This window comes from Streptomyces sp. NPDC001100 (assembly GCF_053598575.1).
The window spans coordinates 280753-337718 of record NZ_JBSFKO010000001.1; the positions used below are offsets into that span (position 1 = coordinate 280753).

Here is a 56966-nt window from a genome sequence, read left to right on the forward strand (position 1 = left end):
GACGGCCGGGCTGCGCCGGGTCGTACCCGATCTGGAGGTCGCGACGATGCCGGTCGCCGACGGCGGCGACGGCACGGTGGACGCGGCCGTCGCGGCCGGGTTCGAGCGACGGGAGATACGGGTCGCGGGCCCCCTCGGCGACGAGGTCACCGCGGCCTTCGCGGTCCGCGGCGACACGGCCGTCGTGGAGATGGCCGAGGCCAGCGGGCTGCAACGCCTGCCCAAGGGCGTCTTCGCCCCGCTGACCTCCTCGACGTACGGCTCGGGCGAGCTGCTCAGGACCGCGCTCGACGCGGGCGCCCGGACGATCGTGTTCGGCGTCGGCGGCAGCGCCACCACGGACGGTGGCGCGGGCATGCTCTCCGCGCTCGGCGCCCGCTTCCTGGACGCGGACGGCGAACCAGTGCCCCCGGGCGGCGGCGGCCTGAGCGAGCTGGCCTCGGCCGACTTCTCCGGCCTCGACCCGCGCCTCGCCTCCGTAGCCCTCGTCCTCGCCAGCGACGTCGACAACCCGCTCACCGGCCCCAAGGGCGCCGCCGCGGTCTACGGCCCCCAGAAGGGCGCTGCACCGGACGACGTGGACGCCCTCGACGCGGCCCTCGGCCACTACGCGAAGATCCTGGAGGAGACGATCGGCACCAGGGCCGCCGAGTACGCCGTCGCACCCGGCGCGGGCGCGGCCGGCGGCATCGGCTACGGCGCCCTCCTCCTCGGAGCCCGCTTCCGCCCCGGCATCGAGGTCATGCTCGACGTCCTCGGTTTCGCCTCCGCCCTGGAGGGCGCCACCCTCGTCATCACCGGCGAGGGCTCCCTCGACGAACAGACCCTGCACGGCAAGGCCCCGGCCGGCGTCGCCGCGGCGGCCCGCGCGGAGGGCAAGGAGGTCGTCGCCGTCTGCGGCCGCCTCGCCCTGCCCCCACAGGCCCTCGGCCACGCGGGCATCCGCCGCGCCTACCCCCTCACGGCCGTCGAACCGGACGTCGTGAAGTGCATCGCCGACGCGGGCCCGATCCTGGAACGGGTGGCGGAGAACATCGCCCGGGACTTCCTGGTCTGAGCCCCGCCCGAGGAACGCCGAAGGTCCCCGAGCCATTTGGCTCGGGGACCTTCGTTTTTGTCTGCTACCGCGGCTGCTACGACCGCTACGGCTGCGCCGCTCGCGCCTCACGCCGGTTGCCGCGGAAGTTGTTCACCCGGCGGGCCGTCGCGAACAGCGGGATCACCGCGCCCATGACCAACTGGAGCGCGCAGCCCGTCTGCAGGAGCAGCTGACCACCCGGGGCGTCGAACGCCCAGGATGCCAGCAGGCCCATCGACAGGACGATCCAGGCCAGCATCGCCACCGCGAGGCGACCGCGCGGCTTCGGGTACTCGACGCGGCTCACCATCAGCCAGGCGGTGCCGAGGATCGCCATGAGGGTCGCCGCGAAGGGCAGCTCAAGGAGCACGATCGAGACCACCGTCAGCGCGCCGAACGGGGAGGGCATGCCCTGGAACATGCCGTTCGGCGGGGTCACACAGGAGAAGCGCGCCAGTCTCAGCACCACCGCCAGCAGCACCACGATCGCGCCGACCGCGGCCACTCTCTGGTGCGCGTCGTCCGCGACCATGCCGTAGACGAGGACGAAGTACGCCGGTGCGAGGCCGAAGCTGATCAGGTCCGACAGGTTGTCCAGCTCCGCGCCCATGGGGGAGGAGCGCAGCTTGCGGGCGACGAGGCCGTCGAAGAGGTCGAAGACCGCCGCGCACAGCATCAGGATGACCGCGGTGGCCGCGCTGTGGCGGGCCATGCCGGTCGACTCGTCGTTGCCCGTCAGGTGCGGGATCAGGATGCCGGTGGTGGTGAAGTACACCGCCATGAAGCCGCAGGTGGCGTTGCCGAGGGTGAGGGTGTCCGCTATTGAGAGGCGGAGAGAAAGAGGCATCTCCTCCTCGTCGTCCACCTCATCGGCCTCGGGCACCCAGCCCGCCTGTGTCTCCGGATCAACCACGGTCAATGCGAGTCACCCCAGCCACCGTCTTCTGACCGACCTCCACGTCCACGTCGACACCCTCGGGGAGGTAGATGTCGACACGCGAACCGAAGCGGATCAGTCCGATGCGCTCGCCCTGCTCGACCTTCGTGCCCTGCGGGACGTAGGGGACGATGCGGCGGGCGACGGCGCCGGCGATCTGGATCATCTCGATGTCACCGAGCTCGGTGTCGAAGTGCCAGACGACCCGCTCGTTGTTCTCGCTCTCCTTGTTGAACGCGGGAACGAAACCACCCGGGATGTGCTCGACCGACGTCACCGTGCCGGAGAGCGGCGCGCGGTTGACGTGGACGTTCAGCGGGCTCATGAAGATGGCGACGCGGGTGCGACCGTCCTTCCACGGCATGATGCTCTGCACCACACCGTCGGCGGGCGAGATGACCCGGCCCTGGGTGATCTCGCGCTCGGGGTCGCGGAAGAACCACAGCATGCCCGCCGCGAGCGCGGTGGCGGGTACGGCCACGGCCTTGGCGGCGCCGGACTTGCGCGCACGTACCAGGCTGAGGGCTGCGGTGGCGACGGTCGGCAGGAGCCACGGCGATGCTCCGCGCGCGAGGCGTACGCCCGCCAGGCTGTCGCGTGGTGCAGAGGTTTGGCTGTGGGGCATGGATGACCTTCGTAGCGGATGATGCCGCACTGTAACGGGGGACGGCGGCTTTCCCGGGATCGTACCGGTCGCGGGCCACAACTGGCTAAGCCAGTAAGTCGAGTCGGCGGCTGAAGAGCGTTGACGGGGTGTGATCTTCTTCTCGAAGAAAACACCCCGAAACGGACAATCAGCCCTGGAATCGATACTCTTCGAGCAGCCTGCGCCCGATGATCATTTTCTGGATTTCGGCGGTACCTTCGCCGATCAACAGCATCGGCGCCTCGCGGTAAAGGCGTTCGATCTCGTACTCCTTGGAGAATCCGTACCCGCCGTGGATCCGGAAGGCGTCCTCCACGACCTCCTTGCAGTACTCGGAGGCGAGGTACTTCGCCATCCCTGCTTCAAGGTCGTTTCGTTCGCCGGAGTCCTTTTTGCGTGCCGCATTCACCATCATCGCATGGGCGGCCTCGACCTTGGTGGCCATCTCCGCCAGCTTGAACTGGATCGCCTGGTGCTGGGCGATCGGCTTCCCGAACGTGTGGCGCTGCTGCGCGTAGGAGACGCCCAGTTCGAAGGCACGCTGAGCGACGCCGCAGCCACGCGCCGCCACATTCACGCGGCCGACCTCGACTCCGTCCATCATTTGGTAAAAACCTCGGCCGGTTTCGCCGCCGAGCACCCGGTCGGCCGGGATGCGCAGGCCGTCCATGATCAACTCGGTGGTGTCGACGCCCTTGTAGCCCATCTTGTCGATCTTCCCGGGGATGGTGAGACCGGGCCGGACCTCACCGAAACCGGGCTCCTTCTCCACCAGGAAGGTCGTCATCGACTTGTGCGGCGCGGTGCCCTCGGGGTGCCCTTCGTCACTGCGCACCAGGACGGCCACGAGCGACGACGTACCGCCGTTCGTCAGCCACATCTTCTGGCCGTTCAGGACGTACTCGTCACCGTCCTTCACCGCCTTCGACGTGATCGCCGAGACGTCCGAACCGAGCGCCGGCTCCGACATGGAGAACGCGCCCCGGATGTCGCCCGCCGCCATGCGCGGCAGGAAGTGCTCCTTCTGCTCCTGCGTCCCGTGCTGCTTGAGCATGTACGCCACGATGAAGTGGGTGTTGATGATCCCGGAGACCGACATCCAGCCGCGCGCGATCTCCTCCACGCAGAGGGCGTACGTCAGCAACGACTCGCCCAGGCCGCCGTACTCCTCCGGGATCATCAGGCCGAAGAGGCCCAACTCCTTGAGCCCGTCGACGATCGCTTGCGGATACTCGTCGCGGTGCTCCAGCTCGGTGGCGACCGGGAGGATCTCCTTGTCCACGAAGTCGCGGACGGTGGACAGGATTTCCCGCTGGATGTCGGTGAGACCGGCGGTCTGGGCGAGTCGCGCCATGGCTACTTCTCCTGCTCCTTGAGCTGGGGGCGGCCGGGCTGCTCGCCGCCGCGCTCCTTGATGTACGTCTCGGTCGGCACCATCACCTTGCGGCGGAACACGCAGACCAGCGTGCCGTCCTGCTTGTAGCCCTTGGTCTCGACGTGGACGATCCCGCGGTCGTTCTTCGACTTCGAGGGCGTCTTGTCGAGGACCGTCGTCTCGCCGTAGATCGTGTCCCCGTGGAAGGTCGGCGCCACGTGCTTCAGCGACTCGATCTCCAGGTTGGCGATCGCCTTGCCCGACACGTCCGGCACGGACATGCCCAGCAGCAGCGAGTAGATGTAGTTGCCGACCACCACGTTCTTGCCGAAGTCCGTCGTGTTCTCGGCGTAGTTGGCGTCCATGTGGAGCGGGTGGTGGTTCATCGTCAGGAGACAGAAGAGGTGGTCGTCGTACTCCGTGACGGTCTTCCCGGGCCAGTGCTTGTAGACCGCGCCGACCTCGAACTCCTCGTAGGTGCGTCCGAACTGCATGGTGCTCAGGCCTCCGGGGCTTCGAACTTGGACGTGCGCTCCATGCCGGCGGCCCGGCCCTTGCCCGAGATGACCAGCGCCATCTTGCGGCTGGCCTCGTCGATCATCTCGTCGCCGAGCATCGCCGAGCCCTTCTTGCCGCCGGCCTCGGACGTGTAGTAGTCGTACGCGTCCAGGATCAACTCGGCGTGGTCGAAGTCCTCCTGGGACGGCGAGAAGATCTCGTTGGACGCCTCGACCTGGCCCGGGTGCAGCACCCACTTGCCGTCGAAGCCGAGCGCGGCGGCGCGCTGGGCGACCGCGCGGTAGCCGTCGATGTTGCGGATCTGGAGGTAAGGACCGTCGATCGCCTGGAGGTTGTTGGCGCGGGCGGCCATCAGGATCTTCATCAGGATGTAGTGGTAGGCGTCCGCCGGGTAGCCGGGCGGCTGTTCGCCCACGACCAGCGACTTCATGTTGATCGACGCCATGAAGTCGGCCGGTCCGAAGATGATTGTCTCGACGCGCTGGGAGGCCGTCGCGATCTCGTTGACGTTGTTGAGGCCCTGCGCGTTCTCGATCTGCGCCTCGATGCCGATCTTGCCGACCTCGAAGCCCATCGTCTTCTCGATCTGCGTCAGCAGCAGGTCCAGGGCGACGACCTGCTGGGCCGTCTGCACCTTCGGCAGCATGATGCAGTCGAGGTTCTGGCCCGCGCCCTCGACCACGGTCACGACATCGCGGTACGTCCACTCGGTCGTCCAGTCGTTGACGCGCACGACCCGCGTCTTGCCCGTCCAGTCACCCTCGTTGAGGAACTTGACGATGGTGTGCCGCGCCTCGGGCTTGGCGAGCGGCGCGCACGCGTCCTCCAGGTCCAGGAAGACCTGGTCGGCGGGGAGGCCCTGCGCCTTCTCCAGGAAGCGCGGGTTGCTTCCCGGGACCGCGAGGCAGGAGCGTCGCGGACGAAGCCGGTTCACGGGGGCGGGCGTGGTCATGCGGGGACCTCCAAGGGGTCGAGCAGGGGGTCGAGCTTGTTCGCCTTCCGGATCTCGTCGACGATGCGGCCGATGATTCCGGTGATGTCGAAGTCCTTCGGGGTGAAGACCGCTGCGACCCCGGCAGCCCTGAGCTGCTCGGCGTCGCCATGGGGGATGATCCCACCGGCGATGACAGGTATGTCTGTGGCACCGGCCACACGGAGCCGTTCGAGCACATCCGGCACCAGCTGGGCGTGCGAGCCGGACAGGATGGACAGGCCGACCGCGTGCACGTCCTCGGCGACGGCCGCGTCCACGATCTGCTCCGGGGTCAGCCGGATGCCCTGGTACACCACCTCGAAGCCGGCGTCCCGCGCGCGGACGGCGATCTGCTCGGCGCCGTTGGAGTGCCCGTCCAGGCCCGGCTTGCCGACCAGGAAGCGCAGTTTGCCCACGCCCAAGTCCCGGGCCGTCGCGTCCACCTTGTGGCGCACCCCGGCCATCGCCGAGCCCTCCTCGGCGGGCACCGCGACCGGCGCCGAGGAGACACCCGTGGGCGCCCGGAACTCGCCGAACACCTCGCGCAGGGCCCCGGCCCACTCGCCGGTCGTGACACCGGCGCGGGCGCACTCCAGGGTGGCCTCCATGAGGTTGTCGGTGCCCTTGGCGGCCTCCTTCAGCCGCTCCAGCGCCTTGCACGGGCGCGGGTGGTTGAACGGCGGCTGGTAGCGCGTGTCGCGCCAGTGCTGCAAGGACGCGATGACCCGGGCCTCGACGGCCGGGTCGACCGTCTGGATCGCTTGATCGAGGTCGGCGGTGAGTGGATTGGGCTCGGTCGTGTTGAAGATGTTGACGCCGACGATCTTCTCTTGACCGGACTCAATACGGCCCCGGCGCTCCGCGTGCGAGGACACGAGCTGCGACTTCAGATAACCCGACTCGACGGCGGCCATCGCGCCGCCCATCTCCTCGATGCGGTCGATCTCGGCGAGGGACTCCTCGACGAGGGAGGCCACCTTCGCCTCGATGACGTGCGAGCCGTCGAAGATGTCCGCGTACTCCAGCAGGTCGCTCTCGTACGCCAGCACCTGTTGCATGCGCAGCGACCACTGCTGGTCCCAGGGGCGGGGCAGCCCCAACGCCTCGTTCCACGCCGGGAGTTGGACGGCACGCGCGCGTGCGTCCTTCGACAGCGTCACGGCCAGCATCTCCAGGACGATCCGCTGGACGTTGTTCTCCGGCTGCGCCTCGGTCAGCCCGAGGGAGTTGACCTGGACGCCGTAGCGGAACCGGCGCTGCTTCGGGTCCTCGATGCCGTAGCGCTCGCGCGTGATCTCGTCCCAGATGCGGCCGAAGGCGCGCATCTTGCACATCTCCTCGATGAAGCGGACGCCCGCGTTCACGAAGAAGGAGATGCGGGCGACGACATCGCCCCTGCGGTCCTCGGGGATCTGCCCGGAGGCGAACACCGCGTCCAGGACGGCGATCGCGGTGGACATCGCGTACGCGATCTCCTGGACCGGTGTGGCTCCCGCCTCCTGGAGGTGATAGCTGCATATGTTGATCGGGTTCCACTTGGGGATGTGGTTGACCGTGTAGCAGATCATGTCGGTCGTCAGCCGGAGCGAGGGGACCGGCGGGAACACGTGCGTGCCCCGCGACAGGTACTCCTTGACGATGTCGTTCTGGGTCGTCCCCTGGAGCTGGGTGATGTCGACGCCCTGCTCCTCGGCGACGACCTGATAGAGCGCCAGCAGCCACATGGCGGTGGCGTTGATCGTCATCGAGGTGTTCATCCGGTCCAGGGGGATGTCCTGGAAAAGGCGGCGCATGTCACCCAGGTGCGCGATCGGTACGCCGACCCGGCCGACCTCGCCGCGGGCGAGGATGTGGTCGGAGTCGTAGCCGGTCTGCGTCGGCAGGTCGAACGCGACCGACAGTCCGGTCTGGCCCTTGGCGAGGTTGCGCCGGTACAGCTCGTTGGACGCCTCTGCCGTGGAGTGACCGGCGTACGTGCGCATGAGCCACGGCCGGTCTTTCTGACGCTCAGTCATCAATGACCTCAGGTCCTCAGATGTTCCGGAAGCGGTTGATCGCGTCGATGTGCTGGGCGCGCTTCTCCTCGTCGCGCACCCCGAGGCCCTCCTCGGGGGCGAGGCACAGGACGCCGACCTTGCCCTGGTGGAGGTTGCGGTGGACGTCGTAGGCGGCCTGGCCGGTCTCCTCCAGGGAGTACACCTTGGAGAGCGTCGGGTGGATCTTGCCCTTGGCGACCAGCCGGTTGGCCTCCCAGGCCTCGCGGTAGTTGGCGAAGTGCGAGCCGATGATCCGCTTCAGGGACATCCACAGGTAGCGGTTGTCGTACTCGTGGTTGTACCCGGAGGTCGAGGCGCAGGTGACGATCGTGCCGCCCTTGCGGGTGACGTAAACGCTTGCGCCGAAGGTCTCGCGGCCCGGGTGCTCGAAGACGATGTCGACGTCCTCGCCGCCGGTGAGCTCACGGATCCGCTTGCCGAGCCGCTTCCACTCGCGCGGGTCCTGGTTGTGCTCGTCCTTCCAGAACCGGTAGTCCTCGGCGTTGCGGTCGATGATCGCCTCGGCGCCCATCGCCCGGCAGATGTCCGCCTTCTGGGGCGAGGAGACGACACAGATGGGGTTGGCGCCGCCCGCGAGCGCGAACTGCGTGGCGTACGAGCCGAGTCCGCCGCTCGCGCCCCAGATCAGGACGTTGTCGCCCTGCTTCATGCCGGCGCCGTTGCGGGAGACCAGCTGCCGGTAGGCGGTGGAGTTCACCAGTCCCGGAGCGGCGGCCTCCTCCCAGGACAGGTGGTCCGGCTTGGGCATCAGCTGGTTGGACTTGACCAGTGCGATCTCGGCGAGCCCGCCGAAGTTGGTCTCGAAGCCCCAGATCCGCTGCTCGGGGTCGAGCATCGTGTCGTTGTGCCCGTCGGAGGACTCCAGCTCGACGGACAGGCAGTGGGCGACGACCTCGTCACCGGGCTTCCAGGCGTTGACGCCGGGGCCGGTGCGCAGGACGACGCCCGCGAGGTCGGAACCGATGATGTGGTACGGCAGGTCGTGCCGCTTGGTCAGCTCGCTGAGCTTGCCGTAGCGCTCCAGGAAGCCGAACGTCGACAGCGGCTCGAAGATCGAGGTCCACACGGAGTTGTAGTTGACACTCGACGCCATCACGGCCACCAGGGCCTCGCCCGGGCCGAGTTCGGGCACCGGGACGTCGTCCAGGTGGATCGACTTGCGGGGGTCCTTGTCGCGGGTGCTGAGGCCCGCGAACATGTCCGTCTCGTCCTTGTGCACGGTGATCGCGCGGTACGACTCGGGGAGCGGGAGGGCGGCGAAATCGGCCGGAGTCGAGTCCGGCGACTGGATCGCGGCGAGGATGTCCTTCACGGTCACGGTGTTGCCTCCGGCGGAGTGCGCCCTGAGGGAGGGGCGCCGATGGTTACGTCGGTGCTGCTGCTGAGGGTGGGTGGAGAGGTGCCGTCGGTTCGGCGGGTGGTGCTTCGGCAGCGCTTTGTGGCGCGGGAGGGTGCCTGTGACGCAGGCGTCCGGGCGCGCAGCCCAGTGGTGGGTTGCGGGGACAGCCGACGTACGGGAGATCTCTGTACGCCGGCCGCCCGGACACCTTCAACGTATGACACTGCGTGTCACCTCGCAAGGCACCGAGTGCCATGAATTGCTCTCAGGTGAAATCTTTACGTAACAAATGAGCGATGATCGATCGAACGGGGTCTGAAAGCTGCGTGAAAAGGTGCTCTGGCATGCCAAAACGGCCACCCCGGAGGGTGGCCGTCATCACACGGGGCAGGGAGGGTCAGCGGTCCCTGAGTGCCTCTTCGATGGTCCGCATGACCTCGTCCAGCGGGGCGTCGGTGCGGGCGACCGTCACCAGGACCTCGCCCTGCTGGTGCACCATCGCGGTGGCCGGCTTGGGGGTCGTGGTCCGGCCGGCGCCGATGCCGCTGCCGAAGGTCTTCCGTACGATCCCGAAGGCGTGGTCGAGCTGCGCCTCCACGTCGCCCTGGCCGCCGGCCCGCAGCCAGCGCCGCAGCACGTGGTTGTGGGCGGTGACCACGGCCGAGGCGGCGACCTCGGCGAGCAGCGGGTCGTCGTTGGCGTCGTCGTCGTGCGCGTGCTCGTCGAAGTGGCCCAGCAGATAGCGCGTGAACAGTCGCTCGTAGCGGGCCACCGACGCGATCTCCGCCTCGCGCAGGGTGGGCACCTCGCGCGTCAGCTTGTAGCGGGCCACCGAGATCTCCGGCTGCGCCGCGTACATCCGCATGACTTCCTTGATGCCCCGGCACACCGTGTCGAGCGGGTGCTCGTGCGCGGGGGCGGCATTGAGCACCGCCTCGGCCCGGATCAAGGTGTCGTCGTGGTCCGGGAAGATCGCCTCTTCCTTGGAGCGGAAGTGGCGGAAGAACGTCCGGCGCGCGACCCCGGCCGCGGCGGCGATCTCGTCGACGGTGGTCGCCTCGTACCCCTTCGTCGCGAACAGCTCCATCGCCGCCGCCGCCAGTTCGCGCCGCATCTTGAGGCGCTGGGCGGCGGCACGACTCCCGGCCGCACTCTCCGGTGCGTCGGGCGCGGCTGCGGTACGTGAGGGCTTGGCGGGCTGGGGCATGACCCGAACGTACTGCATGTGCGCAGCCTGCCGCGCACGTCGGGGGTTTCCCCCGCCCGGTGCGGGCAGGGGTCCTCCGGTGGGATCGAGCAGCCCGCCCCAGTCTCCGTCGGCCGCGAACGGGTCGTCGAATCCCTCAGCGGCGGGCATATTCGCGGAAGCCGCGGCCCGTCTTGCGGCCGAGGCAGCCCGCGGCCACCAGGTGCTCCAGGAGCGGCGCCGGAGCGAGGCCCGGGTCACGGAACTCGCGGTGCAGGACCTTCTCGATCGCCAGGGAGACATCGAGCCCGACGACGTCCAGCAGCTCGAAGGGGCCCATCGGGTAGCCGCCGCCCAGCTTCATCGCGGCGTCAATGTCGTCAAGAGACGCATAGTGTTCCTGCACCATCTTGATCGCGTTGTTGAGGTACGGGAAAAGCAGTGCATTGACGATGAAGCCGGCCCGGTCACCACAGTCGACGGCATGCTTCTTGATCTTGACGCAGACCTCGTGAACTGTTGAGTGGACGTCAACATCCGTCAACACCGTACGGACGACCTCGACCAGCTTCATCGCCGGTGCCGGGTTGAAGAAGTGCATGCCGATCACGTCCTGCGGACGCGAGGTGGCGCGGGCGCACGCGACGACCGGAAGCGACGAGGTCGTGGTCGCCAGGACCGCGCCCGGCTTGCAGACCTTGTCCAGCGTCGCGAAGAGCTGCTGCTTGATCTCCAGGTCCTCGGCGACCGCCTCGACGGCCAGGTCGACGTCCGCGAACGCGTCGTAGGAGCCCGCCGGGGTGATCCGCTCCAGGGTCCCCGCGGCGGCCTCGGCGGTCATCCGCCCCCGGTCGACGGAGCGCGAGAGCGACTTGCCGATACGGGACTTGGCGAACTGCGCCTTCTCCTCGCTGCGGGCGGCGAGGACCACGTCGTAGCCGGCCTTGGCGAAGACCTCGGCGATACCCGACGCCATGGTCCCGGAGCCGGCGACACCGACCGAGCGGACCGTACGGCCGGGGGTGAGCCGCGCGCCCTCGGGCGGGGTCAGCGCGTCCCGCACGACCGTGGCGCTGCCTTCGGCCTCGTAGGAGTAGAAGCCGCGGCCCGTCTTGCGGCCGGTCAGGCCCGCCTCGCTGAGCTGCTTGAGGATCGGCGCGGGGGCGTGCAGACGGTCGTGGGACTCGGCGTACATGGCCTCCAGGACCGTGCGCGCGGTGTCGATGCCGATCAGGTCGAGCAGGGCGAGGGGGCCCATGGGGAGCCCGCAGCCGAGCCGCATCGCGGCGTCGATGTCCTCGCGGGAGGCGTACTTCGCCTCGTACATCGCGGCGGCCTGGTTGAGATAGCCGAACAGCAGCCCGTCCGCGACGAAGCCGGGCCGGTCGCCGACCGCGACGGGCTCCTTGCCCAGCTCGATGGCCAACTCGGTGACGGCGGCGACGGCGGTGGGCGCGGTCAGCACCGAGGAGACCACCTCGACCAGCTTCATCGCGGGCGCCGGGTTGAAGAAGTGCAGGCCGAGCACCCGCTCCGGCCGCGCCGAGTCGGCGGCGAGCCGGGTGACGGACAGGGCGTTCGTGCCGGTCGCGAGAATCGTCTCGGGGCGCACGATCCCGTCCAGCTCACGGAAGATCTGGTGCTTGATCTCGTACGACTCCGGTGCCACCTCGATGACGAGGTCGGCGTCGGCCGCCGCGCGCAGGTCGGTGGAGGTGCGGACGCGGGCCAGGGCGTCGGTGCGCTCCTGCTCGGTGAGCCGGCCGCGTCGCACGGCGTGGGCGGTCGCGGTCTCCAGGGCGGCGACGGCGTGGGCGGTCGCGGCCTCGCTGACGTCGATGCCGACGACCTCGCGGCCGGCCCGGGCGAGGACCTCGGTGATGCCGGTGCCCATCGTGCCGAGGCCGACGACGGCAATGGTCTTGAACGGGGACAGGGGAGCGTCGGACTGGGGAGCTGCCATCGCGGGACTCCTGGAATGAGGGTGACGACTGGGAGCGCGCGCCGTACGCCGAGGGGCGCACGGGGTGCGAGAAGGAGTGCGGGTGGTGCCGGGCAACGAGCGCACACGCCCGGCGGGTTGAGAGTTCCGACCGGCCCTGTCCCAAGCCGTGTCGTACTGCGGCACACGAGGTGCCGAACCGACTGCACTCACGGTGGCTGCGTCACCAGGCCACCGTAAGGAGATACGCGAGTGGGTAACTCGCTCGTCTGAGCTTAACCGGTGGGTAACGAGCGCGCCAGCCCCCGGAGTTTGTGATGTAGGTCCCGTCCGTCCCGCGACCCCATAGGCTCGGTTTCATGGACGAAGAGTTGCGATCACTCACGGAGCGCTTACGGCAGGAGTCGAGAGGAGCGGCGCCGTACGAGCGACTTGTGTCGACCGACGACCTCGACGAACTGGCGGAGGTGCTCACGGCCGTCGGACAACCGCTCTGGGCCCGGGAGCTGGCCGCGTTCCGGCTCGGCCTCGCGGGCGACCGGCGGGCCTTCGAGTCCCTGGTCCTGCTCCTCAACCACCGCGACCCACCGCGCTGCGCCTGTGCCGCGTACGCCCTGGCCCGCCTCGACGATCCCCGCACGGCCCGCGCGGCAGCGGCCCTCGCCACCAACGAACTCCGCGTCGCCTACGCCCTGCACCCCGTCCGGCTCCTGGCCGACCTGCGCGCTCCCGAATCCGTCCCCGCCCTCATCGCCACCCTGGAGCGACGCCTGCGCCCCCACGACCCCTACCGCCGTGTGGCCCTCGCCTGTGTACAGGGCCTGGGCGAACTGGGCGATCCCCGCGCCAGACCGGTCCTGAACGAGGCCCTGGCCCACCCGGCACTGGCGGAGGCGGCGGTGCACGCGCTGGGGCGGATCCCACGGCAGCGGTGACCCCACTGGTCACCGCCTCAACGCGTCAGCTCCCTGACGTACCGGATCTCCGGCACCAGCACCCCGTCCACCTCGTACGGCTCCTCCGCCCCTTCCGCCCGGAAGCCCGCCCGCTCGTAGAAGCGGCGGGCACGGGCGTTGCCCCGGACCACCCAGAGGTACACGCGGTCGTGACCGAGGGCCGCGCACCGCTGTAGCGCCTCCTGCATCAGGGCCCGGCCGGCGCCGGTGTTCAGATGGCGCGGGTCGAGGTAGATCGCGTACAACTCGGCTTCCCCGGTGCGGACTTCACCGTCCCGGTACGGTCCGACGGCGGCCCAGCCGATGATCTCCTCGCCCCGCTGGGCGACCAGGTTCACCACGCTGCCGTCGCCTTCTGCGAGGCGGGCCCGGCGGCGCTCGGCGTCGTCCTTCGCGCTGAGGGCGTCCAGGAAGGACTGAGGCATGAGGCCCCGGTACGCGAACTGCCAGCCGAGGACGCGGATTTCGGATACCCGGTCGCAGTCGGCGAGGACCATGGGGCGGATCCGAAGGGGCTCGGCGGCGTCGTCCATGAATCGGCACCTTAAGGACTCGGCTCCCGGGCCGGCCCCCGATTATTCGCCGATCACCGCGAACGCCTCGATCTCCATCAGGAACTCCGGTCGCACCAGCGCGGCGACCTGCACGGCCGATGCGGCGGGGAGCCGGTCGTCGGGTATGTGGGCGGCGCGGGCCGCGCGGATCGCCGGCAGGTGGGCCATGTCCGTGACGAAGAAGGTCAGTTTGACCACGTCGTCGAAGTCGGCGCCCGCGGCGGCCAGGCAGCGGCGGAGGTTCTCGAAGACCTGGCGGGCCTGGGCCGCCGGGTCGCCCTCGCCCACGACCTTGCCGTCCTCGTCCAGGGCGAGCTGACCGGAGATCGCCACGAAGCGCCCGGTGCCCATGACGACGTGCGTGTAGGCCGTCGCGGGGGCGACGCCGTCGGGGGCGGGAATCCTCGTCAGTTCACTCATGCGTCCATGGTGGACCATGGGTCTGACAACGAGGATTCCCGCCCCCGGGGGCTGTCCGGCGGGACTCAGCCGCGGAAGCCCAGCAAGCCGTGCAGCGTCGAACCGTGTGCCGTGCTCGTCGCCGACTTCGCCGTGGTCAGCGGTTTCGGGTCCGGCGTCTTCTGGCACACCGCGTCGACCTCGCCGCCACTGCGCGGCACCTTGCCGTCGCTCAGATACGTCGCCAGGTACTTGTCCAGGCAGGCGTTTCCGCTCAGCGTGATGCCGTGGTTCCCGCCGCCCTGCTCGACGACGAAGCTGGAGTCGGCCAGCAGCTGGTGGACCGTCGCGCCGCCCTCGTACGGGGTCGCCGCGTCGTTCGTCGCCTGGAAGAGCAGCACCGGCGGCAGCTTGCCGTTGGCGATGTTGATCGGCTGCTCGGACTTCGTCGGCCAGAACGCGCACGGCGCGTTGTACCAGGCGTTGTTCCAGGCCATCAAGGGCGCCTTCTCGTAGACCGCCCAGTTGTCCTTGCGCCACTGGTTCCAGTCGCGCGGCCACGACGCGTCACGGCACTGCACCGAGGTGTAGACGCTGTACCCGTTGTCCCCGGAGGCGTCGATCGCGGCGAAGTTGTCGTACGCCTCGACCAGCGGATCGGGGTTCTTGTCGTTCACGTACGCCGCGAACGCCTCGGCGAGATAGGGCCAGTAGCCGTTGTAGTACCCGCCGGGGATGAAGGTGTCCTCCAGCTCGGAGGCGCCCACCTTCCCGCCGGCCGGCTTCTTGGCCAGCGCCTTGCGCATCGCGTACCACTTGGCCTCGATCCTGGCCGGGTCGGTGCCGAGCTTGTACGTGGAGTCGTATTTCGCGATCCACGCCATGAGCGCCTGGTGGCGGTCGTTGAAGGCGTAGTCCTGCCCGAGGTTGTCGTCGTACCAGACACCCGTGGGGTCGACGATGGAGTCCAGGACCAGGCGGCGCACGCGCTCCGGGAAGAGCTTGGCGTACACGGCGCCCAGGTAGGTGCCGTACGAGTAGCCGAAGTAGTTGATCTTCTTGGCGCCGAGTGCCGCGCGGATCGAGTCCATGTCCTGCACGGCGCTGACCGTGTTGATGTACGGCAGCACGCTCGCGTACTTCGTGCCGCAGGCGGCGGCGAAGGACTTCACGCGCGCGAGGTTGGCCTTTTCCAGCGCCGGGGTGCTCGGCACCGAGTCGGGGCGCACCGGGTTGAAGTAACCGGGCTTGCAGTCCAGTGCCGGGGTGCTCTTGCCGACGCCGCGCGGGTCGAAGCCGATGACGTCGTACTGGGACGCCACCGCCTTGGGCAGCGAGGAGGCCACGAAACCGGCGAGGGTCAGTCCGCTGCCGCCGGGGCCGCCGGGGTTGACCAACAGCGGGCCCTGGTACGTCTTCGCGGTGTGCGGGACCCGGGACAGGGCGAGCGTGATCTGCTTGCCGTGCGGATTCGCGTGGTCGAGCGGCACCTTGACGCTCGCGCACTGGAGCGTCGGATAGTTGGTGGTGGCGCAGCTCTTCCAGCTGAGCTTCGCCGCCTGGACGGTGGTCGCGGAATGCGTGGTGCTCGCGTCGGCGGGGAGAGCGGTGACCGTCCCGGCCACGACGACGGCGGCACCGCACAGTACGGCTGCGCGTTTTCTCATGAGTCCTCCCAGGACGGAGAGGCAGCCGACCGCGGTTCTCGCGGTCGGTCCTCGCCGCATAGTCCCGAAAAGCCGGGGCGGAAGAACCTGTTCGGCCGATACTTGACCCAATTGGGCCGCCGGATGCGCTCGAACGCCCTCGGATCAGCTCACGAAGAAGCGCCTTCGGATCAGCTCTTGAAGAAGCGCCATCAGATCAGCGAGAGCTGCGTCGGCCCGCTCACCGGCTCGTCGTCCGGCTCCACGGGCTCGGGAATCCGGCGCGGCATCCCCGCGCGCGCGGGACCGATGCCGTACTCCTGCGCCAGGTCGTGGACCTGACGGGTGATCCGGCGCTGGTACCACTTCGGGGCGTACGCGCCCTCGGCGTACAGCCGCTCGTAACGGCGCACCAGATGCGGGTGGTGCTGCCCGAGCCAGGCCATGAACCACTCGCGGGCGCCGGGCCGCAGATGCAGCACCAGGGGAGTCACCGAGGTGGCCCCGGAGGCGGCTATCGCCCTTACGGTGGCGCGCAGTTGGGCCGGGTGGTCGCTCAGGAAAGGGATCACGGGGGCCATCAGGACGCCGACGTCGATGCCGTGCTCGGTCAGCGTCCGTACGGCATCCAGGCGCCGCTCCGGGGAGGGTGTACCGGGCTCCACCGTGCGCCACAGCGCGGGGTCCGTGAAGCCGACCGAGACGGAGATGCCGACCTCCGTGACCTCGGAGGCCTGCACCAGGAGGTCCAGGTCGCGCAGGATCAGGGTGCCCTTCGTCAGGATCGAGAAGGGGTTCGCGTGGTCGCGCAGGGCGCTCAGGATGCCCGGCATCAGCCGGTAGCGGCCCTCCGCGCGCTGGTAGCAGTCGACGTTCGTGCCCATCGCGATGTGCTCGCCGAGCCAGCGCCGGGAGCCGAGCTGGCGGCGCAGCAGGTCCGGCGCGTTCACCTTGACGACGATCTGTGAGTCGAAGCCGAGGCCGGTGTCGAGGTCCAGGTAGCTGTGGGTCTTGCGGGCGAAGCAGTACACGCACGCGTGCGAGCAGCCCCGGTACGGGTTGACCGTCCACTCGAAGGGCATACGGGACGCCCCGGGCACCCGGTTGATGATCGAGCGGGCCCGCACCTCGTGGAAGGTGATCCCGCGGAACTCGGGCGTGTCGAAGGTTCGGGTGGTCACCGCGTCCGCGCCGAACAGCGCGACGTCGGCCGTCCGGCTGTGGCCGTCGGACTCCACTGTGAGGTTTTCCCAGCGCATGACGCCTCCTCGGTAGTCCTGCCCCCAGAGTGAAACACTTGTTCGAATTACGACGCAAGTGAACTTCCTCATCACTCCTGATCGCTTCCGACGCCCTGGGGTACCCCGATTTGGGTGACCGAGCGCGGGGGTGGTTGGCTTGCCCCGACCCCGAGAACGCAAGTCCTGGAGGAACGAAATGGCGCAGGTCGAGGCCACCACCGAGCGGGTCGTCGCAGCCGACGCGGAGAAGGTGTTCGACGCCCTCGCCGACTACACCGGCACGCGCGCGAACCTGCTGCCCGAGCAGTTCAGCGAGTACGAGGTGCGCGAGGGCGGCGACGGCGAGGGCACCCTCGTCCACTGGAGGCTCCAGGCCACCAGCAAGCGCGTCCGCGACTGCCTCCTGGAGGTCAGCGAGCCGACCGACGGCGAACTGGTCGAGAAGGACCGCAACTCCACCATGGTCACCACCTGGCGGGTCACCCCGGCCGGCGAGGGCAAGTCCCGCGTCGTCGTGACCAGCACCTGGAACGGCGCCGGCGGCATCGGCGGCTTCTTCGAGCGCACCTTCGCCCCCAAGGGCCTCGGCCGCATCTACGACATGGTCCTCGACAAGCTCGCCACCGAGGTCGAGAAGTAGGTCCCAAGGGCGAAGCCTCCAGGGCGCGTTGAGGCCCTGACGGCTTCCCTCACCGGTTCGGGTGGATCTCCGTTCGAGCCGGGCGTACGCCGTAACTCGTCACGCTTGTTCACAGTTGTCGCCCAAAGCGGGAATTGTGCGGCAGGCGCGACGAGGGGAGCGGTACGTGGGCGGGACGACTCTGGTGCAGGACGAACGGCCCTCGACGCCCCCGGAGACCCCGGTCCCCGCACCTGTCGAGAAGGCCGAACTCAGCCCGCGCCGCGTGCGGTTGGTGTTCCTCGGGCTGATGCTCGCACTGCTCCTCGCCGCGCTCGACCAGATGATCGTCGCCACCGCGCTCCCGAAGATCGTCGGCGAACTGCACGGCCTGGAGAGGATGTCCTGGGCGATCACCGCCTACCTCCTCACCTCCACGGTCGGACTGCCGGTCTACGGCAAACTCGGCGACCTCCTCGGCCGCAAGAGCGTGTTCCAGTTCGCGATCGCGGTGTTCGTGATCGGCTCCGCGCTCGCGGGCCGCGCCCAGTCCATGGACCAACTCATCGCGTTCCGCGCGGTGCAGGGCATCGGCGCGGGCGGGCTCATGATCGGTGTGCAGGCGATCATCGCGGACATCGTGCCGCCCCGGCAGCGCGGCCGCTTCATGGGCCTGATCGGCGCCACCTTCGGACTCGCCTCCGTCGCGGGCCCGTTGCTCGGCGGCTACTTCACGGACCACCTCTCCTGGCGGTGGTGCTTCTACGTCAACGTGCCCTTCGGCGTGGTGACGCTGGCCGTCGTCACCGTCGTACTGAAACTCCCGAAGCCCACCGCCAGGGCCCGCCTCGACATCCTCGGCGCGCTGCTGCTGGCCGCCGCGTCGACGTGCCTTGTCCTGCTGACCAGTTGGGGCGGTACCGAGTACGCCTGGGGCTCGCGCGTCATCCTCGGACTCGGCGCGGGAGCCGTCGCCGCCGCGCTCCTCTTCCTCGTCGCCGAGCGCTTCGCGCCCGAACCCCTCATCCCGCTACGGCTGTTCAGGGACGCCGTCTTCAACGTCACCGCCCTGGTGGGCCTGGTGATCGGAGTCGCGCTGTTCGGCGCCGCCAGCTATCTGCCGACCTTCCTCCAGATGGTCGACGGGGCGAGCGCGACGGAGTCCGGACTGCTCATGCTGCCCATGATGGGCGGCATCGTCGGCGCGTCGATCATCTCGGGCCAACTCATCAGCCACACCGGCCGGTACAAGATCTACCCGATCCTCGGCAGCGCCCTCGCCGCGCTCGGCATGTGGCTGCTGTCCCGGCTCGAAGTCGACACCTCCCGGCTCCAGTACAGCGTCTGGATGGCCGTCCTCGGGGCCGGCATCGGCCTGGTGATGCCCGTCCTCGTCCTCGCCGTGCAGAACTCCGTACGGCCCGCCGACCTCGGCACCGCCACCAGCGCCAACAACTACTTCCGGCAGATCGGCGGCAGCGTCGGCGCCGCGATCTTCGGCACCCTGTTCGCCGACCGCCTCACCGACGCGCTGCGCGACCGCCTCCCCACGCGCGCGGGGGCTGGCCTCCCCGACCCCGAGTCCATCACCCCGCAGCTCGTCCACGCGCTGCCCCCGGCGCTGCGCGACAGCTACATCCGGGCCTACGCCGACGCCATGCCCCGGATCTTCCTCTATCTGGTGCCGGTGCTCGCCCTCGGCCTGCTCATCGCCTTCTTCCTCAAGGAGAAACCACTGGTGTCCCACAACGCCCCCGCCGAGACCTCCGAGGCCGCACCCTTCAACTCGCCGATCCCGCAGGCCCGTTCGGCGTACACCCCCGGAATCCCCGTCTGCGGCACGGTGCAGCACCCCGACGGGACCGTCGTGCCCCGGGCCGCGCTCACCCTCATCGACGTCTCCGGACAGCAGATCGGGCGCGGCGCCAGCGGCGCGGACGGGCGGTACGCACTGTCGACACCCGGCTCCGGGGCGTACGTCCTGATCGCGGCGGCCGGCGGGCACCAGCCGCAGGCGGTGTCGGTGACCGTGGGGGAGCGGCCCGTCGAACTCGACGTCGTCCTCGGCGGCGCCGGACGACTCGCCGGGAGTGTGCTGACCGCGGACGGCACACCGGTGCGGGAGGCCGCCGTGACACTCACCAACGTGCACGGCGAGGTGGTGGCCAGTACCCGCAGCGGGCGCGAAGGCGGCTATGTGATCAGCGAGTTGGTGGCCGGCGAGTACACCCTCGCGGCCAGCGCGCCCGCGTTCCGCCCGGCCGCGCTCCCGGTCAGCGTGCAGGCCTCCCGCGAGACCCGCCAGGACGTCGAACTCGCCGGCGGCGCCGTGCTGCGCGGCACCGTCAGGGCGAGCGGCGGCCGGCCCGTCGAGGACGCGCGCGTGACGCTCCTCGACGCGGCGGGCAACGTCGTCGACACCCTCACCACCGGACCCGACGGCACCTTCCGCTTCGTCGACCTGTCCTCCGGCGAGTACACGGTGATCGCCGCCGGGTATCCGCCCGTGGCCACCGTGCTCCAGGTGGCGGGCGGGGGACGCACCGAACGCGATCTGCAACTCGGCCACGAGGACTGACCCCCTGCCCCACAGGGCGCGCAGGCGCACGCCGGTGCGGATTGGGTGGAACCAATTCCAGGAATGCCGCACATCGTCACCGGCCGTCCCCGTAGCGTGGTGGGTGGCGGCACAGATCTTGCGGAGCCGTGGGGAGAGAGGGCCTGGGCCATGGACCGTGGCACCGAGCGGGAGGCGCCTCCCGGCCGCGGAGCCGGGGACGACGTGGTGAGCGAACAGACCGCGGCGGGCCGTATCCCGCTGGCTGTGATTCTCGTCGACCGCGACGGACTCGTCTCGCACTGGAGCCGGGGCGCCCGGCGGCTGTTCGGCACCACCAAGGAAGAGGCGATCGGCCAGTCGGCGGTCGACCTGCTCCCCGTCTCCGGCGCCCTGCCCGACGACGAAGAGACTGGTTCCTACGGCGCGTTCGCGTCCTACGACGGTCTCGGCCCGAACCTGGAGTCCTCCCTCGACGGACAGTTGTCCTACCCCGCCGCCGGACGTGCCCGCCTCACCGTGCCCGGGCGAAGCGAGACGGAGGTCCTCCCGGCCGAAGGCGCAGGGAGCGATCGCGTGGACGTCCTGTGGTGGGCGTACCCGCTGGTCGGACCCGGCCGGGAGCGGCTGCTCGTGCTCGCCGCCGACGCGGACGGCCTGCGCCAGGACCTCCCCGAGGCGGACGGCGCCTTCGAGCGCATAGCACCCGGCTTCGCGCACCACACCGACTTCCCCGGCGCCGACGAACTCGCCCGCAGGCTCCCCGAGATCCTGCCCAGCATGAGTGTCGACGAGAGCGCCCGCATCGTCGCCCAGGTCCTCGAACTGGGCTACCCCGTCCTGGAGTTCAGCCAGAACGAGCGGGTGCCCGTGACCCCCGACTGGGGCGTCGCCCGCCGCGCCGAGCGCAAGGCGCGCCGCGAGCGGGCCGCCCTCGCGGTCGCCGAGGGCCTGCCCGTGCCCGAGGAGGTCGTGGACGAGCGCGAGGACCTCGAATACGTCGCCGTACGCGAGCGGTTGGAGTTCCTCAACGAGGTCAGCGGACGCATCGGCACCTCGCTCGACCTCGCCACCACCATCCTCGAAGTCAGCCGGGCCGTCGTACCCCGCTTCACGGACGTCGCCGGCACCTATCTGCGCGAACAGGTCGTCGCCGGCGAGGGGTTCCCGGACGGTGTGCCGGACACCACCACCATGTGGCACCGGGTCGCGGTGGAGCACACCGACGAACCCGGCCGCTGGGACGACGTCGTACCGGTCGGCGAGGCCATGCCGTTCCCGGCGCACACGCCGTTCTTCCAGTGCATGACCACCGGCGACCCCGTCCTCGTGCCGCGCATCAGCGAGCAGATGGGGCACATGATCGCCTCGCAGTTCGAGAAGCGCGACATCCGGCCGCTGATCACCGGCCGCTCCATGCTGGTCGTCCCGCTCAAGGCGCGCAACGTCGTCCTCGGCTTCATGATCCTGCTGCGCCACCCGGAGCGCGTCGAGTTCAACGACATGGACCGCGTCACCGGCGCCGAACTCGCCGCCCGCGCGGGCCTGGTGCTCGACAACGCGCGCATGTACACCTACCAGGAGTCCGTCGCCGAGACCCTCCAGGACAGCATGCTGCCGCACATCCCGGCACGCATGGCGGGCTGCGACATCGCCACCCGCTATCTGCCGGGCACGCTGCTCGGACGCGTCGGCGGCGACTGGTTCGACTCGGTGAAACTGCCCGGCGCCCGCACCGCGCTCGTCGTCGGCGACGTCATGGGCCACGGCCTCAACTCGGCCGCCATGATGGGCCAGTTGCGCACCGCCGTGCAGACCATGGCCGCCATGGACCTCCCGCCCGCCCAACTTCTGCGCAACCTCGACGACTTGGCCCAGCGCCTCGGCGACACCTACCTCGCGACCTGCCTGTACGTCGTCTACGACCCGATCGCGGGCGAACTCCACATCGGCAACGCGGGCCACATCCCGCCGGTGATCGTGCGGGCCAGGGACGGCCGCAGCGAGCTGCTGGACCTGCCCACGGGCGCGCCCATCGGCGTCGGCGGGGTGCCCTTCGAGGCGGTCAGCGTGCGCGTGGACCCCGGCGACCGGCTGGTGATGTGCACGGACGGTCTGGTCGAGGTGCGCGGCGAGGACATCGGCGTAGGACTCGCGACCCTGAGCGAGTCGGCCGCGCATCCGGCCGCGTCCATGGACGACGCCTGCGACACGATCATCCGCTCCCTCAACACACGCGGTGGCCGCAAGGACGACGTCGCCCTGCTGATGGCGCGGCTGAACGGCATCGAGCCGGACGACGTCGCCGAATGGCGGCTCGCCCTCGACCCGGCCGAGGCGGGCCGGGCCCGCGCGGTGGTCCGCGAACAGCTCCACGAGTGGGGCCTCGCCAAACTCGCCGACACCGCCGCCCTGTTGGCCGACGAACTGGTCACCAACGCCGTACGGCACTCCCACGGCCGCCGGATCGAACTGCGCCTGGTGCGCGGCGACACCCTGCTGTGCGAGGTGGACGACGACGACCCCACCCTGCCGACCCTGCTCAGCGCGGGCCCGGGCGACGAGTTCGGCCGCGGACTGCACGTGGTCGGCACGCTCGCCCGCGAGTGGGGCGCCAGCCGTACCACCGCGGGCAAGACCGTCTGGTTCGAACTCACCCTGCCCCGTCGCTGAAGCCCCGACTCGCCACTGAAGCGCAGGTGACCGCGGGGGCGCACGGGGCGCACATCGGCGTACACGTGTCGAATGAGCGGTGAAGGAATGCGCCGCCTGCTTGTGAGCGGGACCCGGGCGCGATAGACCGTACTGGCCCGTCACTTACGACGGAACGGCCTTGCATCCTGGGGAGTTGGGCATGAGCGTGACCAGTCGGTACCGGGACGCCTGGGAAGGTTTCTGGCGCGAGGCGCCCGAGGAACAGGGGGCCGTCTTCTGGGACGCGTCGCCGACGCAGACAGTGGGACTCCATCTCGCCCTGTTCGAACCGAAGTTGCGGGACCCCGGCCTCCAGATGATCGACCTCGGCTGCGGCAACGGTACGCAGACCCGGTTCCTCGCCGACCGGTTCAACCACGTCGTGGGCGCCGACCTGTCCGCTGCCGCCATCGACCACGCCCGGCACGCGGACCCGGCGGGGCAGGCGACCTACCGGCTGCTGGACGCGACCGACAAGACCGAGGTCGAGACGCTGCACGCCGAACTCGGCGACGCCAACGTCTATATGAGGGGTGTGCTGCACCAGGTCGACCCCGACGACCGGCAGCCGCTGGTGGAGGGGATCGCCACGCTCGTCGGGGAGCGCGGCCATGTCTTCCTCGTCGAACTCGCCGAGGCCGCCCGCCCGATCATCGGAGGCCTGGCCCAGGACCCGGAGGGGCCGCCCGCGAAGCTCGCCCCGATCCTCCGCCACGGTATCGCCCCTGGCGAAGTGGCCGACGGCGAGGTGCCCGAACTCCTCCGCGCGGCCGGCCTCGCCATCCTCGCGAGCGGTGAACTCCCCCTGATCACGACCGAGTTCAGGGCCGACGGCGCCCGCATCGAACTGCCGTCGAAGTGGCACATCGCGGGCCGCGCGACCACGTGAGGCGACAGGGGGAGGCGGGGCGGCTCACCGCCTCCCCCCGCCCGTCAGACGGGCCCTATCCGAACTGGTGCTTGAGGAACGACCCGGACCACGCCATCAGGTCCGCGGGCACGTAGTAACCCTTCTCGTCGTTGATCGCGTCCCAGTTCTTCGCGACGTCCTCGACGGAGACCGCGCCCCCTTCGTGCGCGTACCCCTCCGTCGAGGCCAGGAAGACCCGCGCGAACCGGCCCGCACCGGCCGTGTAGATCTCCCCGCTCACCGGGACGCTCTCGTGCGCGAGGTAGGCCACCATCGGCGCCACCGCCGACGACGGCATGTACGGCATGCCCTCCGCGGCCTCGGCGGGCTCCTCCTCCGGTCCGCCGCCCATCCGGGTCATCGCGGCCGGCGCGATCAGGTTGACCTTGATGTTGTGCGGCTCGCCCGCCAGCTTCGCGCTGCGCGCCATGCCGACCGTGCCCGCCTTCGCGGCGGCGTAGGACAGGTTGTTGTCCATGCCGAACATGCCGCTGGACGTGGTGAGCACGACCCGGCCGTAGGACTGCTCCACGAAGTGCGGCCAGGCGGCCCGCATCGTGTTGAAGGAACCGAGGAGGTGGACGGCCAAGTGCCGTTCCAGGTTGTCGAGTTCGATCTCCGGCAGGCCCGCGTAGCGGATGATCCCGGCGTTGTTGACGAGGACGTCGATCCGCCCGAAGCTGTCGATCGCGGTGCCGATGACGGCCTCGCCGCCCGCGGTCGTGGACACGCCGTGGGTGTCGGCCACGGCCTCACCGCCCGCCGCGATGATCCCGTCGACGACCTTCTGCGCGGGTCCGGCGTCCGAGCCCTCGCCCTCCATCGACCCGCCCAGGTCGTTGACGACGACCTTCGCGCCGCGCTCCGCCAGCAGACGGGCGTAGGCGCGGCCGAGGCCACGGCCCGCGCCGGTGACGACGGCGACGCGTCCTTCGAAGCCGAACTCGCTCATGGGTGACTCCAGTTGTGTGCGGGAAAGCGTGGATCGCGTGGGGTGGCTACCAGGTGACCGGCAGCTGGTGGATGCCGTAGGCGAGCGCGTCGTCCCTGCGGAACCTGAGCTCGTCGAAGCCGACGGCCAGGCGCAGCGTCGGGATCCGGCGGTACAACGTGCCGTAGACGACCTGGAGTTCGATGCGGGCGAGCTGCTGGCCGAGGCACTGGTGGATGCCCCAGGCGAAGGCGTGGTGGTGCCGGGCCTCGCGGGTGATGTCGAACTTCTCCGGCTCGGGGAAGGCCGCCGGGTCCCAGTTGCCCGCGGGCAGCGGGACGACGATGCCCTCGCCGGCCCTGATGGTGACGCCCTCGACCTCGATGTCCTCGGCGGCGATCCGCCGCTGGCCGAGGGCCGGGATCGTCAGATAGCGCAGGATCTCCTCGACCGCGCCCGCGACGGCCTTGGGGTCGTCCGTCTCGCGCAGCAGGGCGAGTTGGTCCGGGTTCTGCAGGAGCAGGGCGGTGCCCAGGGTGATCATGCCGGCGCTGGTCTCGTGACCGGCGATCAGCAGGATCATGCCGAGCATGACGGCCTCGGGCAGGGTGACCTCGCCCGCCCTGATCCGCCCGGCGAAGTCCGAGATGACGTCGTCGCTCGGCTCCTCCATCCGCTTCTGCAGCAGCCCGGCCAGATAGTCGCCCAGCGCTTCCATGGCCGCCCGGTCCTGCTCGGCGGTCTTGTCGCTGCGGGTCGCCAGCGAGGCGTGCTCCTGGAAGAACGCGTGGTCCTCGTACGGGACTCCGAGCAGCGCGCAGATCATCAGCGAGGGCAGCGGCAGCGCGAGCGCCTCCACCAGGTCGACCGGTTTAGGGCCCGTGAGCATGGTGTCGATGAGCTCGTCGGTGAACCGCTGGATCTCCGGCCGCAGTTTCTCCATGCGGTTGCGCGTGAACGGGGCCGTCATCATGCGGCGGATCCGCGTGTGGTCGGCGCCGTCGGCGTTGAAGATGGTCAGCGGGTGGTGGGGGGCGTTCTCCGCCATGGCCTGGTTCGGGTGCGGGAACCCGGCCTGCTTGTCGTTCGAGCTGACCCGCGGGTCGGACAGGATCACGCGCTGCGCGGCATGCCCGGTCACCAGCCACGGGGTGCTGCCGTCCCAGAGCCGTCCCCGGGACACGGGCGCCGTCTCGTTCAGGGCGCGCAGCCCGGCCGGCGGGGCGAACGGGCAGCCGCGGTCCCGCGCGCCCGGGTAGTCGAAGAGCTCCGCGTCAGGGGCGGCGAGTTCCGTCTCGGCCTCGGACATGGTGGTTCCTCCAGATGAGGGTGAGGTGGGGGAGTGCGGCCGCGGGAGTGCGGGTGGGGTCATTCCTCGATGCGGATCGCCAGTGCGGGGCACACCGCCGCCGCGTTCCGTACGTCGTCGGCCAGTTCGGCCGGCGGGTTCTCGTCCAGCAGGACGACGATGCCGTCCTCGTCGCGCTGGTCGAACACGTCCATCGCGGCGGCGACGCACTGCCCGGCGGCCACGCACTTGTCCTCGTCGACGACAACCTTCATGACAACTCTCCTGATCGTTCAGTGCATGCGGGCGGCTGGTCAACGGGGACTGTCGCCGAAGGAGGCGTGATCATGACGAAGCGTTGGAAGCAGCGTCCGCCGGGCTCTACGTGGGGCGATTGGGGCGAGGACGACGAACTGGGCCGGATCAACCTGCTCACCCCCGAGAAGGTGCTCCAGGGGGTCCGCGAGGTCGAGCACGGCATCAGCTTCAGCCTGAGCCTGCCGCTCGACTATCCGGGCGGGAGCGAGCTGAACCAGCGGCGCTACCCTCCGATCCTGCGGCCCACCGAGGACCTGGAACACAAGCAGGACGTCTTCTACAACATCAAGGCGCGCGAGCACTTCTCGCCGCACCTCAGGGACGTCTGGTCCGACGACGTGGTGACCCTCTGGCTCCAGTACTCGACGCAGTGGGACGCGCTCGCCCACCAGGGCCAGGAGTTCGACGCCGACGGCGACGGCGTCGAGGAGGCGGTCTACTACAACGGCTACCGCGCCGACGTCGACATCGTCGGACCGCAGGAGGACGCCAAGGGCGACGGCAGCGGCACCCTCGGCTTCGCCCGCCACCTGGGTCTGGAGCACATGGCGGAGCACGGGGTCCAGGGCCGGGGCGTCCTGATCGACCTCCCCCACCACCTGGGCAACACCTGGCAGCCGGTCAACCTGAAGACCCTTCAGGAGATCACGGCGGCGGACAACATCGTCGTCGAACCCGGCGACATGCTCCTCCTGCACACCGGCTTCGACACCGCCGTGATGGCCTGGGGCAAGAACCCCGACCCCGTGGGCATCCACACCACGGCCTCCTACCTCGACGCGTTCGACCCGGCGCTGCTGGAGTGGATCGCCGACTCGCAGATCTCGGCGCTGATCTCGGACAACTACGCCGTCGAGGGCGTCGGCGTCGGCCCCGAGGACAACACCCCGCACTCGCTGCTCCCGATCCACAACCTCTGCCTCTTCAAACTCGGCGTCCCGCTCGGCGAGTTGTGGTACCTGGAGAAGCTCGCGGCCTGGCTCCGCGAGCACGACCGCAGCCGCTTCCTGCTCACCGCGCCCCCGCTCAACCTGCCCGGCACCCAGGGCAGCCCGCTGACACCGGTCGCGACCGTCTGACAGCGCCACGACGGGAAGGGCCCCCAGAGTCTCTGGGGGCCCTTCCCGTCGTGGAACCGCTTGCTTCAGACCGCGGCGATCCGCCGCACCGTGTCCGCGATCGTGTCCCGCGACGGCAGCCAGACGCGCTCCAACGAAGGTGCGTACGGCGCTGGGACGGACGGCGGGGCCACGCGGGTGACCGGGGCGTCCAGGTGCCAGAAACCCTCGTCGACCGCCATCGCGGCGAGTTCCGCACCGACGCCGAAGTCCCGTACCGCCTCGTGCGCGATGACCAGGCGGTTGGTCTTGGCGAGCGAGGCGAGAACGGTCTCGCGGTCCAGCGGGGCGATGGTGCGCAGGTCGATCACCTCGACGCTGATGCCCTCGCCGGCGAGCAACTCGGCTGCCGCCAGGGCGTCCTGGACCATCCGCGACCAGGAGACCAGGGTGAGGTCGGTGCCCTCGCGGATCACCTTCGCCTTGCCGAGGGGGATGAGGTGGTCGGCCGGGGGCTTGGGGCCCTTGAGGCCGTACTGGAGCCGGTTCTCGACGAAGACGACCGGGTTGGGGTCCTGGATCGCGGCGCGCAACAGGCCATAGGTGTCAGCGGGGTTGGACGGCATGACCACCGTCAGGCCGGGGATGTGCGCGAGCAGCGCCTCCAGGCTCTGCGAGTGCTGGCTGCCCGAGGAGCGGCCGGCGCCGAACTGGGTGCGGACCACCAGCGGCATGGAGGCCCGGCCGCCGGTCATGAAGCGCAGTTTGGCGGCCTGGTTGAGGAGCATGTCGAGGCAGACGCCGATGAAGTCCATGTACATGATCTCGACCACCGGCTTCATCCCGGCCATGGCCGCCCCCACCGCCGTACCGACGATTGCGCTCTCGCTGATCGGCGTGTCCCGCACCCGGCCCGGGAAGGCCTGCGCGAGCCCGCGGGTGAGCCCGAAGACGTTGCCGCCCGCGCCGACGTCGATGCCGGCCACGAACACGCTCGGATCGGCGGTCAGTTCGTGCTCCAGGGCCAGTCGTACGGCGTCCATGGACCGGAAGATCTCGGCGTCGGCCGGGAGCGGCGCGGGCTCGGCGACGGCGGGGCGGGGCGCGGTGACGTAGTCGTGCAGGGTCTCGGGGGCCGGTTCCGGCAGGCTCCTCGCCCAGTCGATCGCCGCCTCTATCTCCTTGTCGATCTCCTCGTCCACGGCGTCGGCCGCCGTCGCGTCCAGCTGCCGGCGGGCGATCAGCAGGGGGTCGCGCTCCTTGGCGGCGGCGACCTCCTCGGCGGGGCGGTAGCGCTCGGGGTCGCCCTCGTAGTGGCCGTGCCAGCGGTACGTCTCGGCCTCGACGAGGACCGGGCCGCCGCCCGCACGCAGCCGCGCGACCACCCCGGTCATGGTCTGCGCCACCGCCAACACGTCGTTGCCGTCGACGTGTTGGTACGCGATGCCGTACCCGGCGGCGCGCGCGGAGAGCGGCGCGCGGTGCTGCTCGGACTCGGGGGAGAACTCGGAGTAGTGGTTGTTCTCGCAGAGGAAGACCACCGGCAGATCCCATACGGCGGCCAGGTTCACGGCCTCGTGGAACATGCCCTGGGCCACCGCCCCGTCCCCGAAGAAGGCCACCACCACGTCACCGGCCGCCCGGAGTTTCGCGGCGGTCGCGACCCCGGCGGCGATCGGGAGGCCCGCGCCGACGATGCCGTTCGCGCCGTAGATCCCGAGGCCGGGGTCCGCGATGTGCATCGAGCCGCCGCGGCCGTGGCAGGTGCCCGCGTCCTTGCCCATCAGCTCGGCCATCATCGACGCCGAGTCCAGCCCCTTCGCCAGGACATGGCCGTGGCCGCGGTGCGTGGAGGTGATGCCGTCGCGCGCGCCCAGCGGCCAGCAGGCGCAGACGGCGCTCGCCTCCTGGCCGATCGACAGATGCAGGAAGCCCGGGATCTCCGTCGCCTTGTACAGGTCGGAGGCCCGCTCCTCGAAGCGCCGGATGCGGCGCATCCGCCGGTACATCTTCAGGAGCTGGTCCGTCCGTGCGGTGCCGGTCGCGGTTCCGATGTGGTGCGATGCCTGAGGCATACGGTCCTCGCTTTAATGTACCGTTTGGTCTAGCAAACTAGAGCGGCGTCCCCGGAGCCGCTTCCCCCAGGCGTGCCGCAGCGCGGCGCCTGTGCGGGCCCGGGACAGCACGCACGTCGTCACAGCAAGGGGAGAGAAGACATGCCACGACCGCCGGGTCATGGGCCGGGCTTCGAAGTCAGACGCCAGAAGATCATCGACACCGCGGCGTCCCTGTTCGCGCAACACGGCTACGCGGCGACCTCCATCAACGACCTGGGCCGCGCGGTCGGGCTCGCCAAGGGTGCCCTGTACTACTACATCGGCTCCAAGGAGAACCTGCTGATCGAGATCCAGTCGCGGGTCCTCGGCCCGCTGCTGGCCCGCGCCAAGGAGATCGCGGCCCTCGACGAGGTGCCGCTGCTGCGGCTGCGGCTGCTGTCCGAGTCGCTGCTGACGATCATCTTCCGTCGGCTCGACCACATCTGGGTCTACGAGCACGACTACCGCAGCCTCAGCGGCAAGGAGCTGGAGATCGTGCTCCGGCAGCGCGCCGACTTCGAGCACCTGATCACCGGGCTGCTCACCGAGGCCGTCGAGGAGGGGACCTTCCGCGCGGTCGAACCGCACCTGGCCACCCTCCAGTTCCTCAACCTGCACAACCACACCTACCAGTGGGTGCGGCCGGACGGCAGCTGGGACGCCGCGTTCCTGTCCGGCGAGTACTGCTCGACCCTGTTCCGTGGTTTCGCCGCGAACGACCGCGAGCTGCCCGATGTCGAGGCGCTGGCCGCCGAGTTCAAGCGCGCCCGGCCCGAACTGCCTCTCGATCCGGAGGCGTTGTGGGAGTCGGAGTCGGTCTCGGTCGCGAGCTGACCGGACCCGCGGTGCGCCGCCGCTTCGGCGCACTGCGGATCCCGCCCCGTCACGCGCCCTTGACCAGGGCTTTGGCGATGACATTGCGCTGGATCTCGTTGGTGCCCTCGCCGATCTCCAGGATCTTGGCGTCGGCGTAGAAACGGGAGATCTCCGACTCGCGTACGTACCCGTAGCCGCCGTGGATCTGAACCGCCTGTGAGGCGGCCCGGTTGGCGACCTCGGACGCGTACAGCTTGGCCATCGCGGCCTCCGTGCTGTGCGGGCGGCCCTGGTCGGCGAGCCACGCGGCGCGGTACACCATCCAGCGGGCCGCCTGGTACTCCGTACCCATGTCGGCGATCTTGTGCGCGACCGCCTGGAAGTCGGCGAGCGGACGCCCGAACTGGTGCCGCTCCTTGGCGTGTTTGACCGCGAGGGCCAGCGCCGCCTTGGCCAGCGACAGCCCCAGCGCGGCCACGCTGATCCGGCCGCCGTCGAGCACGGACAGGAACTGCCGAAGCCCGTTGCCCTCCTCGCCGATCAGATGGTCGTCGGCGACCCAGCAGTCGGTGAACACCAACTCCCTTGTGTCCATGGCGTGCCAGCCGAGCTTCTTCAGCTTCGAGCCGACCGTGTAACCGGGTGTGCCCGTCGGCACGTAGAAGGTGGCGTACCCCTTGCGGCCGTCCGCGCCCTTGCCGGTCGTGGCCAGCAGGGTGACGCCCTGGCTGATGTCGGTGCCCGCGTTGGTGATGAACATCTTCGTGCCGTTGATCACCCAACCCCCGTCCGCGCGGCGGGCGGTGGTCGCGATCCCGGCCGCGTCGGAGCCCGCGTCCGGCTCGGTCAGCCCGAACGCGCCGATCGCCTCGCCCTTCGCCAGCGGGGTCAGCCAGCGGTGCTTCTGCTCCTCGGTGCCGTACGCGAGCAACGGCAGCGTGCCGATCGTCGAGTGCGCGTTCCACGAGGAGGCCACCGACTGGTCGGCGGCGCCGAGTTCCTCCATCACCGCGACATAAGTGACCGTGTCCGAGCCGGCCCCGCCGTACTCCTCCGGCACCAGCATGCCCATCAGGCCGAGTTCGCCGAGCTTGGTGAAGATCTTGGTGGGGAAGACCTCGTTCTCGGACCACTCGGCCGCGTGGGGCGTGATCTCGTTGGCCGCGAACTCGCGGACCATGGCCTGGAGGGCGAGGGTCTCCTCGGGCAGGTCGAAGTCCATGTCACAGTCCCTTCGGGGTCAGCGGCACCTTCAGGTGCTTGGCCCGGTCGGCTGCCAGGTCCTCGAAGACACCGGCTCCTCCCGAGAGCGGAAAACGGCCGGTGATCAGGGCGGAGGCATCCAGACGTCCGGTGCTCATCAGATCGATCACGCGCGGGATGTCGAAGTTGTAGCCGAGCGTGCCGACCACCGACCGTTCGTAGAACACGAGTTGGCCCATGTCGAACTCGACGCTGCCGTGCCCGACGCCGGCGAGTACGACCCGTCCGCCGCGCCGGACGATCGAGACGGCTCGGCGGCGAGGCCAGGATCACGCCGGTCGCGTCGATGACGACGTCCGGGCCGATGCGGTTCGTGCGCACGAACACCTCGCGCCGTACGTCGGTTTCGCGCGGGTCGAAGGCTTCGGTGACGCCGATGCCGAGGAGCATTTCGCGCCGCCCTGCGAGGGGTTCACTCACGAACAGGCCTGCGGCACCTGCGATTTGGGCGGCCAAGACCACGGCCACGCCGATCGGGCCGCCGCCGACCACGAGGACGTTGTCGCCCGGTTTGACCCCGGCGCGGGTCACGGCGTGCAGGCCTACGGCCAACGGCTCCGCTACGGCGGCCAGTTCGTCGCTGACGTTGTCCGGGAGGCGGGTCAGGCCGGCGAGGGGGACGGTGACCCGTTCGGCGAAGCCGCCGGGGGAGGCGAGGCCCACGGAGCCGCTCTTGGGGCAGATGTGGTATTCGCCGCGCGTGCACCAGAAGCAGGTGCCGCAGCGCCAGACCGGGTCTGCGGTCACTCGGTCGCCGATGCTGATGCCGGGGGCGGCCGCTCCCAACGCGACTACTGTGCCGCTGAGTTCGTGGCCGAGGGCCAGGGGTGGCTTGGTGCCGGTGAGGGGGTGGGGCCCTCTCGGATCATGTGGGGGCCTTCTAGGTACTCGTGCAGGTCTGTACCGCAGACTCCGCACCACGTCACTTCTACGACGGCCTCGTGCGGGGCGGGTTCAGGGGGTTCGGCGACCTCTTCGAAACGCAGATCTTGTGCACCGTGCCAGACGAGTGCCTGCATGTTTTCCGCCCCTTTCATGTCGTGTTTCGGCTGCCGGCGGGTGGGGGCTGGTCGCGCGGTTCCCCGCGCCCCTTGGGTGTCTTGCGGCTGAGGAAGTCGTGGAGTCCCGTTGTTGCGTCCTCCGTGGCGAACACGCCTGTGAACAGGGCGCGTTCGAGCGCCAGCCCCGCCGCCATGCCGTGGTCCACCGCCTCCTTGATCGCCTCCAGGGCTGCCGGCGGGCCCTCGGACAGCTGGCGGGCGTAGGTCAGGGCGGCGTCCAGAGCTGAGCCCGCCGGGACCACCTCGTCCACCAACCCCAGCCGTAGCGCCTCCTCCGCCTTCACCCTGCGGCCGGTCATCAGGAGGTTCTTCGCGCGGGACGGGCCGATCAGGCGGGCGAGGCGTTGGGTGCCGCCGGAGCCGGGCATGATGCCGAGCTGGACCTCGGGCTGGGCGAAGACCGCGTCCTCCGCCGCCACCCGGTAGTCGGCGGCCAGGGCCAGTTCCATGCCGCCGCCCAGGGCGTAGCCGGTGACCGCCGCGATCACCGGCATGGGCAACCGCGACACCTCGTCGAAGGTGCGTTGCAGCGCGCGGTTCTAGCCACGTATCTCCTCCGGGCCCATCGCGGCCAGGGCCTTGATGTCGGCGCCCGCGGCGAAGAGCCGCTCACCGCCGTAGAGCACCACGGCCCGTACGGCGGGGGAGTCGGCCAGCTCGCGTACGCGGGCGGACAGCTCCTCTCTCTGTACGGAGTCGAAGGCGTTCATGGGCGGGTTGTCGAGGCGGAGCGTGACCACCGGTCCTTCGAAGTCCAGCCGGATGCGTGGCACGTGGGAACCCTCCTCGTCGGCGGAAGCGGCGGCAGCGGCGGCACGTGCGCTCGGATGGTTGTCGATGCGCACGCGCCGTCGTAAAGTGCGGCTCACAGGTTTTATAGACCAAGGGGTACACTAAATTATGTGAGTGGGCAACCGACCGGTCGGGATCCGGTTTGCCCCATGAGCCGTGGTCGAGCCGTGTTCAGCGCCGAACACCACGGAGCGAGAGTGAGCCGTGCACAATTTCGCGAGCATCCTCGATTACCACCTGGCGCAGCGGCCCGGGGCCGTCGCCGTCGTCCAGGACGAGCGTTCTCTGACCGTCCGTCAACTGCACGAACGCGTGAACCAGTTGGCGGCGGGCCTGGCCGAGCTGGGCGTCGGGCGCGGCGATGTCGTAGGTCTGCTGCTCTACAACCAGCCGGAGTTCCTGGAGCTGGTGTACGCCGTCAACCGGCTCGGCGCGGTCTTCCTGCCGCTCAACTACCGCCTCTCCGCAGAGGAATGGCAGTACATCCTCGGCCACGCCCAGGCCAAGGTGATCGTCACCGAGCCGGAGTTCGTCCGGGCGGTGGAGCGCAGCGCCGGGTGTCTGACGGATCTTGAGCACCGGGTGCTGATCGGCGGGGACGAGCCGCCCGAGGAACCGTGGACCGACTACGAGGAGCTGCTGGCCCGGCACAAGGGGGAGCGGGTGGAGCCCGTGGACGTCGAACTCGACGATCTCCAGCGGCTCATGTACACCTCGGGGACGACGTCACGGCCCAAGGGTGTTCGGATCACCTACGGCAACCTTGAGGCCAAGAACCTCGCGCACATCGTCCACTTCGGTCTGACAGCGGCGGACACCACACTGGTGTGCGGGCCCCTCTACCACGTGGGCGGGCTGGACATGCCGGCCCTCGGGGTCCTCCACGCGGGCGGGAGTGTGGTCCTCCAGCGGAAGTTCGATCCGCAGGGCGTGCTGGACGCGATCGAGAAGCACCGGGTCACCAATGTGTGGTTGGCGCCCGCCGTGGTCAACGCGGTGCTGGAGGTGCCCGACCGCGAGGAGTACGACACCGGCTCGGTGCGCTTCGTCCTCGGGGGTGGCGAGAAGACCCCCGAGCCCGTGCTGCGGCGGATCATGACCGCCTTCCCCAACGCCTGGCTCGCCGACGCCTACGGCCTGACCGAGACCGTCTCCGGCGACACCTTCCTCGACCGCGAGCACGCGCTGTCCAAGCTGGGCTCGGTCGGGCGTCCCGTGCCGCAGACGCGCGTGCGGATCGTCGACGACACGGGCGTCGAGGTTCCGGCCGGTGAACTCGGCGAGATCACGCTGCGCGGGCCGAAGGTCTTCGCCGGGTACTGGCGGGACGAGAAGGCCACGGCGGCCGCGCTGAGGGACGGCTGGTTCCACACCGGCGACATCGGGCACGTCGACGCGGACGGCTTCCTCTACATCGACGACCGGAAGAAGGACATGATCGTCTCGGGCGGCGAGAACATCGCCACGCCCGAGGTGGAGCGCGTGCTGTACGAGCACCCGGCCGTTCTGGAGGCCGCCGTGGTCGGGCTCGACCATCCCCGGTGGGGTGAAGTGCCGCGCGCCTTCGTGGTGTTCAGGCCCGGCGAGAGCGCCGGCGCGGAGGAGCTGCGGGAGTTCTGCCGGGCCCGGCTCGCCAAGTTCAAGGTGTCGGCCCGCTTCGACATCGTCGACGAGCTGCCCCGCACTCCGTCCGGCAAGGTCCTCAAGCGGACCCTGCGCGACATCGTCGCGGAGGGCTGAGCCATGGCGGAATCGAAGGACGTGAATGCCCAACTGCGGCTGGACGGGCGGACGGTGTGGGTGACGGGTGCGGGGAAGGGGCTCGGGCGGGCGATCGCCGTCGCGCTGTCCCAGGCGGGGGCCACCGTGGCCGCAACTGCCCGTACCGCGGCGGACCTCGAGAGCCTGGAGGCCGAACTCGCCGCGCACGGCGGCAAGGTGCTGGTGCTGCCCGGCTCGGTCGCCGACTCCGCCGCCGTACGGACCATCGTGGAGCGCATCACCGACGGCACCGGCCGCCTCGACGCGGTCGTCAACTGCGCCGGTACGAGTCCCCACTTCACCCGTAGCGAGCGCGTCACCGACGAGGACTGGCAGCAGGTCCTCGACGTCAATCTCCAGGGCACCTTCTACTGCTGCCGCGAGGCCGGCAAGGTGATGCTGGAGCAGCGCTCGGGCTCGATCGTCAACGTCTCCTCGGTGCACGCCCGGACCGGCTTCGAGCGGATCGCCGCCTACGCGGCCAGCAAGGGCGGGGTCGAGGCGCTGACCAAGGCCCTAGCCGTCGAGTGGGCCGACCGCGGGGTGCGGGTCAACGCGCTCGCGCCCGGCTACTTCCACACCGACCTCAGCTCCGGGCTGCTGGCCGGCCGCTGGGGCGAACGCATCGTCGACAGCACTCCCTTGGGCCGCGTCGGCGAGGTGGAGGAGCTCGGCGGTGCCGCCGTCTTCCTTGCCTCCGACGCGTCGCGCTTCGTCACCGGGACGACGCTCACGGTGGACGGCGGGTGGACCGCGCGGTAGCCGGCGGGCGGCCCGCGCGGCAGGTGGCCGATTCGCCTGCGGTGACTGGGGCTTCAGGTGTGCACGAAGGCGCTCTTCCGTGCGCCGTTCTGTCCGTGAAGTGGGTTGAAGAAGCCCGGCCGCCCCGGCATCGTGAAGTCGGGGGACGCGGTCCGAATCGTTGGCGGCAGCGCGACTTCGCGGCCTGAACTCTTCCATTGGCGCGGTACTCAAGGGGGAGGGATCCGCATGCCGGAAACGGTGTTCCTGGGCCGTGAGGACGAGCTCGCGCGGATGGCCGACCGGCTGCGCCGCGCCGGGCACAGCGAACCCCAGGTCGTCGTCGTGGACGGACCCGCGGGGATCGGCAAGACCTCACTCGTGCGCCGATTCCTGAAGGACCTGGGGGCGGCCCACCGGGTGCTGCGCGCCAGCGGCTCGGAGGGCGAGGCGGACCTGCCGTACGGAGTGCTGGCCCAGCTGGTGGCGGGCCTCGCCGACGAGCCGGACGCCCCACTGCGGGACTTGAACGGCTGTGGGCGGGCCGGCTCCGCACTGCCGGACCCGATCGGCGTCGGCTCCGCGCTCATCGACGCCCTCGGCCGGGCCCAGGACCGGTCCCCGGTCGTCCTGGTCATCGACGACATGAACTGGGCCGACACACCCTCGCTGCACGCGCTCACCTTCGTCCAGCGGAGGCTGCGCGTGGACCGGGTGCTCACCCTGCTGGCGACCCGCGACACCGGCGACCCGCGACTGCCCGCCGGACTGCGCCGGATCCTGGCCGAGGACAGCACACTCCGGCTGACGCTGGACGGACTCAGCGTCGACGAACTGGCCGAATTCGGCCGCGCGTTGGGCACCGCCCCGCTCTCGCGGCGGGCCGCCACCCGGCTGCAGGCGCACACCCACGGCAACCCGCTGCACACCCGCGCCCTCCTCGACCAGGTCCCCCGTGACGTCCTCACGGCCGGCGACGCGGCACTGCCGGCCCCACGCAGCTACGCACGTCTCGTCAACGACGGACTCGCCGCATGCACCGCTCCCGCCCGGCGACTGGTGGCCGCGGCCAGCGTGCTCGGCATGTCCAGCCCGCTCCACGAGGCCGCGCGGGTCGGTGGAGTGGCCACCCCGCTCGACGCGCTGGAGGAGGCGGTGGCCGCGGGACTCCTGACCGAGGAACCGGCCGTCGACCTGCCCCGGGCCGTCTTCGCCCACCCACTCCAACGGGCCGCCGTCTACCAGGGGTTGGGGCCGCGCCGGCGCTCGCATCTGCACGAGGCGGCGGCCCGGCTCGCGGACGAACCCGCCGAGGCGCTGCGCCACCGGGCTCGCGCGGCCGTCCAGCCGGACGCCGGTCTCGCCGACGAACTCGCCGCGTACGCCGCCCGGCAGGCCGACGAGGGCGCCTGGTCGGCGGCCGCCGCCCACCTCATGTCGGGCGCCCGGCTCACCGCCGACCGCACCCGCGCCGAGGAACGCACGGTCCAGGCGGTGGAGTACCTGCTGCTCGCGGGAGACGTCGGGCAGGCCGTCGAACTCACCGACACCGTACGGAGGTTGCCGCGGACCGCGCAGCAGCAGTACGTACTCGGACGCCTCGCCCTGGAGTCGGGCCGCCAGGACGAGGCCCGCCGGGAACTGACCGCCGCCTGGCGCAGCCGGAGCGCCGACACCGAGCCGGAGACCGTGCGCTGCGTCGCCGAACAGATGGCCTGGCTGTGCCTCATCCAGAGCGACGCGCACGGCGCGGTCGGCTGGGCCCGCCGGGGACTCGACACCGGACCGGGCGACCGGGCCTCGCTCCTGCGCGACGAACTCGCCCTCGCGCTGGCGCTGACCGGGCGGTTCGACGAAGGGCTCAAAGCCGTCGCGGACCTGCCGGAACACGGCCCCTACTCGGGCGCCAAGGAACTCGACGGACTCTTCGCCCGGGGCGCGCTGCGCATGTGGAACGGCGAGTACGACGCCGCCTGCCGCAACCTGAGCGAGTCCTGCGCCGCACACCGCAAGGGGGGCCTGCCGTCGGTGGTCGCACCCTCACTGGGCTATCTCGCCGACGCCGAGTACCGCGCCGGACGCTGGGACGAGGCCATTGCCCACAGCACCCAGGCCGTGTCCCTGGCCGAGGACACCGACCACAAGTCGATGCTGGCCCTGGTCCACGCGGTCGCCGCCTACCCCCTCGCGGGCCGCGGCGACTTCCCCGCCGCACGGGAACACGTCCGGTGCGCCATCGAGTACGCGAACCGGCTCGCCGACGCCAACGACCTGGCGTACGCGATGAGCGCACTGGCCCTGCTGCGGTCCGCCGAGAGCGACCACGCGGGCGTGGTCGAGGCGCTGAGCCCGCTGCTCGGCCCGGAACTCGCCTACCGCGACGCCATCGACGAACCCGGGGTCTTCCCCTGGCGCCATCTCCTGGTCGAGAGCCTGGTCCGCACCGGCCGCACCCTGGAGGCCGAGGCGGTCCTCGTGCCGTACGAGACGCTGGCCGAGGCCCGTGGCCGCCGGCCCGACATGGCCGCCGCCGCCCGCTGCCGCGGCATGATCGAAGGGGCCCGCGGTGACGCCGACGCCGCCGAACGGGCCTTCCGGGCCGGACTGCGCCACTGCGGACAGGACACCACCTGCTGGGAGCGGGCACTGCTGCACCTCGCCTACGGCGCGTTCCTGCGCCGCGGCTCCAAACGCGGCGCCGCCGCCGCCGAACTCGACGTCGCCTGGGCCGCGGTCACCCGCCTGGACGCCGTGCCCTTCCTGGAGCAGTGCCGGACGGAACTCGCCGCCTGCGGACGCACCTCGGCCCGCCCGCGCACCCCCTCGCACGCGGTGCTCACCCCGCAGGAACTCACCGTGGGCAGCCTCGCCGCCCAGGGCCTGAGCAACCGACAGATCGCCCGTGAGCTGGCCCTCAGCATCAAGACCATCGAGTACCACCTCGGCCACATCTACGCGAAGCTCGGCCTCACCTCACGCGTGGGCCTCGTCGCCGCCCTGGCGCCCTCCCCCTGAGCGCCCGCCGGCCCGGGGTACTCCCCGGGCCGGCCCACAGCGATGCCCTCGTGCCTACGGCTCGATCAGGAACAGTTCGCTGGTCTTGAAGTCGGCGTCGAAGTTGCGCAGACCGACGAGGAGGTAGGCGTACACCTGGCACAGGTGCCCACCGCGCCCCTTCAGCGCGGACGGCTCCACGTGGTACACGAACTTCTGGTCCTCCTGCGGCCAGTTGGCGTCCATGAAGGAACCCTTCGTGGGGCCCGCCGCCTTGAAGGGAATGTTGTTGTTCGCGGTGATGTCACGCACGATGATCTCGGCCTGGTACTTGCCGCCGAGCCCCAGAAGCGTCGACCCGCACTCCGCCTCCAGCACGATCTCGATCTCCCCGGTGGCCTCGAACGTCGCATCGGCGATGGTGCTCTTCGGCCGCCGGGTGAACACCCGCACCAGCTCGACATCGCTCGGTCCCATGGTCGTCTCCCTTGCGTTTCCCGAAGACGGCGAGCGGCTCGCGGATGGAGCGGCTTCGACCGTCACCTGCACGCGGACTCTAGGAACGGCCCGGGGTGCCGCGCCCCAGAGGCGAGGTCGGGGATAACCCTGGCGCGGGGACACCAGGGCTACCGATGAGGAGTACGGCAGAGAGCCGGTGAGCGGCTGCCGGAGCATCCGCCCACACGGCGTCGCACCACGGGCCGCCCCCTGACGACCGACCCTTCCTTCACGCCCAGGACCAGCACGACCACGTATTGCAGTCCTGACGATGTGATGAGTTGAAGAAGTCTTCACATCGTGGGCGGACGTGACCCCCGCATGCCGGGACGGGCTAGATCTCGATCTGTCCCTCCACACGTTTGAGTTGGTGGCGGGCCATCGCCAGGTTCGAGCGGGCCTTGTCGAGTACGAGGTACAGGAACAGGTCGTTGCCGACGCGGCCGGTGATCAGACGGATCAGGTGGTACTGGCTGTCCAGAGTGATCAGGATGTCCTCGATCTGGCCCTTGAGGCCCAGCTGTTCCATGGTGCGCACCATGGCCCGGATGACATCCGTGTTGCCGGCCGCGGCGATCGTCAGGTCCAGACTCTTGCTGCCGCCCAGCGTGCCCAGCGCCATTCCGCTGGTGTAGTCGACGACCGCTGCCCCCAACGCCCCCTCGATCCCGGTCATCATCTCCTTCAGTGACACTTCGACACTCGCCACGATGCCTCCCTTTGCGTTCCGTTGACTGCGGCGGACCGGCGCTGCCGACCCGCCTCGGTGCCCGGACCGTAGGCGTGCGGCCCTCCCCCGCGGGGAGTCTCTTCGGGACTGACCCGCGACGATCGAACAACGGGCCGACGGGACCTGTTGCTGCGCCGGAACTGCCCCGACCGGTAAGGAAATTGACACGGCCTGCTGCCCGTCGGCCCTGGAACTCCGGGACAAGGCAGGCGCGTTGTCGTGCGGCGGCGGCAACGTCCCACCGGTGAAGCGCTACCGCAAGGCCGTGCGCCCCGCGCCGCAGACCGCTGGAGGCGCAGGCTCTTCGGGGGAGACGCGCTGCAATGAGCGGAGGACCTCCGCGGCCGGGCCGCCGAACTCCACACGGCCGGACGGCCGGCGGTGCGCGGCCGATCTCGCCGGTACGAAGGCGGAGATGCCGCCGGGACAGGTGCCGACCGGCAGCACGTCGCGGAGGACGGCGGAAGGCCGGGGCCGGTACGGCGGCCCGTCCGGCGCCGGAGGCCGGGCCCGCTCCTCACCCCGCCGAGGGACTCGGCGAGAGCGTGCCGGTCGCCGGCGGGGTGAGGACGACCTGCGGTTCACCCGCGACCGGGGGCGGTGGAGTCACGTCCCGGGCCGGGAGCCCGGATGCGGTGGTCTCCTGGACGAGGACCTGGCCGAAGTCGACCAGGCCGGTCTTCTCCAGGACCGCGATGTGGTCCAGGACGGTGCCGTTGGCCTGGTCCGCCAGGGAACGGACCAGCGAGTTCCTCGTGGTGGTGCGGACGCTCGCGATCGTGGAGAGGAGCAGGCCGTCCGCCGCGCGCACAGTGGTGGTCATGTCGGTGTCGAACTGTTTGCCGCTGTCCGCGTTCAACTTGGCCACGAAGCCCTGCTGTTGAGGAGACGGCTGGTTGGGCAGCGTGATGTTCAACTGCCCGGCGACATTGCGGCATGCGGCGTCCAGTGAGGCATGCCCTTCGACCAGGTGCTCCCCGGCGGTCCTGACCGCCTTCGTCGTACCTTTCCGTAAGGCCGTCCGGCCGACGGGGTACTCCCACAGCCCGGCGGCGCGCACCTCGACCACGAAGTCCCGGTCGGCTTCCGTGAGCGGTCCGGTCGCCGGGGTGGCGATGACCCGTTCGGGCGCGCTGCCGACCTTCTGGACTCCGAGCATGGCGGGATAGAGAAGTGACCCGAGGGTGGCGGCAAGCGCACCACCCAGGAAGAGAGTTCCCGCCGCTTTGCGTGAAACGAGCACTGCGTCTCCTGTCCGGTTCGGAAACCGCACGTACAGAGGTACGGATACGGGGTCCCGCGGCACCTTTTGGGCTCGCAGGGGTTCGCAAAAATGGATCGGCGTTCGGTACGCCGACCACACGCTTCTTCGCGTCCTGCCTACCTGCGGCCGGTGGCGATGCAGGTGCCGTGCCAGGTGTGGTCCCAGACCTGGCCGGTGGTGGCGTTGACCGACAACATGCCGGTGGTCTTGCCGGTGCGCAGGGTGCAGTGGCCCGGGCAGGACTCCGGGTCGCCCGGAGTCAGCGTGCGGTCACGGGCGCGAAGCCACGCCAGGGCGATGTTCTTCGCCTGCCGGCCGAGACCGTGGCCTGCTGCCGGGCCTGGTCGAGGGGCCGCACCCGGGTGCCGTCGGCGGCCAACCACCGGTTGCCCGTTCCGGCCGTGACGGTCGGGGTACGACCGGTCGTTGTGACGGCGCTGCCGTTGCCGCCGCACGCTTCCGGAGTCAGGGCCGCCACAACCGCGACACGTGCGCGCCCATGGATCATGGTTCTTACCTCCGCGGTGCCGGTCGGTCTGGTCCGACGCAGCCAGGATGTGCATCGCCACGTTCTCGTCGCCGTGGGGCGCGAGCACAGGGCCGTTCGGCCCTCGGTCGCGGACGAACGGCCCATGCGGACCGACCGCTACGGATCCACGGACACCGGCAACGCCCGTCCCACTGCTCCCGGTTGAACCGAGCCGAAGCGACCTCGGCCCGGTTGTCGAACGCCCATCCACGCGGGCCACTCCACCACGAACGATCCGGCAGTAGCCAGATGCTCAATTGCAAAATTTCGCAATTGCCTAGATGCTGTATTGACTGTGTCCGCATGCAGCCGCAGACGCAGCCTTCACTTGCCTCCCGTGTGGGGCGCTGTCGGAGAGGTCGAGGAGCCGTGTCCGTTCCGCTGTACCAGGCCAAGGCCGAGTTCTTCCGAATGCTGGGGCATCCCGTACGGATACGGGTGCTGGAGTTGCTGCAGGACGGGCCGCTGCCCGTACGCGACCTGCTGGCCGCGATCGAGGTGGAGCCCTCCGGCCTCTCCCAGCAGCTGGCCGTCCTGCGCCGCTCCGGGATCGTCACCTCGACGCGGGAGGGAGCCACGGTCGTCTACGAGCTGGCCGGCGGAGACGTCGCGGACCTGATGGGGGCCGCGCGCCGGATCCTGACCGAGATGCTCTCCGGCCGGAACGAACTGCTCGCCGAACTGCGGGAAGACCGGGTCGCCGCGCGATGACGTCCGCTCTCACCCGGATCCGGGGTCGGATCGTCGAGTTGCTGCCCAGGCGCACCGATTGGGCGGAGGCGCGCCGCGACCCGCGCCGCGATCTCCTGGCCGGTCTCACGGTGGCGGTCGTCGCGTTGCCGCTCGCGCTCGGTTTCGGTGTTTCCTCCGGGCTGGGCGCGGAGGCGGGGCTGGCGACCGCAGTCGTCGCCGGTGCGCTGGCGGCGGTGTTCGGCGGCTCGAATCTGCAGGTGTCCGGGCCGACGGGCGCGATGACGGTCGTGCTGGTGCCGATCGTCGCCGCGCACGGACCGTCCGGCGTGCTCGCGGTGGGACTGATGGCGGGCGTGATGCTCGTCGCGCTCGCCCTGTTGCGGGCCGGGAAGTACATGCAGTACGTGCCCGCGCCGGTCGTGGAGGGCTTCACCCTCGGCATCGCCTGCGTGATCGGCCTCCAGCAGATCCCCAATGCCCTGGGGGTGCCCAAGCCGGAGGGCGAGCGGGTACTCGTCGTGACCTGGCGCGCGCTGGAGGAGTTCGCGAAGGATCCCAACTGGACCGCCCTCGCCTTCGCGGCGGCGGTCGCCGGCGTGATGCTGGCCGGCGCCCGCCTGCGACCCACCGTCCCGTTCTCCATCCTCGCGGTGATCGCGGCCACCGTCGTGGCGCAGGTCGCGGGCCTGGACGCCGCCACCCCGATCGGTGATCTGCCCTCCGGGCTCCCGGCTCCCTCACTGTCCTTCCTCGACCTGGGCTCGCTGGGTTCCCTGCTCGCTCCGGCGGTGGCGGTGGCGGCGCTGGCGGCTCTGGAGTCGCTGCTGTCGGCGTCGGTCGCCGACGGCATGACGGTAGGTCAGAAACACGATCCGGACCGGGAGTTGTTCGGCCAGGGGCTGGCCAACATCGCCGCCCCGCTGTTCGGCGGGGTACCGGCGACGGGCGCGATCGCGCGCACGGCGGTCAACGTCCGCACCGGCGCCGGGTCCCGGCTGGCAGCCCTCGTCCACGCCGCGATCCTCGCCGCGATCGTGTTCGCGGCCGCGCCCCTCGTCTCGAAGATCCCGCTCGCCGCGCTGGCCGGTGTGCTGCTCGCCACCGCGATCCGCATGGTCGAGGTCGGCTCGCTGCGCGCGATGGCGAAGGCCACCCGCGCCGACGCGCTGATCCTGGTGCTGACCGCCGTCGCGACCCTCGCCCTCGACCTCGTGTACGCCGTGATCATCGGCCTGGCGGTGGCGGGCGTCCTGGCTCTGCGCGCGGTGGCCAAGCAGGCCCGGCTCGAAGAGGTCCCCCTGGACCGCGGTGACCACAGCGCCGAGGAGCACGCGCTGCTGGCCGAGCACATCGTGGCGTACCGCATCGACGGGCCGCTGTTCTTCGCCGCCGCCCACCGCTTCCTCCTCGAACTGGCCGAGGTCGCCGACGTACGCGTGGTCATCCTGCGCATGTCCCGAGTGACCACCATCGACGCCACCGGTGCCCTCGTCCTCAAGGACGCGGTCGAAAAGCTCCACCGGCGCGGCATCGCCGTCATGACCTCCGGGATACGCCCCGGCCAGCGCCAGGTCCTGGATTCCGTCGGCGCGCTGGAACTGCTGAGCCTGGAGGGACGCGAGTACGCCACCACGCCCGAGGCGATCCAGGGTGCCCGCGCCTGTCTGGAGTGCGCCGGCGTCATGTCGCCGCTCGCCGCCCGGTCGCCCGGGTCCCTCACCGGGGAAGCAGAGGAAACCGTCCGATGAGCACTGTGCCCGCAGCCACGCGCACGGTCGAGGTGTCCGGTGCCGAGGCCCTGTGGTTGTTGGAGGGCAGCACCCTGGGGCGGTTGGTGCACCCGCGACGGGAGGCGACCGTCGTCCGGCCCGGCCGGCACACCGGGGAGTACGGCCACCTGGCGGTGCGCGCCCCGGTGCAGGCGACAGCCGTCCCCCTCACAGCGACGTACCCGGTGGACGAGGTGCGTGACGTGACCGGCACCGGCTGGACGGTGACGGTGGCCGGCCCCGCCGAGGTGATCACCGATCCGAACGAGGCCGCCCGGCGGACGGGGCACTTGTACCTGGCGTGGCCTGCGCGCGCAGCGGAATGATTCTCAGGCAGGCCTGTGCGCGGATTCGGTGTGGCCGCTGCCGCGGGTGAGGATGGGCCGCATGTGTGTGACGAGTGGATGGATGCGATGCGCCGAGGACGGTCGGGTGCGGCCGTGCCGCCGCACCGGGGAGGCGACGACACGATGAGTACGCCGCTGTACCAACTGAAGGCCGAGTTCTTCAAGACGCTCGGCCACCCGGCCCGCATCCGGGTCCTTGAGCTGTTGAGCGAGCGCGAGCACGCGGTGGCGGAGATGCTGCCCGAGGTCGGCATCGAGGCGGCCCACCTGTCGCAGCAGCTGGCGGTGCTGCGGCGGGCGAACCTGGTCGTGACCCGCAAAGAGGGCTCGACCGTCTACTACTCGCTGACCAGTCCGGACATCGCCGAACTGCTCCGGGTCGCCCGCGGCATCCTGTCCGGCGTGCTCGCCGGGCAGGCCGAACTCCTCGCCGACCTCCAGGCCGCCCAGACCCAGGCGAAACCGCCGTCATGACGATGGCCATCAATCGGCTGCCGCCTCCCGGGAGTTGACAGCGCTCTGGGGGAAACCCGGGCCATGGACGGTGTGCCAAGTGGCCGCCCATATGTTCAACCTCGGCGCTACGAACGGGTCTTGAGGCCGTCCAGGGTGAGATCCAGCAGGCGTTCGGCCTGCTCTCGTTGTTCGGGATTCGCCGAGGTGAGGGCGATGCCCGCGAGGGCGGCACCCATGTCGGCCGGGCTGATGTCGGTGCGGATCGCCCCGGCGGCCAGGCACGCGTCCATCAGGTCGGTGATGGCGGCCTGGATCATGTCCCGACTGCGACCGTAGGGGTTCTCTCCCGTGGCGGCGATGGCGCGCAGGGCGTCTGCCATGCCGAGTTTGGCGGTCACGTAGTCCAGGAAGAGACGTGTCCAGGCACGCAGGGCTTCGAAGGGCGGGTGTGCCGCGAGCAGGCCGGGCACGGCGTCGCACAGCTGAGCCACCTCGTTGCGGTACGCCGCCTCGATCAGGGCTTCCCGGGTCGGGAAGTTGCGGTACAGGGTCGCGCTGCCGACGCCCGCTTCCCTGGCGATGCGCTCCAGGTGCGCGTCCAGTCCCTCCTCGGCGAACACGCTCACCGCGGCCTTGAGGATCTTGTCCCGGTTGCGTCGCGCGTCGGCTCGCAACGGGCGCTGCGCATCTGTGCTCATCGGAGGCTGTCGTCCCCTCTTCGCTCTTGTCGGGTTTGCTAAACGGGGGCGCGCCCACTTAGGCTCCATCTAAATGGAGGCGCCTCCAGTTCCACTGTAGGTCATGGTCTGACCTGCGTACATTTCGTAGCGAAGGACTGCTGATCATGACAGGAATCGCAGGCAAGGTAGTGGCGATCACAGGTGCCAGCAGCGGCATCGGCGCAGCCACGGCGACGTATCTCGCCGAAAAAGGGGCCCGGCTCGTGCTCGGAGCCCGACGCGAGGACCGGCTGCACGCGGTGGTGGACCAGATCGTCGCGCAGGGCGGCTCCGCCGTCGGAGTCGTCATCGACGTGACCCGCCGCGAGGATCTCAAACTCCTCACGGACACGGCGGTCGATCGGTTCGGCCGACTCGACGTCCTGGTCTCCAACGCCGGCACGATGGCGGTGTCGCCGTTCGACGAGCTGCGCCAGGACGACTGGGACGCGATGGTCGCGACACACATCACCGGTCTGCTGAACGGCATCGGGGCGGCACTGCCCGTCTTCCGGCGTCAGCGTTCCGGCCAGTTCGTCAACGTGGCCTCCACCGCTGCCTACGTCGTGAAATCCCCTCAGGGCGTCTACGCGGCCACGAAGACGGCGGTCAAGGTACTGACCGAGGGGCTGCGGCAGGAGTCGGGGCCGCACCTGCGCGTCACCCTCGTCTCACCCGGGTTCACCGACACCGAGGGGGTGGGCAAGGGGGCAAGCCCCGAGACGGCGGCGGCGCTGGTCCGACAGCGCGACGAGATCGCCATCCCGCCCTCCGCCATCGCGTCCGCGATCGGTTTCGCGATCGAGCAGCCCGCCGGCATCGACATCAGCGAGGTCGTCGTCCGGCCCACGGTGCAAGCCTGACGGCGATGCGGTCGCGGCACTGGATGGGCCGTTGATCCTCCGGAATCTGCGCGGTGATGCCTGCGTGCTCTTCGGCGCCGGTGTGTTGCCCAGGCGCGCGGTCCAGGGGTCGTCGGAGCGCATCCAGGCCGGCGGGTTCGGCGGCAGGTCGGCCGTACCGGCGCCACGCGGACGCCGCGCGCCGCCACGCCCGCACCTGCCGCCGTGACACGCGCACACCGCCGACGACCTCACCGCCGATGTCGTCGCCCGCAGGCTCCAGGCGGTGCGCGGTGGCTCCCGGCCCGAGCACTCGCCGCTTCGACCGTCGCCACGACCGACCGGTACGTCCTCGGCGCGGAGAACGACGACCGCAGCCAGGTGAGCGCCGAGGCCCAGGAACGGACCCGACCCCCCTCTCCGCCTCGGGTGAAGTTCCCGCCCCGACGCGTAATGTGAAGCAGCATGAAGATCCTGATCAGCGCCGACATGGAGGGTGCCACCGGCGTCACCTGGCCCGCCGACGTGCTGCCGGGGACACCGCAGTGGGAGCGGTGCCGCTCGCTGTTCACCTCGGACGTGAACGCCGCCGTCCTCGGCTTCTACGACGGCGGCGCCGACGAGGTCCTCGTCAACGAGGCGCACTGGACCATGCGCAACCTGCTCCTTGAGCGGCTCGACGAGCGGACGCAGCTGCTCACCGGACGGCACAAGTCGCTGTCCATGGTGGAGGGCGTGCAGCACGGCGACGTCGACGGCATCGCGTTCGTCGGCTACCACGCGGGCGCCGGCATGGAGGGTGTCCTCGCCCACACCTACCTCGCGAACTCGATCACCGGGGTGTGGCTGAACGACGTCCGCGCGAGCGAGGGACTGCTCAACGCGCATGTCGTCGCCGAGTACGGGGTACCGGTGATCCTGGTCACGGGTGACGACGTGGCCTGCGAGGACGCCCTCGGGTACGCGCCCGGGGCGCTGAAGGTCGCCGTCAAGGACCATGTGTCGCGATACGCGGCCGTGTGCCGGACACCGGCGAGGACGGCCGCCGACATCCGCGCGGCGGCGAAGGAGGCGGCGAAGCTGGCGGTCCGTCAGGAACCGGTGCGGGGAGGGCCGTTCACCCTCGCCCTCGAATTCGACGCCGAGCATCTCGCGATGGCCGCCACCGTCGTGCCCGGTGTCGAGAGGGTCGGGGAGCGGAAGGTGGCGTACACCGGCGACACCATGTACGAGGGGATCCGAACCTTCAAGGCGGTCACCACGATCGTCTCGGCCGCGGTGGAGGAGCAGTATGGCTGACATCGACGCGCGGGCCCTGGACGAGGTCGTCACCTTCGCCTCGGACCTCATCCGCATCGACACGACCAACCGGGGCGGCGGCGACTGCCGGGAGCGCCCCGCCGCCGAGTACGCGGCCGAACGACTGGCCGGCGCGGGCCTCGAACCCACCCTCCTGGAACGTTCCAAGGGTCGCACCAACGTCGTCGCCCGCATCGAGGGCACCGACCCCTCGGCGGACGCGCTGCTCGTCCACGGTCACCTGGACGTCGTACCGGCACAGGCCGAGGACTGGACCGTGCACCCCTTCTCCGGCGAGATCCGCGACGGCGTCGTGTGGGGGCGCGGCGCCGTCGACATGAAGAACATGGACGCGATGATCCTCGCCGTCGTCCGTGCCTGGGCCAGAGCGGGCGTACGGCCGCGCCGCGATCTCGTCATCGCGTTCACCGCCGACGAGGAGGCCAGCGCCGAGGACGGCTCCGGCTTCCTCGCCGACCGGCACCCCGGCCTCTTCGAGGGCTGCACCGAAGGCATCGGCGAATCGGGGGCGTTCACCTTCCACGACGGCGGCGGCCGGGAGATCTACCCCATCGCCGCCGGCGAACGCGGCACCGCCTGGCTGAAGTTGACCGCGCACGGCCGGGCCGGCCACGGCTCCAAGGTCAACCACGAGAACGCGGTGACCCGCCTCGCCGCCGCGATCACCCGCATCGGCGAGTACGACTGGCCGCTACGGCTCACCCCGACCGTCCGCGCGGCCCTCACCGAACTCGCCGCCCTGTACGGTCTCCAACCCGACCTCGACGACATCGACCTGCTGCTCGCCAAGCTCGGCCCGGCGGCGAAACTCTGCGAGCCGGTCGTCCGCAACAGCGCCAACCCGACCATGCTGAACGCCGGTTACAAGGTCAACGTGATCCCGGGCGAGGCCGTGGCCTACGTCGACGGACGCTATCTGCCGGGCGGCGAGGACGAGTTCCGCACCACCCTGGACCGCCTCACCGGACCCGACGTCGACTGGGAGTTCCACCACCGCGAGGTCGCCCTCCAGGCCCCCGTCGACTCGCTGACCTACGCTCGGATGCGGGCCGCCGTCGAGGAGTTCGCACCCGAGGGACATGTGGTGCCGTACTGCATGTCCGGCGGCACCGACGCCAAGCAGTTCTCCCGCCTCGGCATCACCGGCTACGGCTTCGCACCACTGAAGCTCCCCGAGGGCTTCGACTACCAGGCGCTGTTCCACGGAGTCGACGAACGGGTCCCCGTCGAGGCACTCCACTTCGGCGTCCGAGTCCTGGACCGCTTCCTGAGGACTGCCTAGCAAGTGGGGGAGAACATGCGGACGTCGGCATACGGCTCGTGGCCCTCGCCCATCGACGCGGCGCTCGCCGCCGCGCACGACGGACACCCCGAGTTCGTCGGATTCGTCGGTGACGAGGCCTGGTGGACCGAACCACGGCCCACCGAGGCCGGCCGCCGCACCCTGGTGCGCCGCCGCGCGGACGGCTCCCAGGAGTCGGTGCTGCCCGCGCCCTGGAACGTCCGCAGCAGGGTCATCGAGTACGGCGGACGGCCCTGGGGTGGAACGGTCCAAAACGGCCAACCCCTCGTGGTGTTCGTCAACTTCACCGACCAGCGCCTCTACCGCTACAAGCCGGGGAGCGAACCCGAGCCTCTGACGCCGCTCTCTCCCGTGGGCGGCGGGCTCCGCTGGGCGGAACCGCAGTTGCGCCCGGACCTGGGTGAAGTGTGGTGCGTTCTTGAGGAGTTCACCGGCGAGGGGCCCGGTGATGTGCGGCGCGTCCTGGCCGCCGTACCGTTGGACCGGTCCGCCGCCGAGGACCGGCATGCCGTACGCGAACTCACCGACGACCGGCACCGGTTCGTGTCCGGTCCGCGTGTCTCGCCCGACGGGCGGAAGGCCGCCTGGCTCGCCTGGGACCATCCCCGGATGCCGTGGGACGGGACGGAGCTGCTGCTCGCCGAGGTGGCGGACGACGGCACGTTCGGCGAGCCGCGGGTCGTGGCCGGCGGGCCCGAGGAGTCGATCGCGCAGGTCGACTGGGGGTTCGACGGCTCACTGCTGTACGTGAGCGACCGCACCGGCTGGTGGAACCTGTACCGCGACCACCAGCCGCTGTGCCCACGCGAGGAGGAGTTCGGCGGCCCGCTGTGGAAGCTCGGTCATCGCTGGTTCGCACCGCTGGAGAGCGGCCCGATCGCCGTCGTGCACGGCCGGGGCGCCGCACTGCTCGGCGTGCTGGACCCGGAGACCGGTGAGGTCGTCGACGCGGCAGGCCCCTGGACCGAGTTCACGTCCGCCCTCGCGGTGCACGGCGACCGGATCGTCGGCGTCGGCGCCAGCCCGCGCAGCGCCCACGAGGTCGTCGAACTCGACACCCGCACCGGCAGAGCACGGGTGATCGGCGCCGCCCACGACGACCCGGTGGACCCCGCGCACTACCCCGAACCGCAGATCCGCACCTTCACCGGACCCGCCGGACGCGACATCCACGCCCACATCTACCCACCGCACAGCCCCGGTTGGACCGCTCCGGGTGACGAACTGCCGCCGTACGTCATCTGGGCGCACGGCGGACCCACCAGCAGGTCGGCACTCGTCCTGGACCTGGAGATCGCCTACTTCACCTCCCGGGGCATCGGCGTCGCCGAGGTCAACTACGGCGGCTCCACCGGGCACGGCCGGGAGTACCGCAACCGGCTGCGCGAACAGTGGGGCGTCGTCGACGTCGAGGACTGCGCCGCCGTTGCCGTCGCCCTCGCCGACGAGGGCACCGCCGACCGCGCCCGGCTCGCCGTCCGGGGCGGCAGCGCGGGCGGCTGGACCAGCGCCGCCTCCCTGGTGACGACCGACGTCTACGCCTGCGGCACCGTCATCTATCCCGTCCTCGACCTCGCCAACTGGGCCTCCGGGGAGACCCACGACTTCGAGTCGCGGTACCTGGAGACCCTGGTCGGACCCCTCGCCGACGTGCCCGCCCGGTACACCGAGCGCTCACCCGTCGAGCACGCCGACCGCATCACCGCGCCCTTCCTGCTGATGCAGGGCCTGGACGACGTGATCTGCCCGCCCGTCCAGTGCGAACGCCTCCTGGAACGGATGCGGGGACGCCAAGTGCCGCACGCCTACCTCGCGTTCGAGGGCGAGGGCCACGGATTCCGCCGCGCCGACACCATGATCCGCGCCCTGGAGGCCGAACTCTCCCTGTACGCACAGGTCTTCGGCATCGACCCGCCGGACATCCCCACCCTGGAGCTCAGCACGTGACCGCACTCGTCAGGCCGTCCCGACTCGCCCCCGGCGCCCGCGTCGCCGTCGTCGCGCCCAGCGGGCCGGTGTCCGAGGAACGCCTTGAGGCAGGCCTGGACATCCTGCGCGGCTGGGACCTCGACCCGGTGGTGGCACCCCATGTCCTTGACCGGCACGGCGAGTTGGGCTATCTGGCCGGTACGGACGCCGACCGCGCCGCCGATCTGCAGAACGCCTGGTGCGATCCGACCGTGGCCGCCGTCCTGTGCGCCCGCGGCGGCTACGGCGTGCAGCGCATCGTCGACCTGCTCGACTGGGAGGCGATGCGCGCCGCCGGACCGAAGGTGTTCGTCGGCTTCAGCGACCCCACCGTCCTGCACCAGGCGTTCGCCACCCGGCTCGGCCTGGTGACCCTGTACGGGCCCGCCGCGGCCGGCGCCGACTTCGTCAAGAACGACCGAACCCAGGAGCAGTTGAGGGCGACCCTGTTCCACCCGGAGTCCGTGCAGAGCATCCGGGCCGTCCCGGGCGGCGGTGGTGCGCTGGTGCCCGGGCGGGCCCGGGGCGTCACCCTCGGCGGCTGTCTGGCCCTGCTCGCCACCGGCCTCGGCACCCCGCACACACCGGCCGGCGCGCGCGGCGGACTGCTCGTCATCGAGGACGTCGGCGAACAGCCGTACCGTATCGACCGGATGCTCACCCAACTCCTGCGCAGCGGCTGGCTGGACGGCGTCACGGGCATCGCGCTCGGCTCCTGGTCCGGCTGCGGACCTTACGAGAAACTGCGCCCGGTGTTCGTCGACCGGCTGGGCGGGCTCGGGGTGCCCGTCGTCGAGGAGTTCGGGTTCGGGCACTGCGAAGGGGCGCTCACGATACCGCTCGGGGTGGCGGCCGAACTGGACGCGGACACCGGCACGTTGACGCTGGACGAGCCCGCGCTGCGGTAGCCGTACGCCTTGTGAACCACTGTCGCGCAACACCCTTTGCTCTCTGTCGGGTTGTCCTCAGCGTGGAGGTCCCCTTTGCCCCGCCGTGTCCCCGGAATCCGCACCGCGCTGGCTCTCGCGCTCAGCTTCACCGGCCTGTTCGCCCTCGCCGGCCGCGCCGCAGCGACGGACCAATACACCGTCACCGCGCTGAAGTTCACCGTCCGCGCGGGCGGCCGGGACTGCGCGGTCGACGCCGACCTGTACCGGCCCGCGGGCGTGGACCGCGCCCACCCCGCGCCCGCCGTACTGGCGACCAACGGCTTCGGCGGCAGCAAGTCCGACGGGTCCACGGACGCCATCGGCAGGACCTTCGCGCGGCGCGGCTACGTCGGACTCGTCTACTCCGGGCTGGGTTTCGGGAAGTCTGGGTGCCTCATCTCGCTGGACGACCCGGACATCGACGCGGCGGCCGCGTCGGGACTGGTCGACTTCCTCGCGGGCACACGCGCCGCGGACGACGGGACCAGGGCGGACTTCGTGACCCACGACGCGAAAGGGGACCCGCGGGTCGGGATGATCGGCGGATCGTACGGCGGCGCGATCCAGTTGGCGACGGCCGCCGTGGACCACCGGGTGGACGCGCTCGTCCCGATGGTCACCTGGCACGACCTGGCGTACTCCCTGGACCCCAACAATGGCGGGAGCGTGCCGGGAGTCTTCAAGTGGCAGTGGTCCAACGCCTTCTACCTCATGGGCGAGGCCCAGCCCCTGACCGTGCCGGGCCTCGACCCGACCCGGATCAACTCCCTCGCCTGCGTGCACTTCGTCAGCAAGGCCTGCGCCCTGATCCACACGCTGAACTCCGGGAGCTATCCGGCGAATGCGATGGCGGATGTGCTCGGGTACGCGCACAGTGTCTCTCCGGTGTCGTATCTGAAGAAGGTCAAGGCGCCGACGCTCCTCGTCCAGGGGCAGGCCGACAGCCTGTTCAACCTCAACGAGGCGACGGCGACGTACAGGACGCTGAAGGCACAGGGGACCACGGCGAAGATGATCTGGCAGTCGTGGGGGCACAGCGGCGGGGCGACGGCCGGTGAACTCGACCTCGCTCAGGGCGACTTGGCGTCGAGCTATGTCGGGCGGCGGATCGCGGCCTGGTTCGACCGCTATCTGCGCGGGCGGACGGACGTGGACACCGGACCGGCCTTCGCCTACTACCGCGACTGGATCACGGACCCGGCCCGTACCTACGCCACGGCCGGCCAACTCCCCGCGCCGGACAAGAAGTTGTACCTCTCCGGCGACGGCAGGCTGGCGGACGACCGGGCGAAGGTGGCGCGCGGCGGCCGCGAATACGCCAACAGGCCTGGTCCCACGAGCCATTCGGAGAACTCGGTGAGCGGGATGACCGGCCTGCCGGACCCGGCGCCGTACGACACCCGTGGTACCTGCCTCGGGTGGACCGGTCCACCCCTGAACCGCCCGACGGACGTCGTGGGCGCGCCGAAGGCGACCCTCAAGGTCGACTCCCCGGCCGCGCGGCGCGTGCAGAACTCCGGCGACGCCGCCGACAAGCTCGTCCTCTTCGCCAAGCTCTACGATCTCGCCCCCGACGGCACCGCGACCCTGGTCCACCGGCTGGTCGCCCCGGTCCGGATCCCGGACGTCACGAAGAGCTTCACGGTCACCCTGCCGGGGATCGTGCACCGGTTCGCCAAGGGGCACCGGCTGCGGTTCGTGATCGCGGCGAGCGACGACGCGTACACCGGGAACCGGGGGATCAAACCGGTCACGGTGGTCAGCTCGCCGCGGGACACGGGGGTGCTGGAGCTCCCGGTCGTCGCGGACTGAGTCTCACCGTGCGTGATGACCGATTCGGGCTCACCCTGGAGACATGAGCCCGAAGACCACCGAGAGCGGTGGGCGGACCGGCCAGCGGGAACGCCTGCTGACGCCCGCCCGGATCACCGTTCTGCTGCTCGCCGTCCTGGCCCTCGTCTTCATCTTCGAGAACACCCGCGCCACGAGGATCCGCCTGCTGATCCCCGAGGTCACCATGCCGCTGTGGATGGCACTGCTGGCCACGGCGATCATCGGCGCCCTCTGCGGGGCCTATTTCATGCGACGGCGCCGCCGACCCTGACTAGGGTGACGGGATGCCGCATGCCACTTCCCGTTATCTCGCCCAGGGCCCCCGCGTGGGGATACGTCACTTCACCTACGAGGACGGTGCCGAGTTCACCGCACGGGCCCGGGAGAGCAAGGATCTGCACCAGCCGTGGCTGTTCCCGCCGGCGAGCGGGGACGCGTACACCGCCTATGCGGGACGGCTGATCGAGGATCCGGCCAAGGCCGGATTCCTCGTGTGCGAGCTCGACGGCGGGGGCATCGCCGGGTTCATCAACATCAACAACATCGTGCAGGGCGGCTTCCAGTGCGGTGCGCTGGGATACGGCGCCTTCGCGCACGCGGCCGGGCGCGGGCTGATGCGCGAGGGGATGAACCTCGTGGTGGACCACGCCTTCGGGCCGATGCGGCTGCACCGGCTCGAAATCAATGTGCAGCCCGGCAACGCCGGGTCGATCGGTCTCGCCCGCAGCTGCGGATTCCGGCTCGAAGGCTTCTCACCGAAGATGATCTACATCGACGGCGCCTGGCGCGACCACGAGCGCTGGGCGCTCACCGCCGAGATGCGGACTTCCGGTTGACCTTCATCGTGTCCAGGTCCGTCACCGTCGACTTCAGGTCGCGGAAGCCGTAGCCGAGGCCCTGCAACGCGGTCTCGGCGCGGTCCTCCGCGAGCGCCGCCGCCATCTCCTCGCCGTCCGCCGCGTCCGACACCACCACATACCGCCACGAGAAGTGCTTGAGCGGCGACGGTTCGTAACTGAGCGAGCCCTCCTCGGTGAACCGCATGCTCAGCATCCCGTGCTCCGGGGCCTCGCCCAGCAGCCGCTGCCGCGCCTCGTCCGTCAGCGCGTCCCAGGTGCCCCGGACGATCACCCGGTACGTGTGCTGCTCGCCCATCCGCCGTTCCACTCCTCGCTCCGTGCCGTCGATCGCCCGACTCTACGTCGACGGGGACGAACCGCACGCGGAATTTCCCGCCGCCTCCGCCTTTGCGGAATCCTGACCGGCGGCGCCCCTGGCCACCGCACCGGTTGCCGGGTTCCATGGTGATCGTGACGACGATCCGACGTGAGGTACTGACCCTGCCCACCGCGGAGTTGGGTCCGGACAACCCGCTGCCCCCACTGCGTCCGCTCGACGAGGCACACCGTATCGACGACCGCGACCGCGAGGACCTGCCCCGCGACATGGCCCGCCAGATCGGCTACGAACCCCTCCGCAGCCTCCTCCCCGTCCGCGTCCGCGACGGCTACGACAGAGACCGCGCCCCCCGCGAGCTGGACGCCCTCGTGATCGAGAACGACCGGCTGCGCGCCACCGTGCTGCCCGCCCTCGGCGGCCGCGTCGCCTCCCTCGTCCACAAACCCACCGACCGCGAACTCCTGTACCGCAACCCGGTGTTGCAACCCGCCAACTTCGCTCTCAACGGCGCCTGGTTCTCCGGCGGCATCGAGTGGAACATCGGCGCCACCGGCCACACCACCCTCTCCTGCGCACCCCTGCACGCCGCCTGCGTCCCCGCCCCCGACGGCGGAGAGATGCTCCGCCTGTGGGAGTGGGAACGGTTGCGCGACCTGCCGTTCCAGGTCGACCTGTGGCTCCCGGACGGCTCCGACTTCCTCCACGTCGGCGTCCGCATCCGCAACCCGCACGAGCGGCCCGCGCCCACCTACTGGTGGTCCAACATCGCCGTGCCGGAGGAACGCCGCGTCCTCGCACCGGCGTCGGAGGCCTGGCACTTCGGCTACGAGCGGCGACTGCGCCGGGTGCCCCTGCCGTCGTACGACGGAGTGGACCGGTCCTATCCCCTCAACAGCCCCTACGCCGCGGACTACTTCTACGAGATCCCGGACGCACGGCGGCGCTGGATCGCCGCGCTCGACGAGGACGGGCACGGGCTGGTGCACACGTCCACCGACGCACTCCGGGGCCGCAAACTCTTCGTGTGGGGCACCGGCAGCGGTGGCCGCCGCTGGCAGGAGTGGCTCACCGAACCGGGCACGGGCGGCTACTGCGAGATCCAGGCGGGCCTGGCCCGCACCCAGTTGGAGCACATACGGCTCGACCCGGAGAGCGAGGTGTCCTGGCTGGAGGCCTACGGTCCGCTCGGCGCCGAGGCTGAGGGGGAGTGGACCGCCGTGGTGGACCGTGCCGAGGCGCGGCTCGAAACCGCCCTGCCCCGAGCCGACCTGGACGCCGCCCACGCCGCCTGGAAGCCGTACGCCGACACCGAACCCGGCGAGCTCCTCGCCACCGGCTCCGGCTGGGGCGCCCTCGAAGTCCTGCGCACCGACTGGAAGTTGCCCGGCACCCCCTTCGACGAGTCCACGCTCGGCGAGGCCCAGGCGCCCTGGGCGGCGCTGTTGCGCAGCGGTGCGCTGCCCGAGCCGCGCCGGGTCCGGCCGCCCGGCGAGACCCTGGTCGCCCAGCACTGGCGGGACATGCTGGAGACGGCGCCCGCCACTCCGCTCACCGAGTACCACCTCGGCGTCGCGCAGTGGCACGCGGGCGATCGGGCGCAGGCGGTGCGCAGTTGGGAGCGGGCCCTCGAACTCGCCCCTTCCCTCTGGCCGTTGCTGCGCTGTCTCGCCGTCGCGGACCAGGAGGCGGGCAACCACGAGCGGGCCGCCGACCGCTACACCGAGGCCTTCGCCGACCTGTGCCACGAGCGGCGCGACGCCGGCGAGAGCTGGACCGCCGCCACGGCCGCGCTCGGCCGCGAGGCCGTCGAGGCGCTGCTGCGGGTGCGACGGGTGGCGGA

General features: G+C 70.5%; 49 protein-coding genes and 2 pseudogenes (2 of these 51 only partly in view). 24 read left to right on the forward strand and 27 right to left on the reverse strand.

Annotated features, from left to right (window positions below; genetic code table 11):
- Positions 1-1057: the 3' portion of a glycerate kinase gene (locus ACWDEW_RS01285; RefSeq protein ID WP_450508744.1), read on the forward strand. Its footprint begins 62 nt before the window's first position; the window shows 1057 of its 1119 coding nt (coding positions 63-1119); the start codon falls outside the window, past its left edge; the stop codon is at positions 1055-1057.
- Positions 1058-1142: 85 nt separating this feature from the next.
- On the opposite strand, the gene pssA is transcribed toward ACWDEW_RS01285, so the two are convergent.
- The 9 genes from pssA to ACWDEW_RS01330 form a co-directional block, all read right to left on the reverse strand.
- Positions 1143-1961, reverse strand: a complete 819-nt coding sequence (gene pssA, locus ACWDEW_RS01290; protein WP_450508429.1) for a CDP-diacylglycerol--serine O-phosphatidyltransferase — start codon at positions 1959-1961, stop codon at positions 1143-1145.
- Positions 1962-1983: 22 nt separating this feature from the next.
- Positions 1984-2640 (reverse strand): phosphatidylserine decarboxylase, encoded by a 657-nt coding sequence (locus ACWDEW_RS01295; RefSeq protein ID WP_033279388.1) that lies wholly within the window; start codon positions 2638-2640, stop codon positions 1984-1986.
- 169 nt (positions 2641-2809) lie between these two features.
- Positions 2810-4015 (reverse strand): acyl-CoA dehydrogenase family protein, encoded by a 1206-nt coding sequence (locus ACWDEW_RS01300; protein ID WP_450508431.1) that lies wholly within the window; start codon positions 4013-4015, stop codon positions 2810-2812.
- A 2-nt stretch (positions 4016-4017) separates the two neighbouring features.
- A complete protein-coding gene (locus ACWDEW_RS01305) occupies positions 4018-4530 on the reverse strand; it encodes a MaoC family dehydratase (protein WP_124437936.1) in 513 nt (170 codons plus the stop codon).
- A 5-nt stretch (positions 4531-4535) separates the two neighbouring features.
- Positions 4536-5507 carry an HpcH/HpaI aldolase/citrate lyase family protein gene (locus ACWDEW_RS01310; RefSeq protein ID WP_317772595.1) on the reverse strand — a complete coding sequence of 324 codons (972 nt, stop codon included), beginning with the start codon at positions 5505-5507 and terminating at the stop codon, positions 4536-4538.
- The gene (locus ACWDEW_RS01315; protein WP_450508434.1) at positions 5504-7543 is read right to left on the reverse strand and encodes a protein meaA; all 2040 of its coding nucleotides are present in this window, start codon (positions 7541-7543) and stop codon (positions 5504-5506) included. The genes ACWDEW_RS01310 and ACWDEW_RS01315 overlap by 4 nt, the downstream gene beginning before the upstream one ends.
- A gap of 16 nt (positions 7544-7559) precedes the next feature.
- Positions 7560-8903 carry a crotonyl-CoA carboxylase/reductase gene (gene ccrA, locus ACWDEW_RS01320; protein ID WP_450508435.1) on the reverse strand — a complete coding sequence of 448 codons (1344 nt, stop codon included), beginning with the start codon at positions 8901-8903 and terminating at the stop codon, positions 7560-7562.
- Positions 8904-9321: 418 nt separating this feature from the next.
- Complete coding sequence (locus tag ACWDEW_RS01325; protein ID WP_200711542.1) at positions 9322-10131, reverse strand: TetR family transcriptional regulator; 810 nt, start codon at positions 10129-10131, stop codon at positions 9322-9324.
- A 136-nt stretch (positions 10132-10267) separates the two neighbouring features.
- A complete protein-coding gene (locus ACWDEW_RS01330) occupies positions 10268-12073 on the reverse strand; it encodes a 3-hydroxyacyl-CoA dehydrogenase family protein (RefSeq protein ID WP_450508437.1) in 1806 nt (601 codons plus the stop codon).
- 338 nt (positions 12074-12411) lie between these two features.
- Here ACWDEW_RS01330 and ACWDEW_RS01335 point away from each other — a divergent pair, with 338 nt between their 5' ends.
- Positions 12412-12987 carry an adenylosuccinate lyase gene (locus tag ACWDEW_RS01335; protein ID WP_450508439.1) on the forward strand — a complete coding sequence of 192 codons (576 nt, stop codon included), beginning with the start codon at positions 12412-12414 and terminating at the stop codon, positions 12985-12987.
- Positions 12988-13004: 17 nt separating this feature from the next.
- On the opposite strand, the gene ACWDEW_RS01340 is transcribed toward ACWDEW_RS01335, so the two are convergent.
- The 4 genes from ACWDEW_RS01340 to ACWDEW_RS01355 all read right to left on the reverse strand — a co-directional run bounded on the left by ACWDEW_RS01340 (position 13005) and on the right by ACWDEW_RS01355 (position 16866).
- Entirely contained in the window at positions 13005-13541 is a 537-nt protein-coding gene (locus ACWDEW_RS01340; protein WP_450508441.1) for an N-acetyltransferase family protein, read from the reverse strand.
- Between the two features lie 42 nt (positions 13542-13583).
- A complete protein-coding gene (locus ACWDEW_RS01345) occupies positions 13584-13982 on the reverse strand; it encodes a RidA family protein (RefSeq protein WP_450508442.1) in 399 nt (132 codons plus the stop codon).
- Between the two features lie 65 nt (positions 13983-14047).
- Entirely contained in the window at positions 14048-15628 is a 1581-nt protein-coding gene (locus ACWDEW_RS01350; protein ID WP_450508443.1) for an alpha/beta hydrolase, read from the reverse strand.
- A 191-nt stretch (positions 15629-15819) separates the two neighbouring features.
- Entirely contained in the window at positions 15820-16866 is a 1047-nt protein-coding gene (locus ACWDEW_RS01355; protein ID WP_450508445.1) for an Rv2578c family radical SAM protein, read from the reverse strand.
- 178 nt (positions 16867-17044) lie between these two features.
- Between ACWDEW_RS01355 and ACWDEW_RS01360 the strand changes: the two genes are divergently transcribed.
- The 4 genes from ACWDEW_RS01360 to ACWDEW_RS01375 all read left to right on the forward strand — a co-directional run bounded on the left by ACWDEW_RS01360 (position 17045) and on the right by ACWDEW_RS01375 (position 23607).
- Entirely contained in the window at positions 17045-17488 is a 444-nt protein-coding gene (locus tag ACWDEW_RS01360) for an SRPBCC family protein (RefSeq protein WP_450508447.1), read from the forward strand.
- A gap of 166 nt (positions 17489-17654) precedes the next feature.
- The gene (locus ACWDEW_RS01365; RefSeq protein ID WP_450508449.1) at positions 17655-20045 is read left to right on the forward strand and encodes an MFS transporter; all 2391 of its coding nucleotides are present in this window, start codon (positions 17655-17657) and stop codon (positions 20043-20045) included.
- 150 nt (positions 20046-20195) lie between these two features.
- Complete coding sequence (locus ACWDEW_RS01370; protein ID WP_450508451.1) at positions 20196-22697, forward strand: SpoIIE family protein phosphatase; 2502 nt, start codon at positions 20196-20198, stop codon at positions 22695-22697.
- A 181-nt stretch (positions 22698-22878) separates the two neighbouring features.
- Positions 22879-23607, forward strand: a complete 729-nt coding sequence (locus ACWDEW_RS01375; RefSeq protein WP_450508453.1) for a class I SAM-dependent methyltransferase — start codon at positions 22879-22881, stop codon at positions 23605-23607.
- Between the two features lie 55 nt (positions 23608-23662).
- On the opposite strand, the gene ACWDEW_RS01380 is transcribed toward ACWDEW_RS01375, so the two are convergent.
- From ACWDEW_RS01380 to ACWDEW_RS01390, 3 genes are read right to left on the reverse strand one after another with little or no spacing between them, the layout of a single operon-like run.
- The gene (locus tag ACWDEW_RS01380; RefSeq protein ID WP_450508455.1) at positions 23663-24580 is read right to left on the reverse strand and encodes an SDR family NAD(P)-dependent oxidoreductase; all 918 of its coding nucleotides are present in this window, start codon (positions 24578-24580) and stop codon (positions 23663-23665) included.
- Between the two features lie 46 nt (positions 24581-24626).
- A complete protein-coding gene (locus ACWDEW_RS01385) occupies positions 24627-25868 on the reverse strand; it encodes a cytochrome P450 (RefSeq protein ID WP_450508457.1) in 1242 nt (413 codons plus the stop codon).
- Between the two features lie 59 nt (positions 25869-25927).
- Positions 25928-26122 carry a ferredoxin gene (locus tag ACWDEW_RS01390; protein WP_019071312.1) on the reverse strand — a complete coding sequence of 65 codons (195 nt, stop codon included), beginning with the start codon at positions 26120-26122 and terminating at the stop codon, positions 25928-25930.
- 72 nt (positions 26123-26194) lie between these two features.
- Between ACWDEW_RS01390 and ACWDEW_RS01395 the strand changes: the two genes are divergently transcribed.
- Positions 26195-27244: a cyclase family protein gene (locus ACWDEW_RS01395; RefSeq protein WP_450508459.1), complete on the forward strand. Its 1050-nt coding sequence runs from the start codon at positions 26195-26197 to the stop codon at positions 27242-27244.
- 65 nt (positions 27245-27309) lie between these two features.
- Here the strand turns inward: ACWDEW_RS01395 and ACWDEW_RS01400 are convergent, their stop codons facing one another.
- The gene (locus tag ACWDEW_RS01400) at positions 27310-29298 is read right to left on the reverse strand and encodes an alpha-ketoacid dehydrogenase subunit alpha/beta (protein WP_450508461.1); all 1989 of its coding nucleotides are present in this window, start codon (positions 29296-29298) and stop codon (positions 27310-27312) included.
- 141 nt (positions 29299-29439) lie between these two features.
- On the opposite strand from ACWDEW_RS01400, the gene ACWDEW_RS01405 reads away from it, so the two are divergent.
- Entirely contained in the window at positions 29440-30153 is a 714-nt protein-coding gene (locus ACWDEW_RS01405; RefSeq protein ID WP_450508463.1) for a TetR family transcriptional regulator, read from the forward strand.
- A gap of 49 nt (positions 30154-30202) precedes the next feature.
- Here the strand turns inward: ACWDEW_RS01405 and ACWDEW_RS01410 are convergent, their stop codons facing one another.
- The 4 genes and pseudogenes from ACWDEW_RS01410 to ACWDEW_RS01425 form a co-directional block, all read right to left on the reverse strand.
- The gene (locus ACWDEW_RS01410) at positions 30203-31357 is read right to left on the reverse strand and encodes an acyl-CoA dehydrogenase family protein (RefSeq protein ID WP_450508465.1); all 1155 of its coding nucleotides are present in this window, start codon (positions 31355-31357) and stop codon (positions 30203-30205) included.
- A gap of 1 nt (position 31358) precedes the next feature.
- A complete protein-coding gene (locus ACWDEW_RS01415; RefSeq protein ID WP_450508746.1) occupies positions 31359-31640 on the reverse strand; it encodes a hypothetical protein in 282 nt (93 codons plus the stop codon).
- Positions 31641-32046: 406 nt separating this feature from the next.
- Positions 32047-32319, reverse strand: a pseudogene (locus tag ACWDEW_RS01420) (alcohol dehydrogenase catalytic domain-containing protein); the annotation flags it as partial.
- A gap of 112 nt (positions 32320-32431) precedes the next feature.
- Positions 32432-33169, reverse strand: a pseudogene (locus ACWDEW_RS01425) (enoyl-CoA hydratase/isomerase family protein).
- Between the two features lie 286 nt (positions 33170-33455).
- Between ACWDEW_RS01425 and ACWDEW_RS01430 the strand changes: the two are divergent.
- From ACWDEW_RS01430 to ACWDEW_RS01440, 3 genes are all read left to right on the forward strand, one after another.
- The gene (locus ACWDEW_RS01430; RefSeq protein WP_450508466.1) at positions 33456-34991 is read left to right on the forward strand and encodes an acyl-CoA synthetase; all 1536 of its coding nucleotides are present in this window, start codon (positions 33456-33458) and stop codon (positions 34989-34991) included.
- Positions 34992-34994: 3 nt separating this feature from the next.
- Positions 34995-35774, forward strand: a complete 780-nt coding sequence (locus ACWDEW_RS01435; RefSeq protein ID WP_450508467.1) for an SDR family NAD(P)-dependent oxidoreductase — start codon at positions 34995-34997, stop codon at positions 35772-35774.
- 228 nt (positions 35775-36002) lie between these two features.
- Positions 36003-38768 (forward strand): AAA family ATPase, encoded by a 2766-nt coding sequence (locus ACWDEW_RS01440; RefSeq protein WP_450508468.1) that lies wholly within the window; start codon positions 36003-36005, stop codon positions 38766-38768.
- 54 nt (positions 38769-38822) lie between these two features.
- Here the strand turns inward: ACWDEW_RS01440 and ACWDEW_RS01445 are convergent, their stop codons facing one another.
- From ACWDEW_RS01445 to ACWDEW_RS01460, 4 genes are all read right to left on the reverse strand, one after another.
- Positions 38823-39224, reverse strand: a complete 402-nt coding sequence (locus ACWDEW_RS01445; RefSeq protein WP_450508470.1) for a hypothetical protein — start codon at positions 39222-39224, stop codon at positions 38823-38825.
- Positions 39225-39579: 355 nt separating this feature from the next.
- On the reverse strand, positions 39580-39954 hold the full coding sequence (locus tag ACWDEW_RS01450) for a hypothetical protein (RefSeq protein WP_450508472.1): 375 nt from the start codon (positions 39952-39954) through the stop codon (positions 39580-39582).
- Positions 39955-40492: 538 nt separating this feature from the next.
- On the reverse strand, positions 40493-41182 hold the full coding sequence (locus ACWDEW_RS01455) for a DUF4142 domain-containing protein (protein WP_450508748.1): 690 nt from the start codon (positions 41180-41182) through the stop codon (positions 40493-40495).
- Positions 41183-41355: 173 nt separating this feature from the next.
- Positions 41356-41622 (reverse strand): hypothetical protein, encoded by a 267-nt coding sequence (locus ACWDEW_RS01460; protein WP_450508473.1) that lies wholly within the window; start codon positions 41620-41622, stop codon positions 41356-41358.
- A 515-nt stretch (positions 41623-42137) separates the two neighbouring features.
- Here ACWDEW_RS01460 and ACWDEW_RS01465 point away from each other — a divergent pair.
- The 4 genes from ACWDEW_RS01465 (at position 42138) to ACWDEW_RS01480 (ending at position 45051) form a co-directional block, all read left to right on the forward strand.
- Positions 42138-42479, forward strand: a complete 342-nt coding sequence (locus tag ACWDEW_RS01465) for an ArsR/SmtB family transcription factor (RefSeq protein WP_450508474.1) — start codon at positions 42138-42140, stop codon at positions 42477-42479.
- The gene (locus tag ACWDEW_RS01470; RefSeq protein WP_450508475.1) at positions 42476-44209 is read left to right on the forward strand and encodes a SulP family inorganic anion transporter; all 1734 of its coding nucleotides are present in this window, start codon (positions 42476-42478) and stop codon (positions 44207-44209) included. The genes ACWDEW_RS01465 and ACWDEW_RS01470 overlap by 4 nt, the downstream gene beginning before the upstream one ends.
- A complete protein-coding gene (locus tag ACWDEW_RS01475; RefSeq protein ID WP_450508477.1) occupies positions 44206-44556 on the forward strand; it encodes a pyridoxamine 5'-phosphate oxidase family protein in 351 nt (116 codons plus the stop codon). Before ACWDEW_RS01470 ends, ACWDEW_RS01475 begins: the two co-directional genes overlap by 4 nt.
- A 144-nt stretch (positions 44557-44700) precedes the next feature.
- Positions 44701-45051 carry an ArsR/SmtB family transcription factor gene (locus tag ACWDEW_RS01480; RefSeq protein WP_450508478.1) on the forward strand — a complete coding sequence of 117 codons (351 nt, stop codon included), beginning with the start codon at positions 44701-44703 and terminating at the stop codon, positions 45049-45051.
- A gap of 107 nt (positions 45052-45158) precedes the next feature.
- Here ACWDEW_RS01480 and ACWDEW_RS01485 read toward each other — a convergent pair whose 3' ends face one another.
- Positions 45159-45731, reverse strand: coding sequence for a TetR/AcrR family transcriptional regulator (locus ACWDEW_RS01485; RefSeq protein WP_450508480.1), 573 nt, complete (start codon positions 45729-45731; stop codon positions 45159-45161).
- Positions 45732-45877: 146 nt separating this feature from the next.
- Between ACWDEW_RS01485 and ACWDEW_RS01490 the strand changes: the two genes are divergently transcribed.
- The 8 genes from ACWDEW_RS01490 to ACWDEW_RS01525 all read left to right on the forward strand — a co-directional run bounded on the left by ACWDEW_RS01490 (position 45878) and on the right by ACWDEW_RS01525 (position 54783).
- Complete coding sequence (locus ACWDEW_RS01490; protein ID WP_450508482.1) at positions 45878-46615, forward strand: SDR family oxidoreductase; 738 nt, start codon at positions 45878-45880, stop codon at positions 46613-46615.
- Positions 46616-47059: 444 nt separating this feature from the next.
- Entirely contained in the window at positions 47060-47893 is an 834-nt protein-coding gene (locus ACWDEW_RS01495) for a M55 family metallopeptidase (protein ID WP_450508484.1), read from the forward strand.
- Positions 47886-49196 (forward strand): M20/M25/M40 family metallo-hydrolase, encoded by a 1311-nt coding sequence (locus ACWDEW_RS01500; protein ID WP_450508486.1) that lies wholly within the window; start codon positions 47886-47888, stop codon positions 49194-49196. Before ACWDEW_RS01495 ends, ACWDEW_RS01500 begins: the two co-directional genes overlap by 8 nt.
- A gap of 15 nt (positions 49197-49211) precedes the next feature.
- Positions 49212-51164 carry a prolyl oligopeptidase family serine peptidase gene (locus tag ACWDEW_RS01505; protein WP_450508488.1) on the forward strand — a complete coding sequence of 651 codons (1953 nt, stop codon included), beginning with the start codon at positions 49212-49214 and terminating at the stop codon, positions 51162-51164.
- Entirely contained in the window at positions 51161-52093 is a 933-nt protein-coding gene (locus tag ACWDEW_RS01510; protein ID WP_450508490.1) for a S66 peptidase family protein, read from the forward strand. Before ACWDEW_RS01505 ends, ACWDEW_RS01510 begins: the two co-directional genes overlap by 4 nt.
- 75 nt (positions 52094-52168) lie before the next feature.
- Positions 52169-53926: a CocE/NonD family hydrolase gene (locus ACWDEW_RS01515; RefSeq protein ID WP_450508491.1), complete on the forward strand. Its 1758-nt coding sequence runs from the start codon at positions 52169-52171 to the stop codon at positions 53924-53926.
- A gap of 43 nt (positions 53927-53969) precedes the next feature.
- Positions 53970-54218, forward strand: coding sequence for a LapA family protein (locus ACWDEW_RS01520; protein WP_381255699.1), 249 nt, complete (start codon positions 53970-53972; stop codon positions 54216-54218).
- 13 nt (positions 54219-54231) lie between these two features.
- Complete coding sequence (locus ACWDEW_RS01525; RefSeq protein WP_450508493.1) at positions 54232-54783, forward strand: GNAT family N-acetyltransferase; 552 nt, start codon at positions 54232-54234, stop codon at positions 54781-54783.
- Here the strand turns inward: ACWDEW_RS01525 and ACWDEW_RS01530 are convergent.
- Positions 54755-55102 carry a DUF6204 family protein gene (locus ACWDEW_RS01530; protein WP_450508495.1) on the reverse strand — a complete coding sequence of 116 codons (348 nt, stop codon included), beginning with the start codon at positions 55100-55102 and terminating at the stop codon, positions 54755-54757. The genes ACWDEW_RS01525 and ACWDEW_RS01530 overlap by 29 nt on opposite strands.
- Before the next feature lie 146 nt (positions 55103-55248).
- On the opposite strand from ACWDEW_RS01530, the gene ACWDEW_RS01535 reads away from it, so the two are divergent.
- Positions 55249-56966: the 5' portion of a DUF5107 domain-containing protein gene (locus tag ACWDEW_RS01535; protein ID WP_450508497.1), read on the forward strand. The gene runs 244 nt beyond the window's last position; only the first 1718 of its 1962 coding nucleotides appear in the window; the start codon lies at positions 55249-55251; the stop codon falls past the right edge of the window.

Coding starts and splice junctions, on each gene's coding strand:
- ACWDEW_RS01505 (WP_450508488.1), top strand. CDS start 49,212: ATGCGGACGTCGGCATACGGCTCGTGGCCCTCGCCCATCGACGCGGCG.
- ACWDEW_RS01295 (WP_033279388.1), bottom strand. CDS start 2,640: ATGCCCCACAGCCAAACCTCTGCACCACGCGACAGCCTGGCGGGCGTA.
- ACWDEW_RS01475 (WP_450508477.1), top strand. CDS start 44,206: ATGAGCACTGTGCCCGCAGCCACGCGCACGGTCGAGGTGTCCGGTGCC.
- ACWDEW_RS01525 (WP_450508493.1), top strand. CDS start 54,232: ATGCCGCATGCCACTTCCCGTTATCTCGCCCAGGGCCCCCGCGTGGGG.
- ACWDEW_RS01305 (WP_124437936.1), bottom strand. CDS start 4,530: ATGCAGTTCGGACGCACCTACGAGGAGTTCGAGGTCGGCGCGGTCTAC.
- ACWDEW_RS01445 (WP_450508470.1), bottom strand. CDS start 39,224: ATGGGACCGAGCGATGTCGAGCTGGTGCGGGTGTTCACCCGGCGGCCG.
- ACWDEW_RS01300 (WP_450508431.1), bottom strand. CDS start 4,015: ATGGCGCGACTCGCCCAGACCGCCGGTCTCACCGACATCCAGCGGGAA.
- ACWDEW_RS01345 (WP_450508442.1), bottom strand. CDS start 13,982: ATGAGTGAACTGACGAGGATTCCCGCCCCCGACGGCGTCGCCCCCGCG.
- ACWDEW_RS01485 (WP_450508480.1), bottom strand. CDS start 45,731: ATGAGCACAGATGCGCAGCGCCCGTTGCGAGCCGACGCGCGACGCAAC.
- ACWDEW_RS01395 (WP_450508459.1), top strand. CDS start 26,195: ATGACGAAGCGTTGGAAGCAGCGTCCGCCGGGCTCTACGTGGGGCGAT.
- ACWDEW_RS01350 (WP_450508443.1), bottom strand. CDS start 15,628: ATGAGAAAACGCGCAGCCGTACTGTGCGGTGCCGCCGTCGTCGTGGCC.
- ACWDEW_RS01375 (WP_450508453.1), top strand. CDS start 22,879: ATGAGCGTGACCAGTCGGTACCGGGACGCCTGGGAAGGTTTCTGGCGC.
- ACWDEW_RS01315 (WP_450508434.1), bottom strand. CDS start 7,543: ATGACTGAGCGTCAGAAAGACCGGCCGTGGCTCATGCGCACGTACGCC.
- ACWDEW_RS01360 (WP_450508447.1), top strand. CDS start 17,045: ATGGCGCAGGTCGAGGCCACCACCGAGCGGGTCGTCGCAGCCGACGCG.
- ACWDEW_RS01435 (WP_450508467.1), top strand. CDS start 34,995: ATGGCGGAATCGAAGGACGTGAATGCCCAACTGCGGCTGGACGGGCGG.
- ACWDEW_RS01330 (WP_450508437.1), bottom strand. CDS start 12,073: ATGGCAGCTCCCCAGTCCGACGCTCCCCTGTCCCCGTTCAAGACCATT.
- ACWDEW_RS01410 (WP_450508465.1), bottom strand. CDS start 31,357: ATGGACTTCGACCTGCCCGAGGAGACCCTCGCCCTCCAGGCCATGGTC.
- ACWDEW_RS01490 (WP_450508482.1), top strand. CDS start 45,878: ATGACAGGAATCGCAGGCAAGGTAGTGGCGATCACAGGTGCCAGCAGC.
- ACWDEW_RS01335 (WP_450508439.1), top strand. CDS start 12,412: ATGGACGAAGAGTTGCGATCACTCACGGAGCGCTTACGGCAGGAGTCG.
- ACWDEW_RS01400 (WP_450508461.1), bottom strand. CDS start 29,298: ATGCCTCAGGCATCGCACCACATCGGAACCGCGACCGGCACCGCACGG.
- ACWDEW_RS01325 (WP_200711542.1), bottom strand. CDS start 10,131: ATGCCCCAGCCCGCCAAGCCCTCACGTACCGCAGCCGCGCCCGACGCA.
- ACWDEW_RS01385 (WP_450508457.1), bottom strand. CDS start 25,868: ATGTCCGAGGCCGAGACGGAACTCGCCGCCCCTGACGCGGAGCTCTTC.
- ACWDEW_RS01380 (WP_450508455.1), bottom strand. CDS start 24,580: ATGAGCGAGTTCGGCTTCGAAGGACGCGTCGCCGTCGTCACCGGCGCG.
- ACWDEW_RS01470 (WP_450508475.1), top strand. CDS start 42,476: ATGACGTCCGCTCTCACCCGGATCCGGGGTCGGATCGTCGAGTTGCTG.
- ACWDEW_RS01500 (WP_450508486.1), top strand. CDS start 47,886: ATGGCTGACATCGACGCGCGGGCCCTGGACGAGGTCGTCACCTTCGCC.
- ACWDEW_RS01480 (WP_450508478.1), top strand. CDS start 44,701: ATGAGTACGCCGCTGTACCAACTGAAGGCCGAGTTCTTCAAGACGCTC.
- ACWDEW_RS01370 (WP_450508451.1), top strand. CDS start 20,196: ATGGACCGTGGCACCGAGCGGGAGGCGCCTCCCGGCCGCGGAGCCGGG.
- ACWDEW_RS01520 (WP_381255699.1), top strand. CDS start 53,970: ATGAGCCCGAAGACCACCGAGAGCGGTGGGCGGACCGGCCAGCGGGAA.
- ACWDEW_RS01310 (WP_317772595.1), bottom strand. CDS start 5,507: ATGACCACGCCCGCCCCCGTGAACCGGCTTCGTCCGCGACGCTCCTGC.
- ACWDEW_RS01340 (WP_450508441.1), bottom strand. CDS start 13,541: ATGGACGACGCCGCCGAGCCCCTTCGGATCCGCCCCATGGTCCTCGCC.
- ACWDEW_RS01355 (WP_450508445.1), bottom strand. CDS start 16,866: ATGCGCTGGGAAAACCTCACAGTGGAGTCCGACGGCCACAGCCGGACG.
- ACWDEW_RS01530 (WP_450508495.1), bottom strand. CDS start 55,102: ATGGGCGAGCAGCACACGTACCGGGTGATCGTCCGGGGCACCTGGGAC.
- ACWDEW_RS01405 (WP_450508463.1), top strand. CDS start 29,440: ATGCCACGACCGCCGGGTCATGGGCCGGGCTTCGAAGTCAGACGCCAG.
- ACWDEW_RS01390 (WP_019071312.1), bottom strand. CDS start 26,122: ATGAAGGTTGTCGTCGACGAGGACAAGTGCGTGGCCGCCGGGCAGTGC.
- ACWDEW_RS01495 (WP_450508484.1), top strand. CDS start 47,060: ATGAAGATCCTGATCAGCGCCGACATGGAGGGTGCCACCGGCGTCACC.
- ACWDEW_RS01440 (WP_450508468.1), top strand. CDS start 36,003: ATGCCGGAAACGGTGTTCCTGGGCCGTGAGGACGAGCTCGCGCGGATG.